The 57,671-nt window shown below is 72.5% G+C and carries 48 protein-coding genes, 2 tRNA genes and 2 pseudogenes (1 of these 52 running past the window's edge); 43 read left to right on the top strand and 9 right to left on the bottom strand.

Annotated elements, in window-relative coordinates; translation table 11 throughout:
* Window positions 1-100: 100 nt before the first annotated feature.
* The 4 genes from RZ84_RS31870 (at window position 101) to RZ84_RS31885 (ending at window position 3,360) form a co-directional block, all read left to right on the top strand.
* Window positions 101-1,753, top strand: a complete 1,653-nt coding sequence (locus RZ84_RS31870; protein WP_043267869.1) for an ABC-F family ATP-binding cassette domain-containing protein — start codon at window positions 101-103, stop codon at window positions 1,751-1,753.
* 68 nt (window positions 1,754-1,821) lie between these two features.
* Window positions 1,822-1,895, top strand: a tRNA-Met gene (locus RZ84_RS31875).
* A 181-nt stretch (window positions 1,896-2,076) separates the two neighbouring features.
* The gene (locus RZ84_RS31880) at window positions 2,077-2,745 is read left to right on the top strand and encodes an HdeD family acid-resistance protein (protein WP_078894420.1); all 669 of its coding nucleotides are present in this window, start codon (window positions 2,077-2,079) and stop codon (window positions 2,743-2,745) included.
* A 123-nt stretch (window positions 2,746-2,868) separates the two neighbouring features.
* Window positions 2,869-3,360: an ATP-binding protein gene (locus RZ84_RS31885; RefSeq protein ID WP_043267871.1), complete on the top strand. Its 492-nt coding sequence runs from the start codon at window positions 2,869-2,871 to the stop codon at window positions 3,358-3,360.
* Here the strand turns inward: RZ84_RS31885 and idi are convergent.
* Window positions 3,335-3,946: an isopentenyl-diphosphate Delta-isomerase gene (idi, locus tag RZ84_RS31890; RefSeq protein ID WP_043267874.1), complete on the bottom strand. Its 612-nt coding sequence runs from the start codon at window positions 3,944-3,946 to the stop codon at window positions 3,335-3,337. The genes RZ84_RS31885 and idi overlap by 26 nt on opposite strands.
* 499 nt (window positions 3,947-4,445) lie before the next feature.
* Between idi and RZ84_RS31895 the strand changes: the two genes are divergently transcribed.
* From RZ84_RS31895 to RZ84_RS31970, 16 genes are all read left to right on the top strand, one after another.
* A complete protein-coding gene (locus RZ84_RS31895) occupies window positions 4,446-6,272 on the top strand; it encodes a DUF5941 domain-containing protein (RefSeq protein WP_043267876.1) in 1,827 nt (608 codons plus the stop codon).
* Complete coding sequence (locus tag RZ84_RS31900) at window positions 6,269-7,012, top strand: phosphocholine cytidylyltransferase family protein (RefSeq protein WP_043267878.1); 744 nt, start codon at window positions 6,269-6,271, stop codon at window positions 7,010-7,012. Before RZ84_RS31895 ends, RZ84_RS31900 begins: the two co-directional genes overlap by 4 nt.
* Window positions 7,000-8,061, top strand: coding sequence for an iron-containing alcohol dehydrogenase family protein (locus RZ84_RS31905; protein WP_043267880.1), 1,062 nt, complete (start codon window positions 7,000-7,002; stop codon window positions 8,059-8,061). Before RZ84_RS31900 ends, RZ84_RS31905 begins: the two co-directional genes overlap by 13 nt.
* Window positions 8,039-8,818, top strand: a complete 780-nt coding sequence (locus RZ84_RS31910; RefSeq protein ID WP_078894821.1) for a CDP-alcohol phosphatidyltransferase family protein — start codon at window positions 8,039-8,041, stop codon at window positions 8,816-8,818. Before RZ84_RS31905 ends, RZ84_RS31910 begins: the two co-directional genes overlap by 23 nt.
* 14 nt (window positions 8,819-8,832) lie before the next feature.
* The gene (locus tag RZ84_RS31915) at window positions 8,833-9,705 is read left to right on the top strand and encodes a glycosyltransferase family 2 protein (RefSeq protein ID WP_043267884.1); all 873 of its coding nucleotides are present in this window, start codon (window positions 8,833-8,835) and stop codon (window positions 9,703-9,705) included.
* A 77-nt stretch (window positions 9,706-9,782) separates the two neighbouring features.
* Entirely contained in the window at window positions 9,783-10,712 is a 930-nt protein-coding gene (locus tag RZ84_RS31920; RefSeq protein WP_043267887.1) for an ABC transporter permease, read from the top strand.
* A gap of 4 nt (window positions 10,713-10,716) precedes the next feature.
* Window positions 10,717-11,508, top strand: coding sequence for an ABC transporter ATP-binding protein (locus tag RZ84_RS31925; protein ID WP_043271467.1), 792 nt, complete (start codon window positions 10,717-10,719; stop codon window positions 11,506-11,508).
* A 451-nt stretch (window positions 11,509-11,959) separates the two neighbouring features.
* Window positions 11,960-12,826 (top strand): squalene synthase HpnC, encoded by an 867-nt coding sequence (gene hpnC, locus RZ84_RS31930; protein WP_043267889.1) that lies wholly within the window; start codon window positions 11,960-11,962, stop codon window positions 12,824-12,826.
* On the top strand, window positions 12,823-13,776 hold the full coding sequence (gene hpnD / locus RZ84_RS31935; protein ID WP_043267891.1) for a presqualene diphosphate synthase HpnD: 954 nt from the start codon (window positions 12,823-12,825) through the stop codon (window positions 13,774-13,776). The genes hpnC and hpnD overlap by 4 nt, the downstream gene beginning before the upstream one ends.
* Window positions 13,777-13,891: 115 nt before the next feature.
* Complete coding sequence (gene hpnE / locus RZ84_RS31940; protein ID WP_052230307.1) at window positions 13,892-15,319, top strand: hydroxysqualene dehydroxylase HpnE; 1,428 nt, start codon at window positions 13,892-13,894, stop codon at window positions 15,317-15,319.
* A 53-nt stretch (window positions 15,320-15,372) separates the two neighbouring features.
* Window positions 15,373-16,437 (top strand): polyprenyl synthetase family protein, encoded by a 1,065-nt coding sequence (locus RZ84_RS31945; protein ID WP_043267894.1) that lies wholly within the window; start codon window positions 15,373-15,375, stop codon window positions 16,435-16,437.
* Between the two features lie 107 nt (window positions 16,438-16,544).
* Complete coding sequence (shc, locus tag RZ84_RS31950; protein ID WP_043267896.1) at window positions 16,545-18,614, top strand: squalene--hopene cyclase; 2,070 nt, start codon at window positions 16,545-16,547, stop codon at window positions 18,612-18,614.
* Window positions 18,614-19,270 (top strand): phosphorylase family protein, encoded by a 657-nt coding sequence (locus RZ84_RS31955; protein ID WP_043267899.1) that lies wholly within the window; start codon window positions 18,614-18,616, stop codon window positions 19,268-19,270. Before shc ends, RZ84_RS31955 begins: the two co-directional genes overlap by 1 nt.
* Before the next feature lie 5 nt (window positions 19,271-19,275).
* Entirely contained in the window at window positions 19,276-20,301 is a 1,026-nt protein-coding gene (gene hpnH / locus RZ84_RS31960) for an adenosyl-hopene transferase HpnH (protein ID WP_043267901.1), read from the top strand.
* Window positions 20,302-20,403: 102 nt separating this feature from the next.
* Window positions 20,404-22,287, top strand: a complete 1,884-nt coding sequence (dxs, locus tag RZ84_RS31965) for a 1-deoxy-D-xylulose-5-phosphate synthase (RefSeq protein ID WP_043267903.1) — start codon at window positions 20,404-20,406, stop codon at window positions 22,285-22,287.
* The gene (locus tag RZ84_RS31970; protein WP_043267905.1) at window positions 22,284-23,666 is read left to right on the top strand and encodes an aspartate aminotransferase family protein; all 1,383 of its coding nucleotides are present in this window, start codon (window positions 22,284-22,286) and stop codon (window positions 23,664-23,666) included. The genes dxs and RZ84_RS31970 overlap by 4 nt, the downstream gene beginning before the upstream one ends.
* Before the next feature lie 78 nt (window positions 23,667-23,744).
* Here RZ84_RS31970 and RZ84_RS31975 read toward each other — a convergent pair whose 3' ends face one another.
* Window positions 23,745-24,554 carry a tyrosine-protein phosphatase gene (locus RZ84_RS31975; protein WP_043267907.1) on the bottom strand — a complete coding sequence of 270 codons (810 nt, stop codon included), beginning with the start codon at window positions 24,552-24,554 and terminating at the stop codon, window positions 23,745-23,747.
* Between the two features lie 264 nt (window positions 24,555-24,818).
* Here RZ84_RS31975 and RZ84_RS31980 point away from each other — a divergent pair, with 264 nt between their 5' ends.
* Window positions 24,819-25,619 (top strand): SGNH/GDSL hydrolase family protein, encoded by an 801-nt coding sequence (locus RZ84_RS31980; RefSeq protein WP_043267909.1) that lies wholly within the window; start codon window positions 24,819-24,821, stop codon window positions 25,617-25,619.
* A gap of 61 nt (window positions 25,620-25,680) precedes the next feature.
* Here the strand turns inward: RZ84_RS31980 and RZ84_RS31985 are convergent, their stop codons facing one another.
* Complete coding sequence (locus tag RZ84_RS31985) at window positions 25,681-26,097, bottom strand: ATP-binding protein (RefSeq protein ID WP_347232812.1); 417 nt, start codon at window positions 26,095-26,097, stop codon at window positions 25,681-25,683.
* A 181-nt stretch (window positions 26,098-26,278) separates the two neighbouring features.
* On the opposite strand from RZ84_RS31985, the gene RZ84_RS31990 reads away from it, so the two are divergent.
* The 4 genes and pseudogenes from RZ84_RS31990 to RZ84_RS42545 form a co-directional block, all read left to right on the top strand.
* Complete coding sequence (locus RZ84_RS31990; RefSeq protein ID WP_043267911.1) at window positions 26,279-27,145, top strand: helix-turn-helix domain-containing protein; 867 nt, start codon at window positions 26,279-26,281, stop codon at window positions 27,143-27,145.
* Window positions 27,146-27,152: 7 nt separating this feature from the next.
* Window positions 27,153-27,416 carry a DUF397 domain-containing protein gene (locus RZ84_RS31995; RefSeq protein ID WP_043267913.1) on the top strand — a complete coding sequence of 88 codons (264 nt, stop codon included), beginning with the start codon at window positions 27,153-27,155 and terminating at the stop codon, window positions 27,414-27,416.
* An 11-nt stretch (window positions 27,417-27,427) separates the two neighbouring features.
* Complete coding sequence (locus RZ84_RS32000) at window positions 27,428-28,333, top strand: SAM-dependent methyltransferase (protein ID WP_078894423.1); 906 nt, start codon at window positions 27,428-27,430, stop codon at window positions 28,331-28,333.
* A 266-nt stretch (window positions 28,334-28,599) separates the two neighbouring features.
* A pseudogene (locus RZ84_RS42545) lies at window positions 28,600-28,755 on the top strand (DUF6745 domain-containing protein); the annotation flags it as partial.
* Here RZ84_RS42545 and RZ84_RS32005 read toward each other — a convergent pair.
* A complete protein-coding gene (locus RZ84_RS32005; RefSeq protein ID WP_078894425.1) occupies window positions 28,734-29,726 on the bottom strand; it encodes a carbohydrate kinase family protein in 993 nt (330 codons plus the stop codon). The pseudogene RZ84_RS42545 and the gene RZ84_RS32005 sit on opposite strands and share 22 nt — an antisense overlap.
* Before the next feature lie 410 nt (window positions 29,727-30,136).
* On the opposite strand from RZ84_RS32005, the gene RZ84_RS32010 reads away from it, so the two are divergent.
* The 8 genes and pseudogenes from RZ84_RS32010 to RZ84_RS32045 all read left to right on the top strand — a co-directional run bounded on the left by RZ84_RS32010 (window position 30,137) and on the right by RZ84_RS32045 (window position 38,274).
* Window positions 30,137-31,543, top strand: coding sequence for an NAD(P)/FAD-dependent oxidoreductase (locus tag RZ84_RS32010; protein ID WP_043267915.1), 1,407 nt, complete (start codon window positions 30,137-30,139; stop codon window positions 31,541-31,543).
* 167 nt (window positions 31,544-31,710) lie between these two features.
* Window positions 31,711-32,016: pseudogene (locus RZ84_RS42070) on the top strand (GNAT family N-acetyltransferase); the annotation flags it as partial.
* Between the two features lie 590 nt (window positions 32,017-32,606).
* Window positions 32,607-33,812, top strand: a complete 1,206-nt coding sequence (locus RZ84_RS32020; RefSeq protein WP_052230310.1) for an MBL fold metallo-hydrolase — start codon at window positions 32,607-32,609, stop codon at window positions 33,810-33,812.
* A gap of 289 nt (window positions 33,813-34,101) precedes the next feature.
* A complete protein-coding gene (locus RZ84_RS32025) occupies window positions 34,102-36,144 on the top strand; it encodes a sensor histidine kinase (RefSeq protein WP_043267918.1) in 2,043 nt (680 codons plus the stop codon).
* Window positions 36,134-36,583 (top strand): roadblock/LC7 domain-containing protein, encoded by a 450-nt coding sequence (locus RZ84_RS32030; RefSeq protein WP_043267920.1) that lies wholly within the window; start codon window positions 36,134-36,136, stop codon window positions 36,581-36,583. The genes RZ84_RS32025 and RZ84_RS32030 overlap by 11 nt, the downstream gene beginning before the upstream one ends.
* Before the next feature lie 65 nt (window positions 36,584-36,648).
* Entirely contained in the window at window positions 36,649-36,984 is a 336-nt protein-coding gene (locus RZ84_RS32035; protein ID WP_052230601.1) for a DUF742 domain-containing protein, read from the top strand.
* Entirely contained in the window at window positions 36,962-37,582 is a 621-nt protein-coding gene (locus RZ84_RS32040; RefSeq protein ID WP_043267922.1) for a GTP-binding protein, read from the top strand. The genes RZ84_RS32035 and RZ84_RS32040 overlap by 23 nt, the downstream gene beginning before the upstream one ends.
* 68 nt (window positions 37,583-37,650) lie before the next feature.
* Window positions 37,651-38,274 carry a GAF domain-containing protein gene (locus RZ84_RS32045; protein WP_052230602.1) on the top strand — a complete coding sequence of 208 codons (624 nt, stop codon included), beginning with the start codon at window positions 37,651-37,653 and terminating at the stop codon, window positions 38,272-38,274.
* Between the two features lie 199 nt (window positions 38,275-38,473).
* On the opposite strand, the gene RZ84_RS32050 is transcribed toward RZ84_RS32045, so the two are convergent.
* Complete coding sequence (locus RZ84_RS32050; RefSeq protein WP_043267924.1) at window positions 38,474-39,724, bottom strand: acyl-CoA dehydrogenase family protein; 1,251 nt, start codon at window positions 39,722-39,724, stop codon at window positions 38,474-38,476.
* A gap of 295 nt (window positions 39,725-40,019) precedes the next feature.
* Complete coding sequence (locus RZ84_RS32055; protein ID WP_043267925.1) at window positions 40,020-43,235, bottom strand: amidohydrolase family protein; 3,216 nt, start codon at window positions 43,233-43,235, stop codon at window positions 40,020-40,022.
* A 166-nt stretch (window positions 43,236-43,401) separates the two neighbouring features.
* On the opposite strand from RZ84_RS32055, the gene RZ84_RS32060 reads away from it, so the two are divergent.
* The 7 genes from RZ84_RS32060 (at window position 43,402) to RZ84_RS32090 (ending at window position 49,938) form a co-directional block, all read left to right on the top strand.
* Window positions 43,402-44,316 (top strand): alpha/beta fold hydrolase, encoded by a 915-nt coding sequence (locus RZ84_RS32060; RefSeq protein WP_043267927.1) that lies wholly within the window; start codon window positions 43,402-43,404, stop codon window positions 44,314-44,316.
* Between the two features lie 269 nt (window positions 44,317-44,585).
* Window positions 44,586-44,659, top strand: a tRNA-Pro gene (locus RZ84_RS32065).
* A 388-nt stretch (window positions 44,660-45,047) separates the two neighbouring features.
* A complete protein-coding gene (locus RZ84_RS32070; RefSeq protein WP_043267929.1) occupies window positions 45,048-45,554 on the top strand; it encodes a helix-turn-helix domain-containing protein in 507 nt (168 codons plus the stop codon).
* Window positions 45,555-45,615: 61 nt separating this feature from the next.
* Window positions 45,616-46,188, top strand: a complete 573-nt coding sequence (locus RZ84_RS32075; protein ID WP_078894823.1) for a hypothetical protein — start codon at window positions 45,616-45,618, stop codon at window positions 46,186-46,188.
* Window positions 46,181-47,410 (top strand): MAB_1171c family putative transporter, encoded by a 1,230-nt coding sequence (locus RZ84_RS32080; protein WP_043267931.1) that lies wholly within the window; start codon window positions 46,181-46,183, stop codon window positions 47,408-47,410. Before RZ84_RS32075 ends, RZ84_RS32080 begins: the two co-directional genes overlap by 8 nt.
* Before the next feature lie 126 nt (window positions 47,411-47,536).
* Window positions 47,537-48,769, top strand: coding sequence for a cytochrome P450 family protein (locus RZ84_RS32085; protein ID WP_043267933.1), 1,233 nt, complete (start codon window positions 47,537-47,539; stop codon window positions 48,767-48,769).
* A 206-nt stretch (window positions 48,770-48,975) separates the two neighbouring features.
* Window positions 48,976-49,938 (top strand): D-alanyl-D-alanine carboxypeptidase family protein, encoded by a 963-nt coding sequence (locus RZ84_RS32090; RefSeq protein ID WP_241777963.1) that lies wholly within the window; start codon window positions 48,976-48,978, stop codon window positions 49,936-49,938.
* A 298-nt stretch (window positions 49,939-50,236) separates the two neighbouring features.
* Here RZ84_RS32090 and RZ84_RS32095 read toward each other — a convergent pair whose 3' ends face one another.
* Both RZ84_RS32095 and RZ84_RS32100 read right to left on the bottom strand, forming a co-directional pair.
* Window positions 50,237-50,782, bottom strand: a complete 546-nt coding sequence (locus tag RZ84_RS32095) for a DUF309 domain-containing protein (RefSeq protein WP_052230603.1) — start codon at window positions 50,780-50,782, stop codon at window positions 50,237-50,239.
* A gap of 404 nt (window positions 50,783-51,186) precedes the next feature.
* Complete coding sequence (locus RZ84_RS32100) at window positions 51,187-51,516, bottom strand: DUF427 domain-containing protein (protein ID WP_043267939.1); 330 nt, start codon at window positions 51,514-51,516, stop codon at window positions 51,187-51,189.
* A gap of 111 nt (window positions 51,517-51,627) precedes the next feature.
* Here RZ84_RS32100 and RZ84_RS32105 point away from each other — a divergent pair, with 111 nt between their 5' ends.
* Window positions 51,628-52,905: a serine hydrolase domain-containing protein gene (locus tag RZ84_RS32105; RefSeq protein ID WP_241777964.1), complete on the top strand. Its 1,278-nt coding sequence runs from the start codon at window positions 51,628-51,630 to the stop codon at window positions 52,903-52,905.
* Between the two features lie 136 nt (window positions 52,906-53,041).
* Here the strand turns inward: RZ84_RS32105 and RZ84_RS32110 are convergent, their stop codons facing one another.
* Window positions 53,042-53,938 carry a TetR/AcrR family transcriptional regulator gene (locus RZ84_RS32110; RefSeq protein ID WP_052230312.1) on the bottom strand — a complete coding sequence of 299 codons (897 nt, stop codon included), beginning with the start codon at window positions 53,936-53,938 and terminating at the stop codon, window positions 53,042-53,044.
* Between the two features lie 300 nt (window positions 53,939-54,238).
* Here RZ84_RS32110 and RZ84_RS32115 point away from each other — a divergent pair, with 300 nt between their 5' ends.
* Both RZ84_RS32115 and RZ84_RS32120 read left to right on the top strand, forming a co-directional pair.
* Entirely contained in the window at window positions 54,239-56,302 is a 2,064-nt protein-coding gene (locus tag RZ84_RS32115; RefSeq protein WP_043267943.1) for a SpoIIE family protein phosphatase, read from the top strand.
* A gap of 78 nt (window positions 56,303-56,380) precedes the next feature.
* A protein-coding gene (locus RZ84_RS32120) for a glutamine synthetase family protein (RefSeq protein ID WP_043267945.1) crosses the window boundary here: on the top strand, window positions 56,381-57,671 show its 5' portion. The gene runs 86 nt beyond the window's last position; 1,291 of the gene's 1,377 nt are visible here — the first part of the coding sequence; the start codon lies at window positions 56,381-56,383; its stop codon lies off the right edge, out of view.

Consider the following 57,671-nt stretch of genomic DNA (forward strand, 5'->3'; position numbering starts at 1 on the left):
CGGTCGCGGTGCCGTCGCTGACATGCGTCTTCAGAGCCGGTTCCATGCCCGGATATTAGAGCGACCGCACACCGCCCGGCCGGATACGATCGGCGGCCTGATGTCCGCAACACTCGTCGCCAAAGACCTCGCCGCCGGCCACGGCGAGCGCGTGCTGTTCTCCGGTCTCGATCTGGTCGTCGCCCCCGGCGACGTGGTCGGCCTCGTCGGCGCCAACGGCGCGGGCAAGTCCACACTGCTGCGCCTGCTGGCCGGCCTGGCCTCCCCGGAGAACGGCTCACTCGCGCTCGGCCCGCCCACCGCCACCGTCGGCCACCTCCCTCAGGAGCCCGACCGCCACCCCGGGGAATCGGTACGCGCCTTCCTCGCCCGCCGCACCGGCGTGGCCGAGGCGCAGCGCGCCCTGGACGACGCCACCCGGGCGCTGGTCGACGAACGCCCCGGCGCGGACGACGCCTACGCCACCGCCTTGGAGCGCTGGCTCGCCCTCGGCGCCGCCGACCTGGACGAACGCGCCGAGGAGACCGCCGCCCAGCTGGGCCTCGCCATCAGCCTCGACCAGCCGATGACGGCCCTGTCCGGCGGCCAGGCCGCCCGCGCCTCGCTCGCCTCGCTGCTGCTCTCCCGCTACGACGTCTTCCTGCTCGACGAGCCCACCAACGACCTCGACCTGGACGGCCTGCAACGGCTGGAGTCCTTCGTCACCGGGCTGCGCGCCGGCACGGTCCTGGTCAGCCACGACCGCGAGTTCCTGACCCGTACGGTCAACCGCGTCGTCGAACTCGACCTCGCCCAGCAGCAGGTCAACACCTACGGGGGCGGCTACGCCTCCTATCTGGAGGAGCGCGCCCGGGCGCGGCGCCGGGCCCGCGAGGAGTACGAGGAGTACGCGGACACCAAGGCCGCCCTGGAGACCCGGGCGCACACCCAGCGCAACTGGATGGAGAAGGGCGTCCGCAACGCCCGCCGCAAGGCGAGCGACAACGACAAGATCGCCCGCAAGGGCCGGGTGGAGGCGACCGAGAAGCAGGCCGCCAAGGCCAAGCAGACCCAGCGCATGATCGAGCGGTTGGACGTCGTCGAGGAGCCGCGCAAGGAGTGGGAGCTGCGGATGGAGATCGCCGCCGCGCCCCGGGCCGGCGCCGTGGTGGCCACCCTCCGGAACGCCGAGGTGCGCCGCGGCGACTTCCGCTTCGGTCCCGTGGACCTCCAGATCGACTGGGCGGACCGGGTCGCCATCACCGGCCCCAACGGCTCGGGCAAGTCCACCCTGCTCGCGGCCCTCCTCGGCCGGCTGCCGCTGGACTCCGGCCAGGCCACGCTGGGTCCCGGTGTGGTGGTCGGCGAGATCGACCAGGCGCGCGGCCAGCTCTTCGACGGCCACGGCGAAGCGCCGCTGATGGACGCCTTCCGGGCCTCCGTACCGGACATGGCGCCCGCCGATGTCCGCACCCTGCTCGCCAAGTTCGGCCTCAAGGCGGCCCATGTGCTGCGCCCGGCGCACACCCTCTCCCCGGGGGAGCGCACCCGCGCCGCACTGGCCCTCCTCCAGGGCCGCGGGGTCAATCTCCTCGTCCTGGACGAGCCGACCAACCACCTCGACCTGCCCGCCATCGAGCAGCTGGAGTCCGCGCTCGCCTCGTACCCGGGCACGCTGCTGCTGGTCACCCACGACCGGCGGATGCTGGAGGCGGTGCACACCGCGCGCCGCATCGAGGTCGCCGGCGGGCGGATCACCGACCGGGTGGTGTGAGGCGCGGCGTTCGCTCGGACAATCGATTTGGTTCCGGGGCGGGAGACCCGTAAGGTGTTCCGAGCCGACGCGGGGTGGAGCAGCTCGGTAGCTCGCTGGGCTCATAACCCAGAGGTCGCAGGTTCAAATCCTGTCCCCGCTACTCAGAAGAACAGCAGGTCCGGTGCACAGGCACCGGACCTGCTGCTTTTGTGCCGCCACGCCGTCTGCTCCGGTGCCGTCACGCCGTCCGCCGCCGAGCGCCGGGCCCGGTCCGCCCGTCCTGCCCCACCCTCCGATACGGGGTATACCGGGACGTAAGGCACCGGAGTGAGGAGGCGGCGATGACCCGCAGGTCCACAACCTCTCGGCGCGACCCGGCGACGGCCCGGCTGGGGCGCGGCTTCGTCGTCCTCGCCGTGCTCGGCGCGGTCCTCGCGCTGGCCGGCATCGTGGGCCTGGTCTACGTCGGCGTGGCCACCCTCACGACCATGCTGCTCTTCGGCTGGCTGCTGCTGATCGGCGGCGTGGTGGGCCTGCTGCACGCCCTCCAGTCCCGCGGCTCGAACTTCTTCTGGCTCGCGGTGATCGTGGCGGCGCTGAACATCGCGGCCGGTGTGGTGGTGATCCGCCGGCCCGATGCCACCGCCGCCGCACTCACCATGTTCGCCGCCCTGCTGTTCCTGACCGGTGGACTGTTCCGCCTCGTGGGCGCGGTGGTGGTGCGCGGGCCGCAGTTCGGCTGGACGCTGGTGCAGGGCGCCTTCGGCATCCTGCTGGGCGTGCTGGTGCTCGGCAACTGGCCGCACAGCAGCCTCTACGTCATCGGCTGCTTCTTCTCGCTCGCGCTGCTCTTCGACGGGCTGGGACTGATCGCGATGGGCGTCGGCGGTCGCCGGGTCGTCGGTATGGTCGAGGAGAGCAGAGTGGCCGGATCCGGACCCCTCTCCGGCGGCTCCGGCGAGGATGCCGTGACGCCCGCCGAGCACCGGCCTCGGAACAAGGAAGAGTAGCGACAGAACGCGTCGCGAGATTGATCAATTCCGGCAGAATCGGCCAAAAGGCGTCGATAGGCGCTGACTTGTGTTCAGGGGGTCGGTCCGGACCAACACATTCTCAACACTCTTCGTGTGAGGATGCCTTCCGGACCCCCAGCAGAACCTCCTGAGGAGCTGACCTCCTCGCTCGCATACGAAGGTGTCTGGCGGTTCACCGCACCGGCACTGGAGTCCTCGGTGCCCCAGGCGCGCCACGCGGTCCGGGACCTGCTCGGCGAACAGCAGGTGCCCGTCGCCGAGGCCATCGTGGACGGACTGCTGCTGATCGTCTCCGAACTGGTCACCAACGCCGTCCGGCACGCCGCGCTGCTCTCCCCCGAGATCGCCGTCCAGCTCACCATCGGCGCGAACTGGCTGCGGGTCGCGGTCGAGGACGACCACCCCTACCGCCCCAAGGCGCTGGAGGCGGACGAGGGCGATGTCGGTGGCCGCGGCCTGTGGCTGGTCAAGATGCTCACCGCGGAGGCGGGCGGCAAGTGCGACGTCGAGCACACCGTGAACGGTGGCAAGGCCATCTGGGCCGAGCTGCCGCTCACCCCGCTCGCTACCAGCCCGCCGACTGCCCGGTGAGCTCGCGGACCGCGGGGCGCGCCGCGTCCAGCACGGTCATGAACCACGCGGAGAACGGCGCCCGCGCATGCCGCTCGGCCAGTTCCTCCGGCGTGACGAACGCGATCTCGCCGATCTCCTCGGGATCCGGCTCCGGCTGTGTCCGCACCAGCCCGACGAACAGGTGGTTGAACTCCTGCTCGACGAGCCCGGAGTCCGGGTCCGGGTGGTTGTAGCGCACCGTGCCGGCCTCCGCGAGGAGCGCGGGCGCCAGCCCCAGCTCCTCCGCGGTCCGCCGGGCCGCCGCCGCGAACGGCGTCTCGCCCGGATACGGGTGGCCGCAGCAGGTGTTGGACCACACGCCGGGGGAGTGGTACTTGGACATCGCCCGGCGCTGGAGCAGCAGCCGCCCCTTCTCGTCGAAGAGGAACACCGAGAACGCCCGGTGCAGCTGACCGGGGGGCTGGTGCGCCGCGAGCTTCTCCGCGGTGCCGATCGTCGTACCGTCCTCGTCGACCAGCTCCAGCATGATCGGCTCGGCGGCGCCGTCCGGCGCGCCCACCACCGGGGTCCCGGCGGTCTGTCCGTTGGCAGGTGTGATCGGCATGCCCATCCTTGTCGTCGGTCGTCGACGTCAAGTCTGCCCCACCAGGGTCCTGATCAGTGGCAGAGCGCTGCCAGGCGTTCCGCGGTGCTGACGCGACCGGGCGGGAAACGGGAGCCGCGGCGGGGCGCCGGACCCGCCCGCCGGCCCGTGAGAAGGTCCACACCGGCCCGGCCCGACCCCCGCCGCACCGGCCCCGGCACCAACCCGCCCCACCCGTGACCAGCCCACTCATAACCGGCGCCGGCGCGGGCGCCGGACCGGCGGTCAGTTGTTCATGCGCCGCCCGATCCACCATGATGATCGCGGCAGGCGCAGCCGTCGGTCACCCGATCGAGCGGTGAATGCGTGGTGAACGGCCGCATCCCGCGATCCGATAGCCTCTGCCGACGTGCCACCCGGCCCTCCGCGGGCGAGGTGTGCCATGCCCGCCGCCCGGGTAGTTCGTGCCGAATGCGGACCGACCGGCGCTGCCTGGTCCGCATCCAAGGAGTGAGTTCGTCTGTCGACCGCCATCCTCACCGGTCCGCCGGTCGCCGGGTCGCCGCTCGAAGCCGACCTGCGCACGCTGGGCTTCGACGTCCGTACGGCCAGTGAACCGGCGGACGTCGCCGGGCTGCTCGCCGACGTCCCCGCGCAGCAGCGGGTGGCCCTCGTCGACCCCCGCTTCGTCGGCCATCTGCACGCCCTGCGGCTCGCCCTGACCGACCCCCGCTTCCCGGCCGCCGCGGTGCCCGGCGCGCTCACCGCGCAGCCCGAGGCCCGCCCGGCGCTGGCCCGCGCGGCCGGCCGGATCCCGGTCGGCGCCGGCACCGCCCACCTCACCGACGTCCTCACCGACACCCTCACCGAGGCCCTGGACCGCGAGGACATCGGACTCCACCGCGTCGAGCTCGGCAGCCTGGTCGCCACCCTCGCGCTGACCCCGGCCCAGCGCGACGAGGCCCGGGAAGCGGTCGCCGCCGTCGACGACGAGGCGGTCCGGCTGCGCACCGCCGTCAAGTCCCGCGACGGCTTCTTCACGACCTTCTGCATCAGCCCGTACTCCCGCTATCTCGCCCGCTGGTGCGCCCGCCGCGGTTTGACCCCCAACCAGGTCACCACCGCGTCCCTGCTCACCGCGCTGGCCGCGGCGGGCTGTGCGGCCACCGGCACCCGCGTCGGCTTCGCCGCGGCCGGGGTGCTGCTGCTCCTCTCCTTCGTCCTGGACTGCACCGACGGGCAGCTCGCCCGCTACTCGCTCCAGTACTCGACGATGGGCGCCTGGCTGGACGCCACCTTCGACCGGGCCAAGGAGTACGCGTACTACGCCGGACTCGCCCTGGGCGCCGCCCGCTGCTCCGGCGACGACGTCTGGGCGCTGGCGCTCGGCGCGATGGTCCTGCAGACCTGCCGGCATGTCGTGGACTTCGCGTTCAACGAGGCGAGTCACGTTGAGGGGGGTGCGAGCGCCAACACCAGCCCCACCGCCGCGCTTTCCGACCGGCTCGACAGCGTCGGCTGGACGGTCTGGGTGCGCCGCATGATCGTGCTGCCGATCGGCGAACGCTGGGCCATGATCGCCGTTCTGACCGCGCTGACCACCCCGCGCATCGTCTTCCTGGCGCTGCTGATCGGCTGCGCGCTGGCCGCCTGCTACACCACCGCCGGCCGGGTGCTGCGCTCGCTGACCCGCCGGGCCCGGCGCACCGACCGGGCCGCCCGGGCGCTCGCCGACCTCGCGGACACCGGGCCGCTGGTCGAGCTGATCTCCGGCGGCGCCCGCGGCCGGGGCCGCACCGGTTCCCTCCTCGCGCCCGTTATGGCGTTTCTCTCGTCCGCGGTGCTGCTGGTCTGGGTGATCTTCCAGAAGAACCCCGCCTCCTGGCTCACCGTCGGCGTCGCCGTCTGCTCCGCGCTGCTCGCCGGCGCGGCCGTGTCCCGCCCGCTCAAGGGCGCTCTCGACTGGCTCGTACCGCCCTTCTTCCGGGCCGGCGAATACCTCACGGTGCTCGTGCTGGCCGCCCGGTCGGGCGCCCACGGAGCGCTGCCCGCGGCGTTCGGGCTGATCGCGGCCGTCGCCTACCATCACTACGACACGGTCTACCGCATCCGCGGTGGCACCGGGGCCCCACCGCGGTGGCTGGTCCGGGCGACCGGGGGGAGTGAAGGACGGATCCTCGTGGTCACGGTCCTGGCCGCCCTGCTGCCCGCCACAGGTTTCACAATCGCGCTCACGGCACTCGCTGTGCTCCTGGCGCTGCTGGTGCTCAGCGAGAGCATCCGCTTCTGGGTGTCTGCTCACTTGGGCGGCGCACCCGCCGTACACGATGAAGGAGAACCCGCATGATCGGCCTCGTGTTGGCAGCCGGCGCCGGACGGCGTCTGCGCCCCTACACCGACACCCTGCCGAAGGCACTGGTGCCGGTCGATGGGGAGAAGACGATCCTGGACCTGACCCTCGGCAACTTCGCCGAGATCGGCCTGACCGAGGTCGCGATCGTCGTCGGCTACCGCAAGGAGGCCGTGTACGAGCGCAAGGAGGCCCTGGAGCAGCAGTACGGCCTCAAGCTCACCCTCATCGACAACGACAAGGCCGAGGAGTGGAACAACGCCTACTCCCTGTGGTGTGCCCGTGACGTGATCGCGGCCCACGACTCGGTGATCCTCGCCAACGGCGACACCGTGCACCCGGTCTCCGTCGAGCAGACCCTGCTCGCCGCCCGCGGCGACGGCCGGCAGATCGTCCTCGCGCTGGACACCGTCAAGCAGCTCGCCGACGAGGAGATGAAGGTCGTCGCGGACCCCGCCAAGGGCGTCCGGAAGATCACCAAGCTGATGGACCCGGCCGAGGCCACCGGCGAGTACATCGGCGTCACCCTCATCGAGGGCTCGGCCGCCGCCGAGCTGGCCGATGCCCTCAAGACCACCTTCGAGCGGGACCCCGACCTCTACTACGAGGACGGCTACCAGGAGCTGGTCAACCGCGGCTTCAAGGTGGACGTGGCGCCGATCGGCGCCGTCAGGTGGGTCGAGATCGACAACCACGACGACCTCGCGAAGGGCCGTGACATCGCATGCCGGTACTGACCCGCCTCATTCCGTCCCCGGTCGTCGTCGACATCAGCGCCGGCGCCCTGGACGACCTGGCGGGCCTGCTGGCCGATCAGCGCATCTCCGCGTCTGGCAAGCTCGCCATCGCGATCAGCGGCGGCTCGGGGGCGCGGCTGCGCGAGCGGCTGTCCCCCGCGCTGCCCGGCGCCGAGTGGTACGAGGTCGGCGGCGGCACCCTGGACGAGGCGATCAAGCTCGCCGACGCCATGAAGAAGGGGCACTACGACGCGGTCGTGGGCCTCGGCGGCGGCAAGATCATCGACTGTGCCAAGTACGCCGCGGCGCGGATCGGCCTGCCGCTGGTGGCGGTCGCGACGAACCTGTCGCACGACGGCCTCTGCTCCCCGGTCGCCACCCTCGACAACGACGCGGGCCGCGGCTCGTACGGCGTGCCGAACCCGATCGCCGTGGTGATCGACCTCGACATCATCCGCGAGGCACCGGTCCGCTTCGTCCGCTCCGGCATCGGCGACGCGATCTCCAACATCTCCGCGGTCGCGGACTGGGAGCTCTCGCACCGCGAGACCGGCGAGGCCATCGACGGGCTGGCCGCGGCCATGGCCCGGCAGGCCGGCGAGGCCGTGCTGCGCCACCCCGGGGGCGTCGGCGACGACAGCTTCCTCCAGGTGCTGGCCGAGGGGCTGGTCCTCACCGGCATCTCGATGTCGGTGGCCGGCGACAGCCGTCCGGCCTCCGGCGCCTGCCACGAGATCAACCACGCCTTCGACATCCTCTTCCCCAAGAGGGCGGCGAGCCACGGCGAGCAGTGCGGCCTCGGTGCCGCGTTCGCCACCCATCTGCGCGGGGACCGGGAAACCTCCGCGCTGATGGTCGAGGTGCTGCAACGGCACGGGCTGCCGGTCACCCCGGGCGAAATCGGCTTCACCGACGAGGAGTTCGTCCAGGCCGTCGAGTTCGCCCCGAAGACCCGTCCGGGCCGCTACACGATCCTGGAGCACCTGGACCTGTCCACCGACCAGATCAGGGACGCATACGCCGACTATGCCGAAACCATCAGTAGCTGAACTCCGCCCGGTCGTTCACCCCGAGGGCGTGAAGGACCGGCGCAGCGGTGAGCACTGGGCCGGCCGCCTCTACATGCGGGAAATCTCGCTGCGCTGCGACCGGCACCTGGTGAACACCCGGGTCACGCCCAACCAGCTGACCTACCTGATGACCGTCTTCGGCGTCCTCGCGGCCCCGGCGCTGCTGGTGCCGGGCGTCTGGGGCGCCGTGCTCGGCGTGCTGATGGTCCAGCTCTACCTGCTGCTCGACTGCGTCGACGGCGAGGTGGCGCGCTGGAAGAAGCAGTTTTCGCTCGGCGGCGTCTACCTGGACCGGGTCGGCGCCTATCTGTGCGACGCCGCGGTGCTCGTCGGCTTCGGCCTGCGCGCCGCCGATCTGTGGGGCCCCGGGCGCATCGACTGGCTCTGGGCGTTCCTCGGCACGCTGGCCGCGCTCGGCGCGATCCTGATCAAGGCGGAGACCGACCTCGTCGGTGTGGCCCGGCACCAGGGCGGGTTGCCGCCGGTCAAGGAGGCGGCGTCCGAGCCGCGCTCGTCCGGTCTGGCGCTGGCCCGCAGGGCCGCCGCGGCGCTGAAGTTCCACCGGCTGGTCCTCGGGATCGAGGCGTCCCTGCTGATCCTGGTCCTGGCGATCGTGGACGCGGTGCGGGGCGACCTGTTCTTCTCCCGGCTCGGCGTCGCGGTGCTGGCCGGCATCGCGCTGCTCCAGACCGTGCTGCACCTCGTGTCCATCCTCGTCTCCAGCAGGCTCAAGTGACCGCGGCTCCCGGGATGCGGCTCGGCGCGGTTGTCCTGACCATGGGCAACCGCCCCGACGAGCTGCGCGCGCTGCTGGACTCGGTCGCCAAGCAGCACGGCGATCCGGTCGAGATCGTGGTGGTCGGCAACGGCTCCCCGCTGCCGGAACTGCCCGACGGCGTACGGACCGTGGAACTCCCCGAGAACGTCGGCATCCCGGCGGGCCGCAACGTCGGCATCGAGGCGTTCGGCCCGCACGGCGGCGACGTCGACGCCCTGCTCTTCCTCGACGACGACGGGCTGCTGGCCAACGAGGACACCGCGGAGCTGTGCCGCGCGGCGTTCGCCGCGGACCCCGCGCTCGGCATCATCGGCTTCCGGATCGCCGATCCGGACACCGGGCGGACCCAGCGCCGGCACGTCCCGCGGCTGCGCGCCTCGGACCCGATGCGCTCGTCGCGGGTGACCACCTTCCTCGGCGGCGCGAACGCGGTCCGTACGGAGGTGTTCGCGGAGGTCGGCGGGCTGCCCGACGACTTCTTCTACGCCCATGAGGAGACCGACCTGGCCTGGCGGGCGCTGGACGCCGGCTGGCTGGTCGACTACCGGTCGGACATGGTCCTGCACCACCCGACCACGGCCCCGGCCCGGCACGCGGTCTACCACCGCATGGTGGCCCGCAACCGCGTCTGGCTGGCCCGCCGCAACCTCCCCGCCGTGCTGGTTCCGGTCTACCTCGGCGTCTGGTTCCTGCTCACCCTCGCCCGCCGGCCGTCGTGGCCGGCGCTGCGGGCCTGGCTGGGCGGCTTCAAGGAGGGCTGGGCCACCGCATGCGGTCCCAGGCGCCCCATGAAGTGGGCTACCGTTTGGCGACTGACCCGACTGGGCCGCCCTCCCATCATCTGACAAGCTCTTACCTGAGAGCATCAGGCGCGAACCGGGGCGAGCCCCGGCAGCGCACCTTGAGGACGAAAGTGTCAACTGTGAGCGAGACCACGCACGACAGTGCGGTCGCCATGAGTGCCCCGCCATCCGCCGACGAAGGGCTCACGGCGGCCCAGCGGGCCCAGAAGTACGGGCTCGCGCAGAGCGGTGCCCGCCCCAGCCTCGCGGAGTACATCCGGCAGCTGTGGGACCGCCGGCATTTCATCTCCGCCTTCTCCAGCGCCCGGCTGACCGCGCAGTTCAGCCAGGCGAAGCTGGGCCAGGTCTGGCAGGTGGCGACGCCGCTGCTGAACGCGCTCGTGTACTACCTCATCTTCGGCCTGCTGATCGGCACCCGGAAGGGCGTTCCGGACTACGTCCCGTTCCTGGTGACCGGCGTCTTCATCTTCACCTTCACCCAGAGTTCGGTGATGGCGGGCACCCGCGCGATCTCCGGCAGCCTGGGCCTGGTGCGCGCGCTGCACTTCCCGCGGGCCTGCCTGCCGATCTCGTTCTCGCTGATGCAGCTCCAGCAACTGCTGATCTCCATGGGCGTGCTGGTGGCCATCCTGCTGGGCTTCGGCCAGGTGCCGACCTGGTCCTGGCTGCTGGTGATCCCGGCGCTGGCGCTGCAGTTCGTGTTCAACACCGGTCTGGCGATGGTCATGGCCCGCCTCGGCAGCAAGACGCCGGACCTGGCGCAGCTGATGCCCTTCATCATGCGGACGTGGATGTACGCGTCCGGCGTGATGTTCAGCATCGACCTGATCCTGAAGGGCAAGCACGTCCCGCACATCGTCGAGGTGCTGCTCTACGCCAACCCCGCCGCGGTCTACATCGACCTGGTGCGGTTCGCGCTGATCGACAGCTTCAAGGCGCACCAGCTCCCGCCGCACGTGTGGGCGTTCGCGGGCGGCTGGGCGCTGCTGGCGGGCGTCGCGGGCTTTGTGTACTTCTGGAAGGCTGAGGAGCGGTACGGACGTGGCTGAGCAGATGGACGGCGTCCAGCCGACGGCAGCGGCGCAGGAGCGGATCCCGACCGTGATCGCGGACGAGCTGCACATCGTCTACCGGGTGTACGGCACCGGTACGGGCAAGGGCAGCGCGACCGCCGCGCTCAGCCGCATCGTCCGGCGCCGGCCCTCGGTGGGCGTGCGCGAGGTGCATGCGGTCAAGGGGGTCTCCTTCACCGCCTACCGCGGCGAGTCGATCGGCCTGATCGGCTCGAACGGCTCCGGCAAGTCGACTCTCCTCAAGGCCGTCGCCGGCCTGCTGCCCGCCGAGCGCGGCAAGGTCTACACCCACGGCCAGCCCTCGCTGCTCGGCGTCAACGCGGCCCTGATGAACGACCTGACCGGCGAGAAGAACGTCATCCTCGGCGGGCTGGCCATGGGCATGTCCCGCGAGCAGGTCCGCGAGCGCTACGACGAGATCGTCGACTTCTCCGGCATCAACGAGAAGGGCGACTTCATCTCGCTGCCGATGCGCACCTATTCGTCCGGTATGGCGGCCCGGCTGCGGTTCTCCATCGCGGCGGCCAAGGACCACGACGTGCTGCTGATCGACGAGGCGCTGGCCACCGGCGACCGGGCCTTCCAGAAGCGCTCGGAGGCCCGCATTCGGGAGCTGCGCAAGGAAGCCGGTACGGTCTTCCTGGTCAGCCACAACAACAACTCCATCCGCGACACCTGCGACCGGGTGCTGTGGCTGGAGCGGGGCGAGCTGCTGATGGACGGCCCGACGGACGAGGTCATCAAGGCGTACGAGAAGCAGACGGGCAAATAGCCCATCTGCGGCGGAAGGCCCTCGCGAGTCCGGTTCGCGGGGGCCTGTGAGCGTTAAAAGATGGTCAACTCCGCGGATTCCGGGAACGGTTCGGATCTCCGTGAGGTTGATCGGAGCGTTGCCCGGGGCTGCGGTACCCGCCCGGACGTGGCACAGGTGTACGGCGTAAGCTGTACAGGTCGCCGAGCGGCACAAGTGGTGCAAGTCGGGCAAACCGCTCCCGGGTGGGCGATGAAGCCTCGATCGGAGCGCGTCGCAGGGCCGCGGCGTGTCCGAAATGGGATGTTTTGGCTTGGCGGTGTAGAACGGGAGACGTGACGGCAATGGCTACTGGTTCGCTCCGGCTCCACAACGCGCCGGGTAGCCCCCGGTGAGCCGAGGAGACGAGCAGGCGCGTCGCGCCTTCCCGCGGCGGGCGGTGCCGAGTGGCGGGAGGGACCAGACACGCACCGTGCTCGACCAGGCCGCACACGAGAATTTCCCGGTCGCGCCGTTCTTCCTGCCGCGCGCCTGGCGCGCCGATCTGATGGCCGTCTACGGCTTCGCCCGCCTCGTCGACGACATCGGCGACGGCGATCTGGCGCCGGGCGGCGGCGATGCCGTCCTCCTCGGCCTGGACCGGGACCGGTACGACGACCGGCCCGCCCTGCTGGACGCCCTCGAAGCCGACCTGTACCGCTGCTTCGGCGACCGCGCCCCCGGCCCCAGCCATCCGCTGATGCGCCGGCTCGGCCCGACCGTCCGCCGCTGCGGACTGACCCCCGAGCCCTTCCTCGGCCTGATCGAGGCCAACCGGCAGGACCAGCGGATCAGCCGCTACGGCACCTACGACGACCTGGTCGGCTACTGCGAGCTGTCCGCCAACCCCGTCGGCCGGCTCGTCCTCGGCATCACCGGCACCACCAGCCCCGAGCGGATCCGGTACTCGGACGCGATCTGCACGGCGCTGCAGATCGTCGAGCACATCCAGGACGTGGCCGAGGACCTCGCCCGCGACCGTATCTATCTGCCGGCCGAGGACATGAAGCGCTTCCGGGTCACCGAGGCCGATCTGGCCGCCTCGACCGGGGGCGCATCGGTGCGCGCGTTGATCGCGTTCGAAGCGGAACGCGCCCTTGAGCTGCTGAATGAAGGCACCCCGCTGGTGGGTAGCGTGCACGGCAGACTCAAGCTGCTGCTGGCCGGCTTCGTGGCCGGCGGGCGCGCCGCACTCCAGGCGGTGGCGACCGCCGATCACGATGTCCTCCCCGGACCCCCCAAACCGACCAAGCTCAGCCTGCTGCGCGAGATGCGGGCGACATTGCGAAGAGAGGGGTGAGTCGGACCGTGGAGACGACTGCACACGTGTCCGCGCCGGTGCTCGCCGCGTACCGCTACTGCGAGGCCGTCACCGGGCAGCAGGCACGGAACTTCGCGTACGGCATCCGGCTGCTGCCGGCCGAGAAGCGCCAGGCCATGTCGGCGCTCTACGCCTTCTCGCGCCGGGTCGACGACATCGGCGACGGAAGCCTGGAGGCCGCCGCCAAGCAGCAGCGGCTGGAGGACACCCGCGCCCTGCTGGCCCGGGTCAAGGGCGGCGACATCGGCGAGGACGACACCGACCCGGTGGCCGTCGCGCTGTCCGACGCCGCCCGGCGCTTCCCGATCCCGCTCGACGCGCTGGACGAGCTGATCGACGGCGTGCTGGCGGACGTGCGCGGTGACACGTACGAGACCTGGGAGGAGCTCAAGGTCTACTGCCGCTGCGTCGCGGGGGGAATCGGCCGGCTCTCCCTGGGCGTGTTCGGCACCGTACCGGGCGCGCCGGGCGCCGAGCGCGCCGCCGAGTACGCCGACACGCTCGGGCTGGCGCTCCAACTCACCAATATCCTCAGGGATGTTCGCGAGGACGCCGGGAACGGCCGGACCTATCTCCCGGCCGAGGACCTCGCCAAGTTCGGCTGCTCGGCGGGGTTCGGCCGCCCGGTCCCGCCGCCCGGTGCCGATTTCGCCGGGCTGGTGCACTTCGAGGTCAGGCGCGCCCGTGCGCTGTTCGCCGACGGCTTCCGGCTGCTGCCGATGCTCGACCGGCGCAGTGGTGCCTGCGTGGCGGCGATGGCCGGGATCTACCACCGGCTGCTGTCGCGGATCGCCGCGGACCCGGAGGCGGTGCTGCGCGGCCGGGTGTCGCTGCCGGGCCGGGAGAAGGCGTTCGTCGCGGTGCGCGGACTGTCCGGGCTCGACGCGCGGGCGATCGGCCGCCGGGAGTCGGTCAGGAGGCGCGGATGATGTGCCCGGCCGCGCACCCCTGCGGTGATCCGGCACCGGCGCGGCGGGCAACCCCTCGCCGGGTGGCTGCGTCCATGACGGGCGTAAGAGGGGAGAGCACATGACATCGGGAGCCATGCTGCCCGGGCGCGCCACCACCCGTCCCTCCGGCCGTCCCGAAGGGGCGGCTGCGGTGGTCGTCGGGGGCGGTCTCGCGGGTACCACCGCGGCGCTGGCGCTGGCCGACGCCGGACTGCGGGTCACCCTCGTCGAGGGCCGCCCGCGCCTGGGCGGGCTGGTCTTCTCCTTCCGCCGCGACTCCGCCGCCGGCGAGCTGACCGTCGACAACGGCCAGCACGTCTACCTGCGCTGCTGCACCGCCTACGGCACGCACCTGGAGCGGATCGGCGCGGACGGCCTGGCCCCCCTCCAGGACCGGATGGACGTCCCGGTCCTGGACGCGGAGCGCCGGCGGCTCGGCCGGCTGCGGCGGACCGCGCTGCCGGTGCCGCTCCATCTGGCCGGGAGCCTGGCGCTGTACCCGCACCTCTCACCCGCCGAGCGGGCCGGTGTGGTCCGCGCGACGCTGGCGCTGAAGAACCTCGACCCGGCCGACCCCGCACTGGACGGGATGGACTTCGGCAGCTGGCTGCGCCGCTACGGCCAGTCGCCGCGCGCCGTCGAGGCGCTCTGGGACCTGGTCGGCATCGCGACGCTCAACGCCACCGCCGGCGAGGCCTCGCTGGGGCTGGCCGCCAAGGTCTTCAGGACCGGGCTGCTCTCCGCGCCCGGCGCCGCCGACATCGGCTGGTCCCGGGTCCCGCTGGGCGCCGTCCACGACACGCTCGCCGGCACCGCGCTGCGGAAGGCCGGCGTCCGGGTCTCGCTGCGCACCCGCGCCGGTGCCGTCGCCCGCGCCGACGGCAGCTGGCAGGTCGCGGTGGAGAACGGCCCGCACGGCAAGGAGACGCTCACCGCGGACACCGTCGTGCTCGCCGTACCCCAGCGCGAGGCGCACGCCCTGCTGCCCGACGGCGCGCTGCCCGGCAAGGACCGGCTGCTGGACATCGGCACCGCGCCGATCCTGAACCTCCACGTCGTCTACGACCGCAAGGTGCTGCGCCGCCCCTTCTTCGCCGCGGTCGGCTCCCCGGTCCAGTGGGTCTTCGACCGGACCGACGCCTCGGGGCTGACCGGCGGCGGGCAGTACCTGGCCGTCTCGCAGTCCGCCGCGCGGCAGGAGATCGACCATCCGGTCGCCGCGCTGCGCGCCCGCTACCTCCCCGAGCTGGAGCGGCTGCTGCCCGCCGCCCGGGGCGCCCGGATCCGCGACTTCTTCGTCACCCGCGAGCGCACCGCGACGTTCGCGCCCGCCCCGGGCGTCGGCAGGCTCCGCCCCGCCGCCCGCACCCAATCCTCCGGCCTTTTCCTGGCCGGCGCGTGGACCGCCACCGGGTGGCCCGCGACCATGGAAAGCGCTGTTCGCAGCGGCACTGCCGCCGCTCGCGAGGCACTCACCGAACTCGGCTTCCCCCAGGGCCAGTTGCCTCAGGAGGCGGCATGACAACGAGTACGAGCGCTCGCACGAGCACGAGCATCGGAAACAGAGGAGAAACCGTGACCCCGGCTTCCCCAGCTATCGACACCGCGAGCGTCACCGCGCTGCTGGAGCGCGGGCGGACGCTCGCCACTCCCGTGCTGCGTGCCGCCGTCAACCGGCTCGCCCCTCCCATGGACGCGGTCGCCGCCTACCACTTCGGCTGGATCGACGTGGACGGCCGCCCCACCGAGGGCGACGGCGGCAAGGCGGTGCGGCCCGCGCTCGCGCTGCTGTCGGCCGAGGCCGCGGGCGCCGCCCCCGAGGTCGGGATCCCCGGCGCGGTCGCCGTGGAGCTGGTGCACAACTTCTCGCTGCTGCACGACGACCTCATGGACGGCGACGAGCAGCGCCGGCACCGCGACACGGTCTGGAAGGTGCACGGGCCGGCCCAGGCGATCCTCGTCGGCGATGCGCTGTTCGCGCTGGCCAACGAAATACTGCTGGAGCTCGGCACCGTCGACGCCGGCCGCGCCACCCGCCGACTGACCCTGGCCACCCGCAAGTTGATCGACGGTCAGGCCCAGGACATCTCGTACGAGCACCGCGAGCGGGTCACCGTCGAGGAGTGCCTGGAGATGGAGGGCAACAAGACCGGCGCGCTGCTGGCCTGCGCCGTCTCCATCGGCGCCGTCCTCGGCGGCGCCGACGACCGTACCGCGGACATCCTGGAGCGGTACGGCCACCACCTCGGCCTCGCCTTCCAGGCCGTCGACGACCTGCTGGGCATCTGGGGCGACCCGGAGTCCACCGGCAAGCAGACCTGGAGCGATCTGCGCCAGCGCAAGAAGTCGCTGCCGGTCGTGGCCGCGCTGGCGGCCGGCGGGCCCGCCTCCGAGCGGCTCGCCGACATCCTGGCGGCCGACGCCAAGAAGAGCGAGACCGAGATCGCGGACTTCACCGAGGAGGAGTTCGCCTCCCGCGCGGCGCTGATCGAGGAGGCCGGCGGCCGGGAGTGGACCTCCCAGGAGGCCCGCCGCCAGCACGCCACCGCGGTCGCCGCGCTGGACGAGGTCGACATGCCGGAGCAGGTTCGTGCGCAGCTCGTCGCGCTGGCGGACTTCGTCGTCGTACGAGAGAGATGATGACCGTCACCACGCGATAGCTCGCAGTCGCCGGCCGGTGCCAGCCGGGCGCCGGCCGACGGAATCCCTGAACACGCATTGACAGTTCACTGCAAGAAGGGGAAGCCATGACAGCGACGACCGACGGAAGCACCGGGGCGCAACCGCCCCGGGCCCCCTCGGCCGGCGACACCGCCGAGAAGACCGCACCGCCCGCGAAGACCCGCGGGAGCGCGAAGGCCCGCGCGAAGGGGAAGGCCGGCAAGACCGGCCGGGCACGTACCGCCGTGGTGCGGGACACGGCGGACGCCGCACGGGAGGCGACCGCCCGTGCCACCGACTTCCTGCTCTCCGCCCAGGACCCCGCCGGCTGGTGGAAGGGCGACCTCGAGACCAACGTCACGATGGACGCGGAAGACCTGTTACTCCGTCAGTTCCTGGGCATCCAGGATCCGGAGCTCACCGAGGCCGCCGCCCGCCACATCCGCGGCGAACAGCGCGCGGACGGCACCTGGGCCACCTTCTACGGCGGGCCCGGCGAACTCTCCACCACCATCGAGGCGTACGTGGCGCTGCGGCTCGCCGGGGACGACCCCGAGGCGCCGCACATGGCGCAGGCGTCCGCCTGGGTCCGGGCACACGGCGGAATCGCCGCCGCCCGCGTCTTCACCCGCATCTGGCTGGCCCTCTTCGGCTGGTGGAGGTGGGACGACCTGCCCGAACTCCCCCCGGAACTCATCTACTTCCCCAAGTGGTTCCCGCTCGGCATCCATGCCTTCGGCTGCTGGGCGCGGCAGACGATAGTGCCGCTGACCATCGTCTCGGCCAAACGCCCGGTGCGCCCGGCGCCGTTCGCCCTCGACGAGCTGCACACCGATCCCCGCCGCCCCAACCCGCCGCGCCCGCCGGCGCCCGCCACGACCTGGGACGGCGTCTTCCAGCGGCTGGACAAGGCGCTGCACCTGTACCACAAGGTCGCACTGCGCAAGCCACGCGCCGCGGCGATGCGTTCGGCCGCCCGCTGGATCATCGAGCGGCAGGAGAACGACGGCTGCTGGGGCGGCATCCAGCCCCCCGCCGTCTACTCCGTCATCGCCCTGCACCTGCTCGGCTACGACCTCGACCACCCGGTGCTGCGCAGTGGCCTGGAGTCCCTGGACCGGTTCGCGGTGTGGCGCGAGGACGGTGCCCGGATGATCGAGGCGTGCCAGTCACCGGTCTGGGACACCTGCCTGGCCACCATCGCGCTGGCCGACGCCGGACTGCCCGCCGACCACCCGCAGTTGGTCAAGGCCGCCGACTGGATGCTCGCCGAGCAGATCGACCGGCCCGGCGACTGGGCCGTCCGCAGGCCCCAACTCCCCCCCGGCGGCTGGGCGTTCGAATTCCACAACGACAACTACCCGGACATCGACGACACCGCCGAGGTGGTGCTGGCGCTGCGCCGGGTCCGGCACCCGGACCCGCAGCGGGTGGCGGCGGCGGTCGGCCGGGCGGTGCGTTGGAGCGCGGGCATGCAGTCGAGGAACGGTGCCTGGGGCGCGTTCGACGCCGACAACACCAGCCCGTTCCCCGACCGGCTGCCGTTCTGCGACTTCGGCGAGGTGATCGACCCGCCGTCGGCCGATGTCACCGCCCATGTCGTCGAGATGCTCGCCGACGTCGGCCGCACCCACGACCCGCGCACCCGCCGCGGCATCGCCTGGCTGCTCGCCGAACAGGAGCCCAGCGGCGCCTGGTTCGGGCGCTGGGGCACCAACTACGTCTACGGCACCGGGTCGGTACTGCCGGCGCTCGCCGCGGCCGGCATCCCCGGCTCCCACCCCGCCGTCCGACGGGCCGTCGGCTGGCTGGAACGGGTGCAGAACGAGGACGGCGGCTGGGGCGAGGACCAGCGCTCCTACCAGGACAAGGAGAAGTGGGCCGGGCGCGGCGCCTCCACCGCGTCGCAGACCGCCTGGGCGCTGATGGCGCTGCTCGCGGCCGGCGAACGGGACGGCGAGGCGGTCCGGCGCGGGGTGCGCTGGCTGGTGGACACCCAGCTGCCGGACGGCTCCTGGGACGAGCCGTACTTCACCGGTACCGGCTTCCCCTGGGACTTCTCCATCAACTACCACCTCTACCGCCAGGTCTTCCCGCTGACGGCCCTGGGGCGTTACGTCAACGGCGGCCCGGCCGGTGTGCCGGTGGGGGCCTGATGCCGAGACGGCCCCCGCCGGACGCGGATCCGCCGCTGCTGGTCGCCTGCGCGCTCGGCATCGAACGGTTCGCGCTGCGGGGCGGTGACGGCGGGGGAGCGGATCCTCCGGTGGTCACCCTCCGCACCGGCATGGGCCCCCATGCGGCGGAACGCGCCATCGCCGCCGCACTGGCTGCGGGCTCGGCCACCGCGGGCTCGCCCGTCGTGGCCAGCGGCTTCTGCGCCGGGCTCGCCCCCGGGATGCGGCCCGGGGACGTGGTCGTCGCCGACGCCACCCGCGACCACCGGTCCGGCGTACCGGACGTGCCGTGCCGGGACAACGGTCCGCTGCTGCGGGCCCTGCGGCGGCGCGGGCTGCGGGTGCACACCGGACTGCTGCGCGGTTCGGACCATGTCGTGCGCGGCGCGGAGCGGGCCGAGCTGCACGCCCAGGGCGCCGTCGCGGTGGACATGGAGTCGGCCGCCACGCTCCGGGCCGCGGTGTGCGCCGGCCGCCGTCCGGTTGCGGCCGTCCGGGTGGTCGTGGACGCTCCAGAACATGAACTCGTACGCATCGGGACCCTGCGCGGTGGAATATCGGCCTTCCGGGTGCTGCGCTCCGTGGTTCCGGTTCTCTTCGAATGGCACCGTTCTTTGCCGCTCCCCAGGAGGTGAGCCAGATGGCTATGCCGCTCCGCCAGTCCATCCGGGTCGGGACCTATCTCTTTGAACAGAAAGTGCTGCGGAAGCGGGAGAAGTTTCCGCTGATTGTCGAGCTGGAGCCGCTCTTCGCGTGCAATCTGAAGTGCGAGGGCTGCGGGAAGATCCAGCACCCGGCCGGCGTGCTCAAGCAGCGGATGCCGGTGGCCCAGGCGGTGGGAGCGGTGCTGGAGTCCGGCGCCCCGATGGTCTCCATCGCCGGCGGCGAGCCCCTGATGCACCCTCAGATCGACGAGATCGTACGGCAGTTGGTGGCACGACGGAAGTATGTCTTCCTGTGCACCAATGCCATGCTGCTGCGCAAGAAGTTGGACATGTTCCGGCCCTCGCGGTACTTCGCCTTCGCGGTGCACATCGACGGGATGCGCGAACGGCACGATGAATCCGTCGCGAAGGAAGGCGTCTTCGACGAGGCGGTCGAGGCCATCAAGGAGGCCAAGCGGCGCGGCTTCCGGGTCACCACGAACTCCACCTTCTTCAATACCGACACCCCGCAGACGATCATCGAGGTACTGAACTTCCTCAATGACGACCTGCGGGTCGACGAGATGATGCTGTCGCCCGCCTATGCCTACGAGAAGGCCCCCGACCAGGAGCACTTCCTGGGCGTCGAGCAGACCCGGGAGCTGTTCCGGAAAGCCTTCGCCGGCGGCAACCGCCGGCGCTGGCGGCTCAACCACAGCCCGCTCTTCCTGGACTTCCTGGAGGGCAAGGCGGACTTCCCGTGCACCGCCTGGGCGATCCCCAACTACTCCCTCTTCGGCTGGCAGCGCCCCTGCTACCTGATGAGCGACGGCTATGTCCCCACGTACCGCGAGCTGATCGAGGAGACCGACTGGGACAAGTACGGCCGCGGCAAGGATCCGCGGTGCGCCAACTGCATGGCGCACTGCGGCTATGAGCCCACCGCCGTCCTGGCGACCATGAGCTCCCTGAAGGAGTCCCTCCGGGCCGCCCGGGACACCATCGCGGGAAACCGCGGATGAGGTGTCGCGGGGTGAACCGGTGATGCCGGGGTCCGCCGGCGTCCCGGCCCGCCCGGCATCCCCGACGCCACCGTCCGCCGCAGCACCGGAGGGGGACCGCCCATGACGCTGCTGGAGCAGATCCGCTCGCCCCGCGACCTGAAGGCACTGTCGGCCGCAAGGCTGAGGGAACTCGCGGTGGAGGCCCGGCAGTTCCTGGTACAGGCGGTCGCCCGCACCGGTGGGCACCTGGGACCCAACCTGGGGGTGGTCGAGCTGACCATCGCCCTGCACCGGGTGTTCGACTCACCCACTGACCGCATCCTCTGGGACACCGGCCATCAGTCGTACGTGCACAAGCTCTTGACGGGACGTCAGGACTTCTCCGGGCTGCGGTCCAAGGGCGGGCTGTCCGGCTACCCCGCACGGGCCGAGTCCGCCCACGACGTCATCGAGAACAGCCACGCCTCGACGGTGCTGGGCTGGGCCGACGGCCTGGCCAAGGCGCGCCGGCTGCGCGGCACCGACGAGCACGTCGTGGCCGTCATCGGGGACGGCGCGCTGACCGGCGGCATGGCCTGGGAGGCGCTCAACAACATCGCCGCCGCCAAGGACCGCCCGCTGATCATCGTCGTCAACGACAACGAGCGCTCCTACGCGCCCACCATCGGCGGCCTCGCCAACCACCTCGCCACCCTGCGTACCACCGACGGCTACGAGCGCTTCCTGGCCTGGGGCAAGGACGTCCTCCAGCGCACCCCGGTCGTCGGACAGCCGCTCTACGGATCGCTGCACGGCGCCAAGAAGGGCTTCAAGGACTTCATCGCGCCCCAGGGCATGTTCGAGGACCTGGGGCTGAAGTACCTGGGCCCGATCGACGGCCACGACATCGCGGCCGTCGAATCCGCGCTGCGCCGGGCCGCGGGGTTCCACGGCCCGGTGCTGGTCCACTGCCTGACCGAGAAGGGCCGCGGCTGCCGGCCGGCCCTGGAGGACGAGACGGACCGCTTCCACACCGTCGGCGTGCTGGACCCGCTGACCTGCGCGCCCGCCGCACCGGCCGGCGCGCCGTCCTGGACGTCCGTCTTCGGCGACGAGATGGTCCGCATCGGCGCCGAGCGGGCGGACGTCGTCGTCCTCACGGCGGCCATGCTCCAGCCGCTCGGGCTGGAGCGGTTCGCCGCGGCGTACCCGGACCGGATCTGGGATGTGGGGATCGCCGAGCAGCACGCCGCGGTGTCGGCCGCGGGACTGGCCACCGGCGGGCTGCACCCGGTCTTCGCGGTCTACGCCACCTTCCTCAACCGGGCCTTCGACCAGGTCCTGATGGACGCCGCGCTGCACAGGTGCGGCGTCACCTTCGTGCTGGACCGGGCCGGTATCACCGGCACCGACGGCGCCTCGCACAACGGCATGTGGGACATGTCGCTGCTGGGCGTCGTACCGGGACTGCGGATCGCCGCCCCGCGCGACGCCGGCCAGCTCCGCGCCCAGCTGCGGGAAGCCCTCGACGTGGACGACGCGCCGACCGTGCTGCGCTACCCCAAGGAGACGGTGGGCGAGCCGATTCCGGCGGTGGCGCGGACCGGTGGTACGGACGTGCTGCGGCGGGCCGAGCGGCCGGATGTGCTGCTGGTCGCGGTCGGGGTGACGGCGCCGGTGTGCCTGCGGGCCGCCGCGCTGCTGGCCGACCGACGGGTGGGCGTCACGGTCGTCGATCCCCGCTGGGTCAAGCCCGTCGACCCGGTGATCGTCCAACTGGCCGCGGAACACCGCCTGGTGGCCGTCGTCGAGGACAACTGCCGTACCGGCGGGGTCGGCTGGATGGTGGCGCAGGCGCTGCGGGACGCCGAGGTGGATGTGCCGCTGCGTACCTTCGGCATCCCCGAGCGGTTCCTGCCGCACGCCACACGCGGTGAGTTGCTGACCGACCTGGGGCTCACCCCGGCCGGCATCGCCGCCCGGATCGGCGGCGCGCTGCCCGCCCGTGAGGAGAAGACGACATGACCGGATTCGATCTGCGGCAGCTGCTCGCCGAACGCGGCGCCGAACGCTACGACCTGCACGCCCGCCATCTCAACCACCAGCTGCCGCGGATGCTGCACACCATCGGCTTCGACAAGGACTACGAGCGGGCCGAGGGCGCCTACTTCTGGGACGCCGACGGGCAGGAGTACCTCGACATGCTCGCCGGATTCGGGGTGATGGGCCTCGGCCGGCACCACCCGGTCGTCCGGCGGGCCCTGCACGACGTGCTCGACGCCGAGCTGGCCGACCTGACCCGCTTCGACTGCCCGCCGCTGCCCGGTCTCCTCGCTGAGAAGCTGCTCCGCCACGCACCCCACCTCGACCGGGTCTTCTTCGGAAACAGCGGCACCGAAGCCGTCGAGACCGCCCTGAAATTCGCCCGCTGCGCCACCGGAAAGCCCCGCGTTCTCTACTGCACCCACGCCTTCCACGGCCTGACCACCGGCTCGCTCTCGGTCAACGGCGAGGACGTCTTCCGGGACGGCTTCGCGCCGCTGCTGCCGGACACCGCCGTGGAGATGGGCGATCTGGACGCGCTGGAACGGGAGTTGCGGCGCGACGACGTGGCGGGCTTCATCGTCGAGCCGATCCAGGGCAAGGGCGTCCAGCCCACGCCGCCCGGATTCCTACGGGCCGCACAGGAGTTGCTGCACCGGCACAAGGCCCTGCTGATCGCCGACGAGGTGCAGACCGGACTCGGCCGCACCGGCGACTTCTTCGCCTACCAGCACGAGGCGGGGGTGGAGCCGGACCTGGTGTGTGTGGCCAAGGCGCTGTCCGGCGGCTATGTCCCGGTCGGTGCGACCCTCGGCAAGGACTGGATCTTCAAGAAGGTCTACTCGTCCATCGACCGGGTACTGGTGCACTCCGCCAGCTTCGGTGCCAATGCCCAGGCGATGGCGGCGGGCCTCGCGGTGCTCTCGGTGATGGAGGACGAGGACATCGTCGACCGGGCCCGGCACACCGGCGACCTGCTGCGCGGAAAGCTCGCGGCGCTGATCGGCCGCTACGAGCTGCTGCACGACGTGCGGGGGCGCGGGCTGATGGTCGGCATCGAGTTCGGCCGCCCCAAGTCCCTCGGCCTGCGCAGCCGTTGGACGATGCTCCAGGCGGCGCGCAAGGGGCTGTTCGCGCAGATGGTCGTGGTGCCACTGCTCCAGCGCCACCACATCCTGACCCAGGTCTCCGGCGATCACCTGGAGGTCATCAAGCTGCTCCCGCCGCTGATCATCGGCGAACGGGAGGCGGACCGGTTCGTCACGGCCTTCACGGCCGTCATGGACGACGCCCACAGCGGCAGCGGCCTGATGTGGGACTTCGGGCGGACGCTGGTCAAGCAGGCGGTCGCCCACCGCTGACCGCAGGCGCGGGGGAGAGGCGGGGGGGGGGGGGGGGGGGGGAGCCGTGCCCCCCCCCGGTCCGGGGCAGTGCCGGGGTCAGTCCTCCAGCAGCCGGTCGCGCAGCCGCTCGCGGGTGGCGGGCGCCAGCTTGAGGCCGTCGGAGAGGTAGGACTCGGTCGTGCCCCAGGTCTCCTCGATCGCGTCGAAGGCGGCCGAGAGATAGTCCGCGTCCGCCCCGAACAGCGGCGAGAGGAGCTCCATGACCTCGGGGGACATCCCCGCCGAGGAGTTGTCCGAGCGGCGGATCTTGTAGCGGCGGCCGGGCTCGTTGGACTTGAGGTAGTCCGCCTCGATGGCGTCCCGCTCCACGCCGACGGCGAGCAGGGTGACCGCGATGGACAGCCCCGCGCGGTCCTTGCCGGCCGCGCAGTGCATCAGCGCCGGCACGCTGTCCTCGGCGAGGGCGTGCAGCACCCGGCTGTGGTCCGCGGTGCGGGTGGTGATGATCTCGCGGTAGGTCTGGGCCATACGGGCCGCGGCCTTTCCGTCGCCGAGCGCGCCCCGCAGCTGGTCGAGCTCGCCGTCGCGCACCATCGTCCAGAACTCGGCGCCGTCGGCCGGGTCGGTGAGCGGGATGTTGACGTTTCGTACACCCGGGAGCGTGACGTCCGGGCCTTCCAGCTTGATGTCCGAGGCGTTGCGGAAGTCGAAGACGGTGTGCAGCCCGAGGCCGGTGAGGTAGGCGGCGTCCTCCGCGGTGGCGTGTGCCAGGTGACCGCTGCGATAGAGCCTGCCGTACCGGATGCGACGCCCGTCCACGGTCGGCAGCCCGCCCACGTCACGGAAGTTGCGGACCTCCGCGAGCTCGGGCTGGGCCTGGGGGACCTGCGGCGTCTGCTGCGTCACGGGCGCTCCTTGTGGTCGGCCGCCGACGCTGCTCGTCGACGAAGCGTAACTGGTTCGACGATACGACATTGATGCAATAGGCAATCGGAGGCCAACGCTCCGGTGGCGGCGGGCATCATCGCTGATTTGGTGCGCTGGGTGAGCACTGCATGCCCGATTCTTATTCCGACTTGAATGGAATTTGACCTGGTGGCATTAATCACCTCACGTCAACCCCTGGTTACGGTGGCGTAAGTCACTTCGGAAGGTGAAGTATGTCCTGACGTGGCAGACGATTCGAAGAACAACAGCAACGGCGCGCAGAGCGCCATCGGGTCGTACGCAGCCGTCGGGGACAGCTTCACCGAGGGGGTCGGGGATCCCGGCCGTGACGGGGCGTACATCGGTTGGGCGGACCGGCTCGCGGTCCTGCTTTCTGACCAGCGGAACGAGGGGGACTTCCGCTACGCGAACCTCGCCGTCCGGGGGCGGCTGCTCGACCAGATCGTCGAGGAGCAGGTGCCCCGGGCCAAACAGCTCGCCCCCGAGCTGGTGACGTTCTGTGCCGGCGGGAACGACATCCTGCGGCCGGGCTCGGACCCCGACGCGGTGGCCGAGCGCTATGAGGCGGCGGTGGCGGATCTGCGCGAGTCGGTCGGGACGGTGCTGCTGTGCACCGGCTTCGACACCCGCGGGGTCCCGGTCCTCAAGCATCTGCGCGGCAAGATCGCCACATACACCGCCCATGTGCGGGCCATCGCCGACCGGCACGACTGCCCGGTACTCGACCTGTGGTCGCTGAAGTCCGTGCAGGACCGGCGGGCGTGGAGCGACGACCGGCTGCACCTGTCCGCCGACGGGCACACCCGGGTGGCGCTGCGCGCCGCGCAGGTGCTGGGGCTGACGGTGCCGGCCGACCCGGACCAGCCGTGGCCTCCGGAGGCGGAGCGGTCGGCCGCCGAGGCGCGGCGGGACAACATCCACTGGGCGCGCGAGCACCTCGTGCCGTGGATCGGCCGCCGGCTGCGCGGCGAGTCGTCCGGCGACCACGTCGAGCCCAAGCGGCCGGACCTGCTGCCGCTGTAGCACTGCTGCCGTACGCGTGACGAGAAGGCCCCGATGTCCGCCCTGAGGGCGGCACGGGGCCTCAGTGCGTACTGCCGCGGTAGGGCAGATCGGCCCAGACGACCTGGCCCCGGCCGCCGACGTCGGACCGGGTGCCCCAGCTGTCGGACAGCGCGCCGACCAGGAACAGGCCGCGTCCGCCCTCCTGGTCGAGGCTGCCCGGCTGGGCGTGCGGCGCGGCGGCCCCGGGGCCGCCCTCGTCGGTGATCTCTATCCGTATGTGCGCGCCGATGACGGTGACCTCACAGCCGACCTTCTCGCTGTCGGTGTGCCGGACCGCGTTGGTGAACAGCTCGGTGACCACCAACTCCACGTCGTCGCGGACCTGTTCAGCCGCACCCCACTCGCGCAGCAGTGTGCTGACGCGCCTGCGCGCCTCGGGCACGGACGTACATCGCGCCGGCAAGTGGAACGCGTCCTGCGGGCTCTGGGCGAGCAATCCGCCGCATCGCCCTAACGAGGGAGCGTTTTTGTAGGAAGCCACGACATAACTATGTGCGATGTTGGTCACCGTTGGCAAGGATCACTCTGTAATTTGCAGAATTGAAACTGCAGTCTGTTCGAGCTGATGACGGCATGACACACTGCTGAACACTGAAGCTGGTTGGAGGGGATCGGACGTGGCGGACCCACGGTCTGCAGGTGCACCGACCGTCCTGCGGGTGGTGCTCGGCAAGCGACTGCAGGACCTGCGGGAGAAGGCGGGGCTCTCCTTCGAGCGGGCCGCCGCGGCACTCGATGTGACGCACGCCACGATACGGCGGATGGAGAAGGCCGAGGTCGGACTCAAACTCCCCTACGTCGAAAAGCTGCTGGCGACCTACGGCGTCACCGACGAGGCGGAGATCGAGGGCTTCCTCTCCCTCGCCCGCGAGGCCAACCGGCCCGGCTGGTGGCACCGCTTCCGCGACGTACTCCCCGAGTGGTTCAGCGCGTTCGTCAGCCTGGAGAGCGAAGCCAACCTCATCCGCTCCTACCAACCGCACTACGTCCCCGGCCTGTTGCAGACCGAGGACTACGCCGCCGCCGTGCTGCGCGCCGGCATGCCGCACGCCGCCCCCGCCGACGTCGACCGGATCGTCGCGCTGCGCATGGAGCGGCAGGCGCTGCTGACCCGCGACAACGCGCCGATGCTGTGGTCGGTCATGGACGAGACCGTGCTGCGAAGGCCCATCGGCGGCCCCAAGGTGATGCACGATCAGATCTCCCGGCTGATGGAGGCCACCGAGCTGCCCAACGTGCGGCTCCAGGTGATGCCCTTCGCCGCGGGCCCGCACCCCGCCATGTACGGGCCGTTCCACATCTTCCGCTTCCCGATCCCGGAGCTCCCGGACATCGCGTATGCGGAAAGCCTCGTCGGAGCCGTGTACTTCGACCAGCGCAACGACGTCTCGCAGTACCTGGAGGCCCTGGACCGGATGTGTGCGCAGGCCGCGCCGGCACACGCCACCGAGGCCATTCTGGGTGGCTTTCGCAAGGAGATCTGAACCCCCCATGGATCGCATACGTATCTACAACGGCATGCCCGCCAACGAACTCGGCACCGAGGGCTGGCACAAGCCGTGGAGCGGCGGAAACGGCGGCGAGTGCCTGGAGGCCATGCGCCTTCGGGACGGCAGGGTCGCCCTGCGCCAGTCCACCGACCCGGACGGTCCCGCACTGATCTACACGCACCGCGAGATGGTCAGTTTCATCGAGGGCGCGAAGGCCGGCCACGCCGACTTCCTGCTCTCCGCCGCGCCGTGCCCGGCGCACTGAGGGGGGACGCCATGAGCGACCAGCACTGCACTCCGGAGGCGGCGGGGTCCGGCGTACCGGAGATCGGACCGTACCCTCCCGGACCCGAGCACCAGGGCTTCTCGGCCGAGGAGATCGACACCAGCCGCCCGCACCCGGCCCGGATGTACGACTACTTCCTGGGCGGCTGGGACAACTACGAGGTCGACCGGGTGGCCGCCGACCGGGTCATCGAGGTGTATCCCCAGGTGCGGGACAGCGTCCGTGCCAACCACGCGTTCGTCCAGCGTGCGGTCCGCACGGTGGTCGCCTCCGGCATCCGGCAGTTCGTCGAGATCGGCACCGGCATCCCCACCTCGCCCAACGCCCATGAGGTGGCCCGGGAGACCGCCCCCGGCACCCGGGTGGTGTACGTGGAGAGCGACCCGATCGTCGCCACCCACGCCCGGGCCCGGCTCGCCAACACCCCCGAGACCGGATTCGTCCTGGGCGACATCCGCGATGCCAAGGCGCTGCTCGACCACCCGGTGGTCCGCGAACTGATCGACTTCGACCGGCCGGTGGGACTGCTGATCGGCGGCGTGATGGACTTCATCGCGGACGAGGACAACCCGGCCGGCCTGATCGCCCGGCTGGCCGAGACGGTGCCGGCCGGCAGCCATCTGGTGCTCTCGCACGGGACCCACGAGCCCTACGAGGGATACCCGCAGGGCCGCACCGACGAGGTGGCGCGGTCGAACGTGGAAGACGTCTACAAAAGCGCCAGCACTCCGCTCGTGCTGCGGACCAAGGCCCAGATCGCCGCGATCCTCGGGCCGTTCGCGCCCCTGGAGCCGGGCATCGTCCGGGTGCCGCTCTGGCGGCCGGACGGCCCGGTGCCCTCGCCGGAAGAGCTCAACAACACCATTTTCTACGGCGTGGTGGGGCGCAAGGACTGAACCGTCCCGCCCGGCGCCGACGCCCCTGCCGGGTCCGCACCGCCGCGGGCGGCGACGGCCCGGGTGCCGGCGGCCTCGCCGGCGGAGTCGGGTGCGAGCGTGCGCGACGCGGTTCCGCCCCGGCCGGTGGGCGGCCGAACGGGCAGCTGCCCACGGTGAGTTGGGGCGGGGGCCGGCTGGGCCGCGCACCGGCGGCGGGCCGGTGATCCGCTGTGGGACACCACTCGGATGCTGACCGAGCGGACACGGACCGGCGACGACGAGCGATGGTGAGGGGCGAGGCGGTCAACTCCACGCCCGAACCGGACGGCACCCACCGCACGTACCGGCTGCGGGTGCCGCCGTGGACGCGTACCGCCCGGGAGGGCGTCGCCTGGACCTTCGAGCTGGGGGAGGAGAGCTATGCGCCGGTAGGGGAGACCTCGACGTCGGCCGTCGCCTGGGCATCGGCCGCGGCCGGCACGGGTGGCGGGGGAGAGGGGGTGAGCACGGCGCGCAGTGCGGCCCGTCCGACGAGGGCGGTGTGGGTGCCCTCCGCGGTGCAGGCGTAGGCGCCCGCCACTGCGCCCAGGCGGGCGCACTCCTCCAGGTCCCGGCCCCTGCGCCGCCCGTAGAGGAATCCGCAGGTGAAGGCGTCGCCGGCGCCGTTGCTGTCCACGACGGGGCCGGGCGGGACCGCGGCGGGCACCAGGCGCGGGGTGCGGTCCTCGGGCGTGAGGAGGTAGGCACCGCCGGCGCCGGCCGTGGCGATCACCGCTTCGGCGCGTCCGTCGCGGAGGATCTCGCGCATGACGGAGCTGATCCGCTCCCCGGCGCCGACCGTGCTGAGGAAGACCAGGTCCGAGCGGAGCGCGAAATCGCGGTGGTGCTCGGTGAGGCCGTCCCAGTCGTGCAGGTCCGTGGAGACGGGCAGTCCCAGGGCCTCGATGTCGTCGTAGAGGAAGCGGGCGAAGTGGGTGATGGACAGATGGACATGCCGGGTGCGGCGCAGGAGGGGGAGGTAGTGCTCCTGCGGCATCCGCAGATCGAGCGGGTCGCGGGCGTCGTAGAAGGACATCCGACGCCCGTCGGGGGAAACGAGATTGACCGCCCGCCGGGTCCCGTGCGGGGAGATCAGCGGATGGAAGTCGACACCGCTGCCGGCGAGGCGCTCGCGGATCAGGGTGCCTGGATGGTCGTCGCCGAGGAAATCGACGAATCCGGTGGTGAGCCCCAGCGCCGCGCAGCCGAGCGCGACACCGGTGCCCGTGTGCCCCGCGTCTTCGCGGATGGGCGGCACTCCGTGGCTGTCGGCGGCCGGTACGGGCAGCGCGTCGACCCGCACGGTGGTGTCCACCCCCGATCCGCCGACGACGAGGACGTCATATGGCTCAGATTCCTGCTCGAAGGTCACAAGCGTCCCTGAATCCCTTGCTGAAGAGACGAATCCCGTTGCTGGTGGGAGCGGCTGCGGGCGCGGCGCGCCCGCTGTCGGGAGTGTAGACGCACAGTCGCCGCATATCGGGATGTCAGGGACCGGCGTGACCCGCCGGAGGGACGGCGGTGCGCGCAACCGGTGCGGAGGTGTGGCGGCCGGAGGCGGGCGGGTGAAGCGGCGTGGCTGACGGTGTGTGAGGCGCGGCGCGGGTTCCTTGCCGGAGCCGCAGAAGGGCTCGACTCGGCTGCGGAAAGGGGGTGTTGGGGCGGCCGTTGACAGGATGTGGAGGGCGCTGAAGTCTGAGGTCCGTCAGGGATCGAGGCTCCGGAAAGGGTGACCGGGGGCCGGCCGGGGGCCGTACGGGCCGTGGGGAAGATGAGGTACGAATGGCAGAGCACACCGACGGCGGGCGTACCGCGGTCGTGATCGGCGGCGGGCTGGCCGGCATGCTCGCCGTCACGGCCCTGTGCGGCCATGTCGACGCGATCACCGTCGTCGAACGTGACCGGTATCCCGCCGGGCAGGTCTTCCGCAAGGGCGTGCCGCAGGCCCGCCATCTGCATGTTCTCCTCAGCGGTGGGCAGCGCGCGCTGGACCGGCTGCTGCCCGGCACGGTCGACGCGCTCACCGCGGCCGGCGCGCGGAGCCTCTACCTGCCGCGCGATCTCGTCACCCGTACGCCCACCGGCTGGCAGCGCCGCTTCGACGACCGCCGGCATCCGACGCTCAGCGTCACCCGACCGGTCCTGGACGCCGTGGTACGCGAGCGCGCACTGCGGGCGGCGGCCGGCTCACCCACCCGGGTCGAGGTCCTGGAGGCGACCGAGGCCGTCGGGCTGACCGGCGACGCCCGGCGGGTGACCGGCGTCAAGGTCCGCAGCCGCAACGGCGGGGGGGGCGGCCGTCCGGAGCGGGCGCTGCCGGCCGACCTGGTCGTGGACGCCTCCGGCCGCGGGTCCCGCGCGCCCCGGTGGTACGCCGCACTGGGCCGGGAAGCGCCGCAGGAGGAGAGCGTCGACTCGGGCCTGGCCTACGCCACCCGGATGTACCGTCCCGGCGGGCCGGCAGCCGCACCGGAGATCGGCGTCAACATCCCCGGCTGGCCCGAGTGCCCGCGTGGCGCCGTGTACGTCCCCGTCGAGGACGGCAACTGGCTGCTGACCCTCTCCGGGGTGCGTGGCCACCATCCGCCCACGGACCACGCGGAGTTCACCGCTTTCAGCGCGACCGTCGGCGACCCGTACGTCCACGAACTGCTCGCCGGCGCCGAACCGGTCTCGCCGGTGCACGGCTTCCGCGACACCCGCAACCGGCGCCGTCACTTCGAGCGCCCCGGGGCGGCACCGGAAGGCTTCCTGGTCCTCGGGGACGCCAACTGCACCTTCAACCCCGTCTACGGCCAGGGCATGTCGGTGGCCGCGCTCGGTGCGCTGGCGCTGCGCGACACCCTCGCGGACAGCGGCGGGCTGCGCCCCGGGACCACCGCCCGGGCGCAGCGGGCGGTCGCCCGCGCCGCGGAGCCCGCCTGGCTCGCCGCGGTCGGCGCGGACCGTCCGTACACCGACGGCGGCGACGGCAGGGCGGGCCTCGGCGAGCGGCTGACGACGTGGTACATAGGTCGGCTGTCCGCCCGCGCCGCCATCGACCGCGTCGTCGGCGGCGCCTTCCGCGACGTCTTCTGCCTCACCGCCCCGCCCTCCCGCCTGATGGCCCCGCGCATCCTCCTGCGCACCGTCCTGCTGCCGCGCCGCCCCGGCCTGCCCAGGCCGCCCGCCGCCGTCGAACGCGCCTGACCGCGGGAGCCGCCGGGCTCCGGGCCGCAGCGGGCCCCGGGCCGGAAGACCGGATGCGGCGGCCACGGGTGCCGGGAAAGGGCGGGGCGGCATGACAGGGCCGACGGCACAGGACCTCGCTGTCTTCGAGGCGGCCACCGGGGAGTTCGTGCGGCGTCGGCCGGTGCACCCTCTGGGAGACCGGCGGGCGCCCGTCGCGATGGCCGGGGCCACCCGCGCCCTCGTCGGCACGGTCCGGGGCGCCCCCGTCCACTCCCCGCCCGAGCTGCGCGGACGCGGCTGCGCGAAGGCGGCTATGCGGGGGCGGTGACCGCCGCCGTTTCCCGGGCCGTCCGGCGCGCGGGGGCGACCGGGGCGCTGCTCTTCACGGACCTCGGCAACCCCACCAGCAACCCCTCTACCAGCGGCTCGGCTACCGCCCGGTCGAGGACCGCGTGCGGACGGAGTTCGGACGGGCCGGTCGGCCTCGGTAGGCGGAAGGCGGAGGCGGAAGGCGGCCGGGGGGGGTAGGGGTGGCGCGGATACGGGGTCGGGCGGGTCGGAGCGGTCGCTTGCGTCGCGGCGTCCGGGCCCGCCCGCCTGCTCGCCGGCCCGGTACCTGCTCGACCCGCTCCGGTGGCGGCGGTGCGCCATTGCCACGTGGCGCGGCGGCCCGGGGGCGATTCGGCCCCCGGCCCCCGGTTCCGCCCCCGTCCTCGTTCTCACCCGAATGGCCGCGTCCGGGTTGCGGTATGCATCCGGGTGTCGCAAGGGTCGAGGTGTCGCAGCGGTCGGCCGGTGTGGGGCCGTGGTGCGCCCGACGAGCGCCGGACGCCTGCGGTGGGCCGGGACGGCACGTCCGGAGGGGGACGTCTGACAAGGAGGGGGCATACCTGACGCATCGCAGCTCACACCCCTGACCGGAATGCCGCGGCAGGTCGCGCGGTTGGTATCGGAAGGCGACGGTGTTGAGTCCGGGGACCGCGTGTGGCGCCGTACGGCGGTGCGGGGCGGCTCGGGCGCGCCGGAACCCTCCGCCCACCCGGCCCGTTCACTTCGCGACCGCCCCGACCATGGAGGTGCCGTGACCGCATCCCGATCCCGCCGTACTCCGCTCACCGCGCTGCGCCCCGCGAGCTTCGGCGCCGAGCCCACCGGGGAGCGGCTGGCCAGGATGCGCAGCTCGCCGCAGTTCGTGGATGGGCAGTTCCGCAATCCGGCGCCCACCCGGCAGTTGCTCCGGGGCGGCGCGCTGCCGATGGCCCGTACGCAGCTGAGTCGCGGGGGCCGGTTGCGGCGGGCACCGGTGGGCCGGATTCCGGTGCACCGCCCGACCGCCGCGGCCTGGAGCCGGCCGCCCGCCTCCGGGCTGCGGATCACCTGGATGGGGCACTCGAGCGTGTTCGCGGAGATCGACGGCCACCGGGTGCTCTTCGACCCGGTCTGGGGTGAGCGCTGCTCCCCGTTCAGCTGGGCCGGGCCCAAGCGGCTGCATCCGGTGCCGGTGGAGCTGGCGGAGCTGGACCCGGTCGATGCCGTGGTGATCTCGCACGACCACTACGACCACCTCGACATGCCCACGATCCGGGGCCTGGTCCACTCGGGCGCGGCCTTCGTCGTGCCGCTCGGCGTCGGCGCCGACCTGGAGTTCTGGGGTGTCCCCGCGGAGCGCGTCACCGAGCTCGACTGGCATGAAGCGACCCGGGTCGGCGGGCTGACGCTGACCGCCACGCCCGCCCAGCACTTCTGCGGGCGCGGCCTGCGCGGCCCGCAGCACACGCTCTGGGCCTCCTGGGCCGTCGCCGGTTCCGAGCACCGGATCTTCCACAGCGGCGACACCGGCTACTTCCCCGGGTTCGTGGAAATAGGGGCGGCGCACGGCCCGTTCGACCTGACCATGATCCAGGTCGGCGCGTATTCCGACTTCTGGCCCGACATACACATGACCCCCGCGCAAGGGGTGCAGTCCCACCTCGACCTCCAGGGTGGCGAGCCCTCCGGGGCGCTGCTGCCGATCCACTGGGGCACCTTCAATCTGGCCCCGCATCCGTGGGCGGAGCCGGCGGAGTGGATGATGTCCGCGGCCCACAAGGCCGGCGTGGCGTCCGTCGCGCCCCGGCCGGGGGAGCCGTTCGAGCCGGCCGACGAGCCGGCGGTGGACCCGTGGTGGCGGGCGGTTGCCGTGCCGCCGGTCCATGGCTGGCCCGCCTGGCCGCCGGTGGCGGCGACCGCGGAGGCCGCGGAGGCGGCGGACGTGTTGGTGGGCGACGACCTCGTCGGCGAGCGGTGACCGCGCGGCGACGAATACGGCGGCGGTGCTGGCGTACGGAGGGAGGACTTCGCTTCCGGGGCGGCGTGCGGGTTCCGGGGAGGACGGCCGCCGCCGGGGCGCGGTCGTTGTGGACTCAACTCCCGTTCTCTGAACGGGAGTTCGTATCTTTTCGCACTGCCGTGCGCGCCATGCCTACCCAGGGAGCTGGCGCGGGGTAGCGAAACCCCGAAGTGGGTCCGAACACCACCCCCGTACCAACTAGCGTGCGAACTCCGCGAACTGCCAACGGCCGATCCGGAGGGCGCCCATGCCTACCGCACCCCCCCAGAGGACCCAGACGTCCCAGGAGGCTCAGAGGTCCCACGGGGGACGGCACGGCCGGGCCTCGCTTCCCGAATCCGCCGCCGACTCGGCGATACGCGCCCGGCTGGTCCGGCTCGCCGCCGTCCCCTGTCTGCTCGTCGCCGTCATCTGCACCGGCGTCGCCGCCTTCGTGGTCCAGAGCGGCGGCGCCCGGCTCACCGGCCGGGAATGGCCGGTGCTCACCAGCGGACTCGTCGTGGTCTGCGTCATCGTGCTGATCGCCGGCGTCGCCGCGAACTCCGAGGCGCGCGCCGTGGTGAGCCGCTACGCGCGGCTGCGTCACGTGTGCGCCCGGAGCCAGTCCGAGCTGTACGACCTCCTCGACCGGGTCCGCCGTGACGAGTGGCTCGAGCACCGCGAACCCGAGCCGGCGCCGGAGCCCGGGGGCGACGCCCTCGACCTGCTCGCCCATGAAGTCGCCGCCGCGGGCCGGGCCGCCGAGGCGGCCGTCATCGACGCGGTGAGCATCGCCCGCTCCAACGCCACCGGGAACGAGCAGAAGTTGGAGGTCTTCGTCAACCTCGCCCGGCGGCTGCAATCCCTGGTGCACCGTCAGATCCAGGTGCTGGACGAGCTGGAGCACCAGGTCGAGGACCCGGACCTGCTCAAGGGCCTGTTCGTCGTCGACCATCTGGCCACCCGGGTCCGCCGGCACGCCGAGAATCTCGCCGTGCTCGGCGGCGCCGTCTCCCGTCGCCAGTGGACCCGCCCGATCACCATGACCGAGGTACTGCGCTCCTCGACCGCCGAGGTCGAGCAGTACCCGCGGATCAAGCTGGTGCCGCCGGTGGAGGGCACCCTGCGCGGTACCGCCGTCGCCGATGTCGTCCACCTCCTCGCCGAACTCGTCGAGAACGCCACCATCTACTCCGCCCCGGAGACACCGGTCACGGTGCGCGCGCAGCACGTCAAGGCGGGGCTCGCGATCGAGGTCGAGGACCGCGGCCTGGGGATGTCGGGGGAAGAGCAGGAGCAGATGAACCGGCTGCTCGCCGACCCCGAGCGGATGGATCTCACCGAGCTGCTGGACGACGGCCGGATCGGTCTCTACGTGGTCTCCTCGCTCGCCCAGCGGCACGGCATCGTCGTCCAGTTGCAGAGCAACATCTACGGCGGCGTGCAGGCCGTGCTGATCCTGCCGCCGTCGCTGCTCGGCGCCAACTCCGCGCAGGTACGGGACGAGTTCGACGGCTCGGTGGTGCCCCAGGCGTCCCTGGACTACCGCGACGAACCCGCCGCCGGTCACGGGCGCGCCCCGGGCGACGGCCGGGACGAGGGCGGTGCCGGCTCCTCGCACGACGGCGGGTACGGGCGGCACGACGACCTCATCTACCCCGGCGGGGGGTTCGACGCGACGACCGACGCCGGCAGCGAGGCCGCCCGTATGGTCGCCTACCACCGGGCGATGGCCCGCCTCGCGGCGGATGCCGACATCGACGCCGGCGCGATCGAGATCCGTCCGCCGGCCGGCGCCAAGGCCCGCCCGGCCGCGCCCGCGGAGGGCCGGCCCGCCGCGCCCGCCGTCCCCCGTCCGGCCGCGCCCGCCGACGGCCGGCCCACGCCGCCCGCCGACCCGCGCCCGGCCGCCCCCGCCGACAGCCGGCCCGCGGACCCGGGCCCCGTCGTCCTGCCGCCCCCGCCGCCCGCCGCCGACAACGGGTCCCGGCCGCGGTTGCCGCGCCGGATCAAGCAGACCCACATCGCGCCCGAACTCCGCGAAGACCCGCGGCAGCTGCCCCGCCGTCAGGGGACCGAGCGCATCCACGACCCCAACCTGATGGCCGCCTTCCAGCGCGGTTTCAGCCTCGGCGACCCCAGCTACGCGGCCGGCCGTACCACGGCCGGCCAGACCGCCGACGGCGCCGGCCACCCCCCGGGGCAGAACGGCGTTCCCGGCAGCCCCGGTGAACCCGACCTGCCCTTCGACCCTGACCACGACGCCCCGAAGGCCCGCCCCCGAGGAGACGACCACAATCATGGTGAGTGATGTGCATGCGCAGACGCACGCCGAGTTCCGCGGCGGTCAGCACACCGACCTTTCCTGGCTGCTGACCGGACTCGTACAGCGCGTACCGCACACCCGAAGCGCCGTTCTGCTGTCCTCCGACGGCCTGGTCAAGGCCTCCCACGGCTTCGAACCCGATGTCGCCGACCACATGGCGGCGCTGGCCTCCGGTCTGTACTCGCTCGCCCGCAGCGCCGGCGCGCGATTCGGGGAGGGCAGCGACGTCCTCCAGGTCGTCGTCGAGCTGGAGGAGACCTTTCTGTTCGTCTCGGCCGCCGGCACCGGCGCCTGCCTGGCGGTGCTCGCCGGGCGCGATGCCGACGCCGCGGTGCTCGGCTACGAGATGGGGATGCTCGTCAAGAGCGTCCGGCCGTACCTGTCCACCCCCGCGCGCCATCAGGCCCCGGCGGAGGGTCGTTGACCGTGGCCCTGCCTCGCCGACGGTGGCCGGGCGGGCAACCCCTGTACGACGGGGCCGCGGGCGAGATGATCCGCCCGTTCACCGTCAGTACCGGCCGGACCCGCCCCACGGCGCAGTTCGACCTGCTGACCTTGGTGCTGGCGACCGGACGGCGACCCGCGGGCTCCCAGGGGCCGGACCACGTCCGCGTCCTGGGGCTGTGCGAACGGCCGGTCTCGGTCGCCGAGATCGCCGCGCACATACGGCTTCCGGCCGTGGTCACCAAGGTGCTCCTGGCCGATCTCGTCGCCTGCGGCGCGCTCACCGCGCGGGCCCCCGCCGCCGTTTCGGCCGGGTCCGCGTCCCGTACCGACCGTGCGCTGCTGGAGGCGGTGCTGCATGGACTTCGTCAACGACTGTGACCCCCGGGACACGGGGGACCCCGGCCCCGATCCGTTCCCGACCGCGCTCAAGATCCTGGTCGCGGGCGGGTTCGGGGTCGGCAAGACCACCTTCGTCGGTGCGGTGAGCGAGATCGAGCCGCTCAGCACCGAGGAACTCATCACCCAGATCAGCGTCGGCACCGACGACCTGGCCGGGGTCGAGGAGAAGAACACCACGACCGTCGCGATGGACTTCGGCCGGATCACCCTCGACTCGGACCATGTCCTCTACCTTTTCGGCACGCCCGGTCAGACCCGTTTCTGGTTCCTGTGGAACGAACTGTCCGACGGCGCCCTCGGCGCGGTCATCCTCGCCGACACCCGGCGCCTCGACCAGTGCTTCGCCGCGGTCGACTTCTTCGAGCGTCGCGGCATCCAATTCATCGTCGCCGTCAACGAGTTCGACGGCTCCTACCACTACGAGCCCGACGAGGTGCGCGCCGCCATAGACCTCGCGCCGGAGGTCCCGGTCGTCCTCTGTGACGCCCGGCAGTGTTCCTCCGGCAGCCATGTCCTGGTGTCCCTCGTCGAGTACTTGCTCACCCCCGCCCTCGCCGCCACCCCGGAGCTCCCGTGAACTACCCGTCCCGATACCCCTTCTCCCACTACCCCGCCTCGCGCTACCCCTCTTCCCGTATCCCTTACGTGTCTTACGACCCGACCCGCCATCTGCTGCTCACCCCGCAGGACGACGAGGCCCCGGCCCGGGTCCGAAGGCTGCGCGAGCTGGGCATCGGCAAGAATCCGCTGCCCGCGTTCGACGACTTCGCGCGCAAGCTCGCGCGGACCACCGATACCCCGTACGCCATGGTCAACTTCATCGACGAGCACGAGCAGTACTTCGCCGGTCTCTACGTACCAGGACAGGACAAGGCCATCGAGCTGGGCCCGGCGCCCGCCAGCGGCCGGCCGGGCCGGGGGATGGCCCGCGATCACGGCTACTGCCCGCACGTCGTGGTACGGCGCAAGGCACTGGTCCTGGAGGACGTCTGCGACTATCCGCGGTTCGCCGGCAACCCCGTCGTCGACGAGCTCGGTATCCGCACCTATATGGGCGCGCCGCTGATCGACCATACGGGGATGACGCTGGGCACCGTCTGCGTCGTCGACCTCGAACCGCGCCCCTGGGGGCGGGAGGGGCTGCACACGATCAAGTCGCTGGCCGCCGAACTCGTTGAGCAGATCCACGAGATGGAGCGCCGGCAGAAGGAGTCCGAGTCCGAGAAGCAGCCCGGGTCCGAGGAGCGGTCGGGGTCCGAGGAGTCCTGAACCGGAGCGTCCGGCCCCGGGACACGTCACTCGCTCCGGGACCCGGTACGGCGGTGGCCGCGCCCGACCCTGACCCGCCGGACGGCCCCTGGGCCCTGTCGTCGAACTCCCGCCTGCCGGCGCCCGGCACGCCGAGAGCACGCACCGGACGCCGCCCGGCCCGCCCTTCGGGCGGACGACGGGAGTGTGACGACAGGGCCTAGATCAGCCGGGCGAGCGCCGCCGGCCCGTCCGGCAGCTCCCCTTCCTCCGGCAGGTCGGCCGGATCCCGTCGTACCCGTTCCGCGAGCCGGCTGGACCACTCGCCCTTGGTCTGGCCCAGCGCCAGTTCGCCCAGCCGCAGCAGCTGGATGTCCGAGGTGCCGGCCGGCGCGAAGATGTGGTGTGCGTCGCGCAGGAAGCGCTCCACGGGGCGGTCGGTGAACAGCCCGCAGGCGGCGTGGACGTCCATCGCGTCGCGGGCCGATTCCAGGGCCGACTCCACGTTGACCAGCTTGGCGTTCATCAGCTCCGCGTCGCACGGCAGCCCCTGGTCCAGGAGATGGACCGCGTGGTACGCGGACAGCCGGGCGAGCAGCAGCCGGGACTGGATCCGGCCGAGTTTGAGTTTGACGGCTCCCAGGGCGGCGAGCGGTTTGCCGTAGCGCTGCCGCTCGGTGCAGAACCGGGTGGTCTCGTCCAGCACCGCCTGGTGGATGCCCAGTGACACCGCGGTCAGATTGGGCCGCCCGTAGAGCACGCTGGAGGAGTACGCCACGGACAGCCCGTCGCCCTCCTTGCCCAGCAGATTGGCCGCGGGCACCCGGCAGTTGTCGAAGAACAGCTCGCCGAAACTGAAGCCGTGCAGTCCCATGGTGGGCTGCTCGGCGCCGACCCGGAAGCCGGGGGTGCCGGTCTCGACGAGGAAGGCCGACAGCCCCTTGGAGCCCTCGCCGGTGCGGACCACCACGCCGTGCAGATCGCCGACATGGCTGTTGCCGACGTAGATCTTCTGGCCGTTGAGGACGTAGTCGTCGCCGTCCCGGACCGCCGTGGAGGCCATGCCCAGCACATGGCCGCCGGACTGCGGTTCGGTGACCGCGATGGTCGGCAGGCAGTCGCCGGACGCGATGGCCGGCAGCCAGGTCTTCTTCTGCTCCTCGCTGCCGAAGTGGACGATCTTCGCGACGCCCAGCTGGGATGCCTGCACCATGGCTCCCATCGCGGCGCTGACCCGTGAGAGTTCCTCGATGATGAGGGTCTTGGCGACGTGGCCCGCGCCCATCCCGCCGTAGGCGCGGTGCACCGTCGCACCGATCCAGCCCTGACGGGCGATCAGTCGCGACAGGTCGTGGCAGACCGTGCGGTGCGCCTCCATCTCCGCAATCCGGGGCCGGACCTCGCGCTCGGCGAAGTCCCGCACCCGCTGCCGGAGTGCCTCGTGCCGCTGGTCGGTGAAGTAGCGCTGCAAAACGAGCCCTCCTCCGCGATCTGCCCCGCGCCGGCCGCTCCCTCCTCGGGGCGGCACCGGCGGCGCCGCCTGTGGTCGTACCGGAATGTGATGTGTCGCTTACCGCGTGCAACACCCGTTGGCATACCTACTGCGCACGGAGCGAAACCTCAGGCGGGTGCGTTTGCGTGAGTGCCGGCGCACGCGGAACGGCCGCACAACCCCCGGTGCGCGCAACGCCGGTGGCGCGGCCCCGGGTCGTCCCGGAGCCGCGCCACCCCGCGCCACCCGCCGCCGCGGCGATCGGTACCGCAGGTCAGTGGCCGGTGCCGCAGCAGGACTCGCGCCGCTGCTGGCGGCCCACCTCCAGCCAGTCGGTGTCGTCCGCAGCCGCCGAGCGCAGCGCATGCCCGCCGGGCGCGGGGAAGGCGTCCACCAACGCCCGCTGCTCGTACGGCCGGCCGCCCTTGACCACCGCCGAGGTCCGCACCAGGGTGCTGAAATCGCTGAACGGATCGCCGTCCACCAGCGTCATGTCGCCCAGCTTGCCGACCTCCAGCGTCCCCAGGTCCCGCTCCGCGCCGAACACCCGGGCCGGCAGCGCGGTCGCCGTCCGCAGCGCCTGGCTCACCGTCAGCCCGCCGCGGTGCAGCGCCCGCAGGGCCAGGTGCAGCGAGAGCCCGACCGCCACCAGCGGCTGGTCGGTGCCCAGTGCGATCAGCCCGCCGCCGCTCAGAATCCGCCGGTAGACACCCACTTCGGTCTGGATGTCGGCCAGTTGCGCGGGCGTCGCGCGGTGCCCGGCGCCCTCCCGTACGACCGCGGTGTCCCACGGCGGCATCAGCCTGGTCACCCGCGCGTCCTCGGCCAGCGCCGGATCCTCGCCGATCAGCGCGGTCGCCGAGAACGGGGTGGCGAGCATGCGGAAGTCGCTGCCGGTGTAGATCTCCTCGACGTCCTGGTAGGCATGCCCGGTGCCGGACACCGCGTGTCCGAACTCCAGCCGCTGGGTGGCCTGGAGATGGGTCGTCAGATCGTGCCCCAGCTGAATTCCCGGGGTGAGCAGATGGCTCCCGGCGCGCACCCCGAGCCGCTCGTGGGCGAACCGCGCGGCCTCGGCCATCACCCAACCCGGTGCCCGGACATAGGTCTTGACGAAGTCCCAGTCCAGCGCCGCGCCGCGCTCCAGCGACCGGCGCAGCCCCTCCCGGGTGCGGTGCGCCCGCCCCATGCTGTACGCGACCCGGCCGCCGTCCAGCAGCTCACCACAGCTCAGCAGCCGCGGCCCGGTGAGCGCCCCGGCGGCCAACGCCTCCCGTAGCCGGGCCTGTTCGTAGGAGAAGCCGCCGCAGGAGACGGTGGTGGTGATGCCGTACGCGAGCTGGAGCGCGGTCTGCCGGCCGCCGTAGGTCGTCTGCCAGGGGTGCGTGTGCGCGTCCCACAGGCCGGGCAGCACGGTCTTCGCCGAGGCGTCCACCCGACGGGCGGTTCCGGCCCGGGACGCCCGGTGGGGCTCCACGGCCGTGATCCGCCCCTCCCGGACGACGATGTCGACGTCCTCGCGCACCGCCTCGCCGGTCCCGTCCCAGAAGCGGCCCGCGTGTACGACGGTGTCTTGGGCGCGCGCCCCGCGGCGTTGCAGCGCGACCGGTACGGTCCGCGCCGGACCGCCGGCCGCCGGGACCAGCCGCAGCTTCCCCGCCGAGAGGTACAGCAGCGTCGCGGAGTCCCCGGACCACGACGGATGATCGGCACTCTCCTCGGTCAGCTGCCGCGGGGCACCGTCCGGCGTACCGTCGGGCCGCACCGGCAGCACCCACAGCGCCGACTCGGCGATCAGCGCCAGCAACCGGCCGTCCGGCGACCAGACCGGGCCGGAGTCGTAGCGGTCGGCTATCGAGACATGCTCGGCGACCGGGTACAGCCGGTCCTTGCCGGTCTCGGCGTCGACGATCCGGATGACGTTGTAGCCCTCGCGGAACCGGCGGTTGAGCCGGTTTCGGTCGCACAGCGCCAGATAGCGCCCGTCCGGCGACCAGCTGGGCCGGCCCGGCAGCCCGCCCGCGCCCATCGGCGTGGCCAGCACCTTCTCCGTGCCGTCCGCCAGCGTCCGGACGACGAGGTTGCCCGACATGTCGAGCGCGGCCAGCCGCCCGCCGTCCGGGGACAGCGCCGGCTGCACCCGCCCGCCGGTCGCCAGCACCGTCTCCGTCCCGGACTCCAGGTCCCGGCGGCGCACCGCGAACAGCCCGTCCCGGTCGTCCGCGTACACCAGCGACCGGCCGTCCCGCGACCAGCTCGGCGCGAGCACATAGCGGGTGGCGTCGGCGGCGGTGATCCGGCGCGGCGCGCCGCCGCCCGAAGTGGGTGCCAGCCACAGGGAGTTGAGCGCGGCGAAGGCGACCTTGCGGCCGTCGGGGGAGAGCGCGGGCAGATGCACCCCGCGCACCGGACCGGCCGCGGTGCGCTCGAAGCCGTAGTCCTTGACGCGGTATTCGGGGCGGTGCAGCGGCAGTCGGGCGGCGAAGGGTATCCGCTCGGCGTGCTCCGGGGCGTCCGGCCGCACGATCCGGAACTGGCCGCCGACCGTCAGCAGCAGCTCGTCGCGCGACACCCAGCGCGGCGGCACCGGCTCCACGTCACCGCCGACCGCGACCGCCGCACCGTCCACCACCAGCGTGCAGGTCGGCCCCGGATGGTCGGTGGTCCGCAGGTACGCCAGCCGGCCGGCCGGGGAGAGCGCCGGGACCATCACCTGGGCGGCGGCGGTCTCGGTGTGCTCGACGCGTATCGCGCCCTGCCCGTCGGCGGGCACCGACGCGACCGTACGGGACGCCAGCGTGGTGCCGGACACCCGCCCGCGGACGAAGAAGAGCCGCGAGCCGTCCGGCGACCAGCACGGGTCGAAGTCCTCCCAGGCGCCGTCCTGATGGGGACCCTCCTGGCCGGGCAGCCCGGTCACCCGGGTCAGCCGCCCGGTCGTGACCTCCAGCACCCATAACCGGTACGGGCTGCCGCTCACCGCGTCGCCGCCGCGCTCCGAGGCGAACGCGATCCGGGTCCCGTCCGGCGACCAGGCGGGCCCGCGGTCGTCCCAGGGGCCGTCGGTCAGCTGCTTGAGGCCGGAGCCGTCGGGGTGCAGCGTCCAGAGATGGAAGTTGCCGCCCCGGTAGGCGCAGACGGCGATCCGGCGGCCGTCGGGGGAGTACACCGGGCGGGTCGGCTCCAGGTCGGGCGGGGTGAGCGCCACCGCGTCACCGCCGGAGCGGGGCAGCGACCACAGGACGTTCTGGACCTCGGCGACCAGTCGGTCGCCGGCCGGGGCCAGGGAGGCCGCGCCATCGGTCGCGGCGGTGAAGGAGAGGGTGGCGCCGGACGCACCGGCGGCGGGCTGTGCCGACGCGGGCGCGGGGGCGGCGACCCCGGCGAGGCCGGCCGCCGCGGCGACCGAGGCGGTGCCCTGGAGAAATCTGCGGCGGGACAGCGGCGAACGCCGGATCGGAGCGTCGCCGGAATGGTCTGTGGTGTCCAACGGTCCTCCTGCGAAAGGGGGTTGCGGCACAGGGCCGACACAGAACCGAACGATCGTGCCACGCGGCACGGGCCGTGGGCCAACTCCGCCGCGCGCCCCGTGGCGCACCGCCGCCCGGCAGGCCAGAGTGGGCGCGACCGACGCCCGCCAGCCCCAGGAGGCAACGATGCAGCAGGACTTCCACCAGGCACCCGACGGCGCCCGTATCGCCACCTACACCTGGCTCCCGGAGTCCGGGGCACCGCGCGCCCTCGTCCAGATCGCCCACGGCGCCGCCGAACACGGCCGCCGCTACGACCGCTTCGCCCGCTTCCTGACCGGCCACGGTTATGCCGTCGTCGCCTCCGACCACCGCGGCCACGGCGCCACCGCCGCCACCACCGGCGGCCTCGGCGTGGTCGGCGAGGACGCCTGGCGGGCGATCGTCGGCGACCTCAAGGGCATCGGCGACCACGCCGCCGCGGCCCACCCCGGCGTCCCGCTCGTCCTCCTCGGCCACAGCATGGGCGCGATGCTGGCCCGCGACTACGCCCAGGAATACGGCGCCGACCTCGCCGGGCTGATCCTCACCGGCACCTTCCGCACACTGCCGGGCCTGGACATCGAGGCCGCCTGTGCCGAACTGGAGGCGGAGATCGCCGCCCACGGCCGCGCCCACCTCTCGCCCTTCATCCCGCGCACCTTCGGCTTCTTCAACGACGCCTTCCCGCACCGCACCGGCTTCGAATGGCTCTCCCGCGACACCGCCGAAGTGGACCGCTACGTGGCCGACGAACAGTGCGGCTTCCCGTTCTGCGCCGGTCTCGCCCTCGACTGGGTACGGGCCATCCGCAAGGTCAACGACCCGGCCCACCTCGCCCGCATCCCGCGCGGCCTGCCCGTCCACGTCGCGGTCGGCGACCAGGACCCCTGCCACCAGCGGATGACCCTGATCCATGAACTCCTGGAGGACTTCCGCTATCTCGGCATCCGCGAGCTGACCTGGCGCGGCTACCCCGGCGCCCGCCACGAGATCCTCAACGAGACCCACCGCGACGAGGTCCAGCAGGACCTGCTCGGCTGGCTCGACAAGCACATCTGAGCCCGCGGGGGACGTGGCGACCTGGGGTTCGGTCGAGGTCAAAAGTTTGCTTGAGGTCAAGTGGGGGGCGGATCCCGTGGGCCGAGGTGGCTCGGTGACCCCGACCGCCGGTGCCACCGGCGACGGTGCCGCTGTTCACCCGGTCCGTCGCCTCTCCCGTCCGTCGCCCCTCGTGCCCGGTCCGGCCGGAATGTGGCGACGCGGACCCTCTGACATGGGGTATTGTTCTCGTGCACGACCGCTCGGGGTGACCCCGGCGGAACGGGCACCGGGACGTGGCGCAGCTTGGTAGCGCACTTGACTGGGGGTCAAGGGGTCGCAGGTTCAAATCCTGTCGTCCCGACTTGTGGCAGCACAGGTCGGAAGCCGTCTCCTCATGAGAGGGGGCGGCTTTTTCGTCTTTTGCCGTTCTTACTGTTCGTGCCGTACTTGCTGTTCTTGCTGTCCTTGCCGCGTGTGTCGTGCCCCGCCGTCTCCCGGACGCGCCTGCCACTGCCGGCCGTTCGCCGTCCCGTTCGCCCCGCGGTTCCCTCCCCTCTCGTCCCTCCCGTCCCTCTCGTCAGGGGTGTCCCGTTGCGTCGGCGTTGTCCGGGCGCTCAACTCGTGGTTAAGTCCGGCCGCCCTCACTGTCCGTATGTGGACTGGTGCGGGGTGTTCCCCGCGTGACAGGATGGGGAGAGCGGTTTCGGCGGCCTTAACTGTTCGTTGGGCTCGATGGATGGGACGGTGGCATGGCAGTGGGGGGCGACGGCCGGTCCAAGGGGGCGGGGGGCCTGCTCGCGGAACGGCTCAATCACCTCTTCGCGCACATGCACCCGCCCGGCGCGCCGTACACCAACGCCTTCGTGGCCGACGAGATCAGCTGCGGGACGGCGGAGTACGGCGGGGTCAAGGTCACCGAGCAGTATTTGTCGATGCTGCGCAACGGGCGGCGTACGAACCCGAGTCACGAACTCCTGCGCGCGCTGGCCAAGTTCTTCGCGGTGCCGGTCGGGTATCTGCTGGGTGACCTCTCGCAGCCGCAGGCCGCGCGGGTGGAGGAGGAGGTCCGGTTCCTGGCCGCCATGCGGGACCAGCGGGTGCGGGCCATCGCGCTGCGCTCGGTCGGGTTGCCGCCGGAGGTGCAGGACAGCCTGACGACGATCATCTCCCAGTTCCGCCGGCAGATGAACCTGCCGGCCGACCCGCCGGAGCAGGGTGGTGATCGGCGTGGCACACGGCCCGATACGGACCGCTGAGCACGACCGGATCTTCACTACCTGGCGGCGGGCCGCACACGAGGACGGGACGAGCATGCGAGTGGGGCGGATACGCAGGCGGTGCAAGCAGCTCATCAAGGAGCTGGAGCTGCCCGCGTCGACCGATCTGCGGGGAGTCCGCGACGTCGTCGCGGCACGGGTGGAGCGGCCGGTCCACCTGGTGCCGATGAGCCTGGGCGGGGTGGTCTCGGGGATGACCGCCACCACGGACGACGGCTACTGGGTCTTCTACGAACGCAAGACCTCCCCCTGGCACCAGACCCATATCGTGCTGCACGAACTCAGCCACCTGCTCCTCGGGCACGCCCAGGACCCGGCCGTCACCGAAGAGGCGCTGCGGATCTGGACACCGTCCGTCGACGTCGCCACCGCCATGCGGCGGATGGGCCTGACCATGGGATTCGCCCGGCACCACGGCTATGACAGCCTCGCCGAGCGGGAGACCGAGGTGCTCGGCACGCTCCTGATGGAGCGGGTGGTGCCGTCGGAGGCGGAGCGGGAGGTCCCCCTGGAGGGGCCGGCCGCCGAGGTGGCGGCGGCCCTCGGGCCCGCACTCCAGCACATCCGGCGCCAGCAGGAGGACGCAGCACGGGCGGGAGGCACGGATGTTTGACATCGTCTACCTCGGCTTCGGGGCCGCCGCCTGGGCCCTGGTGGCGTACAAGTCCGTCGCCTGGTTCCGGGACCGCAGCAACACGGACCTGGGGCTGGCCTGTGTGATGACCGGTGGCGTGGCGACGGTCTTCCTCTTCTCCGCGCCCAGCCTCTACCGCGGATTCGACCGGCTGGTCGGGGTGGCCAACCTCGCCATGGTCTTCCTCTACTCCTCCGTCGTGGTCTTCGCGGCGGGTGCGCTGGTGCTGCTGCTGCGCTGGACGGCGGGGGACGGCGAGGCGGCGCGGGCCCGGGCGCGGGTCAGGGCCCGAGTGGCGGTCGGGGCGGTGGCCGGGCTCTGGGCGGTGGCCGTCACCGGCTTCGCGGTCGGCCGGCCGGACGCCGTCGAGCACCCCCGCGACTTCAGCACCGCCTACACCGACGCACCCGGCGTGATGCTCTTCCTGGTGCTGTATCTGGCCATCTTCGGATCGAGCCTGGCGGGCCTGGGGACGCTCTGCCCGCGCTACGCCGCCCGGCTCGGCGGATCGTGGCTGGCGCGCGGGCTGCGGGTGCTGGCCGCCGGCTGCTGGCTCGGCCTGGTCTACTGCGCCTGCAAAGTCATCGGCTTCGTCCTGTCGTGGTTCGGGCATCCCGCGCTCTGGCTCTCCAACGGCGTCGCCCCGCTGAGCGCCTCGGTCGGCGCGATCCTGGTCCTGGCCGGGTTCTCGCTGCCGGCGGCCGGCCCGCGCGTCGCCGCCTGGCGCCGGCTGCGCCGCCTCTCCCCGCTCTGGCGGACCGTCACCGCGCAGAGCCCCGAGGTCACCATGGACGGCTCGCGGTGGTCGGGCCGCTGGCCGTTCGCCGACCTGGAGTGGCGCGCCAACCGGCAGATGGCCGAGATCCGCGACGTGCAGCGCGGGATCCGCCGCCATGTGGAGTCCGACGCGGTCGACATCGTCCTCGAACGGGCCCGCGCGGTCGCACTCGACGACCGGCAGCTGGCCGCGGTCGCCGAGGCGGCGGCGCTGCGGCGCGGCCTGGAGAACCGCGCGGTGGGCCATGTCCCCGCCCACGGTGCCGACAGCGTCGTGGTAGCCGCCGCCCCCGACGGCCGGGAGGGCGCCCAACTCGCCACGGAGTACGAGCACTTGGCGCTGGTCGCGGATGTCTACCACTCGCCGCTGATCGAGACCGTACTGACCGAGTTGCGGGAGCGCAGCGCCCGGCCGCGCACCTGACGCGCGGTCGCACGGACCGGGTGGCCCGGCACGGGGGTCCGGGCCACCCCTGGCAGCGGCGGCACCGGCCCGTATGCCGGTGCCGCCGGGCGAGCGCCCCAACGCCCCGATCTAGAGTCGGGAACCATGCAGAACACCGCCGAGACCGGCCCCGACGCCCCCATCGACGTGACGCCACTCCTCGACGATCCGTACGCCGGCTACGCCGCGCTGCGCGAAGCCGGCCCGGTGCACCGGATCACCGCCGCCGACGGGCGGCCCGCCTGGCTGGTCACCCGCTACGACGACGTCCGCCGCGCGCTGGCCGACCCCCGGCTCTCCCTCGACAAGCGCCATGCCGCGCCCGGCAGTTACTCCGGTTTCGCCCTGCCGCCCGCCCTGGACGCCAATCTGCTGAACATGGACCCGCCGGACCACACCCGGGTCCGCCGCCTGGTGGTCCAGGCGTTCACCCCGGGGCGCGTCCAGGCGCTGCGCGCCCCCGTGCAGCGGATCGCCGACACACTGCTGGACGCCATGGCGGAGAACGGCCGCGCGGAGCTCATCGCGGACTACGCGGGCCCGCTGCCGATCACCGTCATCTGCGATCTGCTCGGCATCCCGCAGGACGACCGGCGCGACTTCCTGGCCTGGTCGGACGCCCTCATCACCCCTGACCCCGGCCGGCCGCAGGCGATGAAGGAGGCGGTCGGCGCGATGCTGGAGTTCTACACCGGGCTGATCGCGGCCAAGCGCGCCGAGCCCGGCGACGATCTGCTCTCGGACCTGATCGCGGTGCGCGACGCCCCCGAGGACGCCGCCGCCGGCCCGGCCGGCGACCGGCTCACCGAGGACGAACTGACCTCGCTCGCCTTCCTCATTCTCTTCGCCGGCTACGAGTACAGCGTCGACATCATCGGCAACGCCGTCCTCACATTGCTCGATCACCCCGAGCAGCTCGTCCAGTTGCGCCTGAATCCAGCCGAACTGCCGGCAGCTGTGGAGGAGTTCCTCCGCTTCGACGGACCGGATCCGCTGGCGATCCGCCGCTTCCCCGTCGAGGACCTGGACATCGGCGGCGTACGGATTCCGGCGGGCGAGACCGTGCTGCTGTCGATCGCGTCCGCGAACCGCGACCCGGCCCGATTCCCCGATCCGGACAGGCTGGACTGGGGCCGGGAGCTCTCCGGGCACCTCGCGCTGGGCCATGGCATCCACCACTGCCTGGGTGCGCCGCTGGCCCGTATGGAGGCGGAGATCGCGATCGGGGCGCTCATCAGCCGTTTCCCGGGGCTGCGGCTGGACGTTCCCCGGGGGGAGTTGCGGCACCGCAGGGCGCTTCGGGCGCGTGGCCTGATTTCGCTGCCCGTGGCCTGGTAATCCGCAAACGAACACGTTTTTGATGCGTAACCCTTCAGTCGTGCGGTAGAAAAGTGCTGTGACCCGCCCGGTGTGCATCCCCCGTCGCACCGGGCGGGTCCTTTGCAGCTGCGCACGGATCCGGTGCGCCGTGCCGATCACGGCCCGCATGGCCCGTCTGGCGCATCTGTGCTGCGACTCCCGCGCGCTCTCCATAGCGTGACGACATGGCAACTGACGCGTGTGTGTCCAAGAAGGCCGGTGCGATGGCGCTCACCGCCGTCGCCGCGATGTCCCTGACATCCATACCGGCCCATGCCCGGCCCCACCGACCGCCCGGCCGCCACCCCGCCGTGGCCGCCCTGCTGCGGCCCGACCGGCCCGTCCGGCGGCGGCTGCCCCGCGGCCTGAGCGCCCTGGCCTGGACGGTCGCCGACGCGGATACCGGGCGCGTGCTGGCCGCCCGGAATCCGCATCGCCAACTCGCCCCGGCCAGCACCCTCAAGACCCTCTTCGCGGTCACCGTCCTGCCGAAGTTCTCCGCCGGCCACGTCCGCCAGGTCAGCTCCGCCGACCTCGACGGCCTCGGCACCGGCAGCAGCGTCGTAGGCGTCCGCCAGGGCGGGCGCTACCGGGTCTCCGACCTGTGGTACGGAGTCTTTCTGCGCTCCGGCAACGACGCGGTGCACGTTCTCGCCTCGATGAACGGCGGCTGGTCGGCCACCGCCCGCGAGATGCAGCAGACCGCAAGGAGACTCGGCGCCCACGACACCATGGTCAAGTCGCCGGACGGCTATGACGCGCCCGGCCAGGTGTCCTCGGCGTACGACCTGACGGTCTTCGCCCGCGCGGGGCTCGCCAACGCCGACTTCGCCCGCTACTGCTCCACCGCCCGCGCCAGGTTCCCGGCCGCGGGCGGCGCCACCACCGAGATCGAGAACACCAACCGGATGCTGGTCGGCTCGCACGGTCTGTCCCGCTACCCGGGCATCGTCGGCGTCAAGAACGGCTACACCAGCAAGGCCGGCAACACCCTGATCGCCGCGGCCCGGCGCAACGGCCACACCCTGATCGCCACCGTCCTCAACCCGCAGTCCGGGGAAGTCAACGGCGTCTACAAGGAGGCCGGGGCGCTGCTGGACTGGGGCTTCCGCAACGCGGACGAGGCCGAACCGGTCAACCGCTCCTAGGCCCCGTCGTCACACTCCCGTCGTCCGCCCGAAGGGCGGGCCGGGCGGCGTCCGGTGCGTGTTCTCGGCGTGCCGGGCGACGGCCCCTGGACTGGACCCCTGTACTGGAGTACTGGGGTCGTTGCCCGGTGCGGCGAAGGGGGTCCCGCCCGAGCCGTGTGAAGCCGGTTCGAGGGTGGGGGCGCGTGCAGGGCGTCGGCAGGCAGGCGGGAGTTTGACGACAGAGCCTGGCCCCCGGCCCGTCGACAGGCCCTGGATCGTGGCCCATCGGACAGGCCCAAGGGGACACGGCCGCTCCTCAGGACCTGCGCAGCCGGGGTGCCGTCCCGGCCGCCGACACCGCAGCGCCCCCGCGGCCGGACGGAGCGCCGCCGAGGCGGTCCGTCAGCTCCCGGGCCCAGGCCGTCAGCCCGCCGATGTCGATCCCGTACGGAGCCGTGGCCGCGTACGGGGCGATGGCCGCCGCGCCCCGGTCCAGCAGCGCGGTACCGCCGGTGGCGTTGCCGCGGGCCGCGTGCGTGAGTCCGACGGCGAGCTGGGCCAGCCCGCGCCACAGCTCCCGCTCGGTCTCCGGGGCGGCCTTCCAGGCGTCCTCCAGGACCTCGTGGGCGTGGAACGGCATCCCGGCGTCCAGCAGCCGCTGGGCCTCGGACAGTGACTCCTCCGGTGTGCGCGCCACCCCCTCGGGCTGCCGCGCGACGCCCTCGGACCCGTACGGGAGAGGGCGGCCGAGCCCGTCGCGCGGGCGCGCGCTGCGGGCCCGGCCCTGTTCGTCGCGGTCCCGGCGGCGACCGGGGGCGGCGGGCCGGGGAGCGGCGGCGGGCGCGGTGTCCGCGCCGGTCACCGCGCCCTGCTCCGCGTTCCGTTCCGCGCCGCAGTGGTCGCAGACGGTGCTGCCGGGCCGTTCGCTGATCCGGCCGCAGGCGTCGCAGACCTGGTCCAGCCAGCAGGCGGGGTCGCCGCCCTCGTCGTAACGGGGCGTGCGTCGGGTTTCCTCCGGGTCGCTCACCCTTCGATTGTGCGCCGCGGGGCGGTGGAGGTCATCACCGTGGGTGCCGGTGGCCGTTCGGGAAGATCCCGGAAGGTCCGGGAAGTGGGCCAGGTATGCGTCAAGGAGCCGCGCGAGTGCTGTCGGCAGGCTTGCCGGCCGACGGGCCGCTGATGCGGGGGAGGCGCCGTGCCTGGGGGCACCTCCCCCGCGGTAGCTGGGGAGCATCGCGGGCCCGGCCCTGGCCCACTGGGCGGACGCTAGCCCAACTGCACCTCGTAGAAGCAGAGATGGTCCTTGATCTGCGCGACGGCGTCGTGCGGCTCGGGGTAGGCCCAGGCGATGTCCTCAGGGCCGCCTTCGAGCGACCAGTAGGAGGCGGTGCCCTTGAACGGGCAGACGGTGTGGGTACCGGACGGTGTCAGCAGATCGGTGCGGACGTCCTCCGGCGGCAGGTAGTACCGCACCGGGTAGCCGGTTTCGGAGAGCAGCAGCGGACGGCGGCTGTCGGCGAGCAGCTGCCCGCCGACCACGACCCGGACGCGTTCGGTGCCTTGCTCGATCTCGATGCGATGGCCTTGAGTGGACAAAACCCTGATCTCCGTTCGCTTGTCGGCTGGGTGTCGTCTCAGGGTCGCATCCGGGACGGGTCAGGGAGATCCCTGACGGCAGCGTGGCGCGGATCCGGCACAGTGTGTGACATGACCAACGACATGACGCCTTCCGGCCCTTCGTCTCCCTTCACTCCCTCGTCCGCCGCCGCTGCGGCTTCCGATCGTTCGTCCTCGCCCTTGTCCCGCAGGGCAGTTGTCGGGGCGGCGCTCGCCGGCGCGGCGGCGGTGGCGGACATCGGCCCCGCGCGCGCCGCGACCGCCGGACCGCCGCGACCCCGCTTACGCCCCTCACCTCCACTGCCTTCCTCGCCCCTCCCGCCCCTCGACGTCGCGGCGCTGCGCGCGGCCCTGTCCGACCTGGAGCACCCCGAGGTCACCGGCGCCCAGTTGCGCGTCACCGGGTCGGCGGGGCGGTGGTACGGCACCGCCGGGGTCGCCGACCGGGCGAGCGGCCGGGCCATAAGGGAGCGGGACAGGTTCCGCATCGGCAGTATCACCAAGGTGTTCGTGGCCACGGTGGTCCTCCAACTGGCGGCCGAGGGCCGGGTCGCGCTCGATTCCGTCATCCAGTGCCATCTCCCCGGCCTGCTGCCGTCCGACTTCCCGCCGATCACCCTCACGCAGCTGCTCAACCACACCAGCGGCTTCCCCGACGAGAAGGGGGACGGCCTGCCGGACCTGTCCACCCCCGAGGCGATCGCCCGCCACCGCTACGACCGTTGGACCCCGCAGCAGTTCATCGCCCTGGTCTCGCACGGTCCGATGAAATTCGCACCCGGCAGCAAGCAGGAGTACCGCGGTATCAATTACGTCCTGCTGGCCCTGCTCATCGAGCGGCTCACCGGCCGCCCCTACGGCGAGGTGATCAGCAGCCGCATCCTGCGCCCGCTCGGTCTGCGGCAGACCTCGTTCCCCGGGAAGGACATCCGTATCCAAGGGGCCCATGTCCACGGCTATATGAGAATGACCGACGGCAGCCTGCTCGACATCACCGACTACGACCAGACATCCGCCTGGGGCGAAGGCGAGATGATATCGACCACCGGAGACCTGGACCGGTTCCTCGCCGCCCTGTTCTCCGGCCGGCTGCTGCCGCCGCACGTCCTGGAGAGGATGTTCACGCTGCCCGACGGCGTGCGCATGGTCGACGGCAGCCCCGCCCGCTACGCGGCCGGCCTCCAGACCGTCACCATGAACGGCATCACCCTCTGGGGCAAGACCGGCGAGCGCTACGGCTATGCCTCGGTCATGATGGCCACCCGCGACCAACAGCGCCGGGCAGTACTGTCGTTCAACCCGACGCACCGGGACGCGACCCAGCTCCGGATGACCCAGCGGGTGGTGCAGGCGCTGACGAAAGGGTGAGTGAGGGACAGCGGGTGCGGCGGGCCCCGGCCCCCGCCCCGGCCCCGCGCCTCGCCGCCGGCCAGCGCGGAGGTGAGGCAGGGCCCCGCGTCCCCTCCTTACCGAGGGGCGGTGCCGGGGACTCGTGGCAGGGGCGTCAGCCGGCGCTCGTCCGGTCGCCGGCCGCGCCGTCGTCGTCGCCGGTGAGCTCGGTCGCGACGAAGGCGAGCAGGGCGGCGTGCATGGTGTCCGGGCCGGTGCTGTCCAGGGCGGTGGCCAGCACCTGCGTGGCCAGGCCGTCGATCAGCGCGGTGAGCCGCAGGGCGGTGAAGTCCGGGTCCACGGGGCGGAAGACGCCCTGGTCGACGCCGCGCCGCAGCACGTCGGCGACGGTGCCGCGCCACTGCCGGTAGTAGTGCTGGTGCAGCCGCCCCACGGCGGTGTCGCGGGCGGCCTGCGCCCACAGGTCGAGCCGGACCAGCCACTGCCGGCGCTGCTGCCCGGTGCGCGGGGTCTGCAGCGCGATCAGGTGCAGCAGCTCGGCGCGGGCGTCCGGGGCCGCGGCGAGCCCGGTCGCGCGGCGCTCGGTGTCCGTGTCCATGCACCAGCGCACGGCCGCCTCCAGCAGTTCGTCGCGGCCGGTGAAGTGGTAGTGCACGGCGGCCGGGCTGATGCCGCAGGCGGCGGCGATATCGGCGACCCGTACGCCGTGGAAGCCGTGCTCGGCGATCAGCCGGACGGTCTCGCGGACGATCTGGAGCGGCCGGCCGCCTTCGGGGACCGCGGCGGGTTCCCGTGCGGGCGGCGGTGCCGGGCGTTCCGGGGCGCCGAGCAGCCAGCCGGTGTCCACTTCGCCGATCTCGGCGATCCGGACGATCTCGGCGAGCGTGAAGCGCCGGGTGCCGCTGAGCGACCGGGACAGTTTGGACGGGTCCAGCGCCATCCGGCGGGCGAACTCGCGGCGGCTGCAGCCGAGCCGGTCGATCACCTGCCGGACGCGGTCCGTGACGTGCCCGGCGTCGTCGGCGATCCGGTCCCCGGGGTCTTCGGTCATGGCCGGGGACCGTAACAGCGTGTTGAGAACATCGCAACGGATGGAGGTGCGGGTTCGGTCGGCGGTCGTGGAATTCTGGGGGAATTGGGGATGGCTCGCGGCGTGACTGATGTGCGAGTCAGGGTGTGGTGCGAGTGCGGGGCATGCCGCGCCGGGCCGCCGGTGCCGGGGCGGATCGCGCGGCGTGGGCCCTGGGGCGTCCTGCCAGGGCTTCCCCGCCGTCCGCGCGCCCGGCTCCGTGCGCCTAATGCCGGCCACCTGGACAAGCCGCAATACGGGTGAATGTGGCAAAGTGACGGCATGGCTGACCGGGGAGCGAAGCAGCCCACCGTGTCGGTGCCGGACGACTGGCCCGCCCACCCGGACCTGACCCTGGCCCTCAACGGGATGGGCGGCTTCGACTGGGACCTCGACAGCGGGCTGATGCACCTGGATCCGCCCGCCCTGGAGGTTTTCGACCTGCTTCCGGAGGAGTACGACGACCGTCCGGAAGCCCTCAGCTGCCGTGTGCCGAGCCATGAGGCGGCCAGGCTGGACGCCCTGGTGACCCGCGCGCTCAAGGACGGCAGCCACTCCTACGGCGCCTACTTCCGGGTCCGGATGCGGGACGGCACCCTGCGCTGGACCCACGCCCAGGGCAGCATCCGCCGCGACGAGACCGGCCGGCCGCGCCGGATCATCGGGGTGGTCCGGGACGCCAGCGACGAGTACACCCAGGCGGCCGAGCGGATAGCGATCACCGAGGAGCGCCGTCGGCACACCAGCCTCGTCGAGCGCACCACCGCCGCCCTGGCCCACGCCAGAACGGTGGGCGAGGTGATCGCGGTACTCGCCGACGAGCAGGGGCTGAGCCGGCTGGGAGCGGAGAACGTCATCCTCGGACTGGTCGAGGCGGGGCGCATCCGGCTGGTCTCCGAGGGCCGGGCCGGGAGCTTCGTGCCGGACCTGGAGTTCACGCGGATCGGCGACGACTTCCCGATGAGCGAGGTGGTGCGGACGCTCACCCCGCGCTTCGTGAAGACCCGGAACCAGTTCCGGTACGCCTATCCACGGCTGTGGCCGGCCATCGAGCCGCTGAACATCGGCTCCGCCGCGTATCTGCCGCTGATCGCCCAGGGCCGCCCGATCGGCGTCATCGGGCTGTTCTTCGAGCGGGAGAGCGAGTTCCGCGACCAGGAGCGCAATGTGCTGGTCGCGCTGGGCAGCAGCATCGCGCAGAGCCTGGCCCGCGCGATGCTCTACGACCAGGAGCACGAGATCGCCGCGGGCCTCCAGCAGGCGATGCTGCCGCGCCGGATCCCCGGTGTCCCGGAGGCGCAGATCGCCGTCCGCTACCGCTCCGCCCGGATGGGCCGGGACATCGGCGGCGACTGGTACGACGTGATCCCGCTGCCGGACGGCCGGGTCGCCGCGGTCATCGGCGACGTCCAGGGGCACGACACCCAGGCCGCGGCGCTGATGGGGCAGCTGCGGATCGTGCTGCGCGCGTACGCGGCCGAAGGGCACGCGCCCGCCACCGTGGTGGCCCGCGCCTCCGCCTTCCTCAACGAGCTCGACACCGACCGCTTCGCCACGTGCACGTACGTCGACGCGGACCTGAGCACCGGCGCGGCCCGCTTCGTACGGGCCGGCCACATCGACCCGCTGGTGCGGCACGCGGAGGGCATCTGCCGCCGGCTGCCGGTGGCCGGCGGGCTGCCGCTCGGGATCTCGTCGGAGTTCCGGCTGCTCGACTATCCGGTGACCACCGTCCATCTCGCGCCGGGGGACACCCTGGTGCTGTGCACGGACGGCCTGGTCGAGGAGCCGGGCACGGACCTCGACATCGGGCTGCGGCACCTGGCCAAGGACATCCGCGAGGGCCCCCAGGATGTCCAGCAACTCGCCGACCGGCTCTGCGAGTCGGCGGACGGCCGGACCGGTGAGGACGACATGGCGCTGCTGCTGCTGCGCCGGCTGGGCGCGCCGGAGCACGACACCGTGGGCCGCTTTCGGCAGCACATCGTCCCCGCCGACCCCGAAGGGCTGTCCGCCGCCCGGCACATGATCCGCGCGGCGGTACGCGCCTGGGGCGCCCGGGAGCGCTCCGAGGAGATCGAGCTGGTCGCCGACGAGCTGATCACCAACGCACTGCTGCACACCGACGGCGAGGCCGTGGTGAGCATCCGGATGCCGCACGGTGTCGAACGGCGGCTGCGGGTGGAGGTCGAGGACCGGTCCAGCAGTCTGCCGCGGCGCCGGGAACCGGGCGAGGCCGGGGTCTCCGGCCGCGGGCTGCTGCTCGTCGACCGGCTGGCGGATGTGTGGGGAGTGGAACCGCGCGGCGGCGGAAAGTGCGTATGGTGCGAGTTCAACTGCCCCTGACCGGGAAGGCCCTGGCCTGACCGGCGCACAGCGGGAACGGGCGCCGAGGGATCGGCACGGCCAAGTGAGGACTGCTCTATGGGATCGCGGGCTGCGGAACAGCGCGAGACCGCCCGTCAGTCGGCGGCGCGGCTGGAGGCGGAAGGCGTCCGGAACGTCGCGCTGACCTGGGTGGACAACGCGGGCATCACGCGCGTCAAGGCCGTTCCGGCGCAACGGCTCGCGGGCGCCGTGGAGTGGGGCGTGGGGATGTCGCCGGTCTTCGACGTCTTCACCTCCGACGACGCCATCACCGAATCCGCCCATCTCGGCGGGCCGGACGGCGATCTGCGGCTCTTCCCCGACCTGGACCGCCTCACCTCCCTTGCCGCACAGCCCGGTTGGGCCTGGGCGCCGGTCGACCGCTACGACCAACTCGGGCAGCCGCACCCCGCCTGCCAGCGGCTGTTCGCCCGCAGGATGGCCGAACGGGCCACCGCCGCCCGCCTCGACGTGCGGATGGGCTTCGAGACCGAGTGGGTGGTCACCCGGGCCACGGACGACCCCGACGTCCTCGACTACCCGTGCCCGGGCCCGGCGTACGGCATGACCCGGGTCGTCGAACTCTCCGACTACCTCCGTGATGTCACCGAGGCGCTGACCGTCCAGGGCGTCGACGTCCTCCAGCTCCATCCCGAGTACGCGCCCGGCCAGTTCGAGGTCACCACCGCGCCCGGCGACCCGGTGCGGGCCGCCGACGACGCCGTACTGGTCCGCGAGACCGTGCGCGCCGTCTCCGCCCGGCACGGCCTGCGCGCCAGCTTCGCCCCCACCGTCGTCGCCGGCGAGGTCGGCAACGGCTGCCATCTGCACCTGAGCCTCTACCGCGACGGCACGAGCCTGCACCGCACCCCGGACGCGGCATGGGGCCTGGCGCCCGACGCGGTGGCCTTCCTCGGCGGCGTGCTGGACGCGCTGCCCGCCCTGCTCGCCATCGGCTGCCCCTCGCCCGCCAGCTATCTGCGGCTGCTGCCCTCCCACTGGGCCGGCGTCTACCAGTGCTGGGGCGTGGAGAACCGCGAGGCCGCGCTGCGCCTGATCACCGGCGCGCCCGACGACCCGGACGGCGGCCACGCCGAGGTCAAGACCTTCGACGCCGCCGCCAACCCCTACCTCGCCGTCGGTGCGGTGATCGCCGCCGGGCTGCACGGCATCGAGACCGCCGCTCGACTCCCCGAACCGCAGACCGGCGATCCGGGCGTCCTCGGGGTTCGCGAGCGCGCCCGGCGCGGCATCGTCCGGCTGCCCGCCACCCTCACCGAGGCCGCCGACCGGCTGGAGAAGTCGGCACCGCTCCGCGAGGCGCTCGGCGAGGTACTGCACGGCGCGG

Origin of the sequence: Streptomyces sp. CT34 (assembly GCF_000805335.1) — a bacterium.
Lineage (GTDB): Bacteria > Actinomycetota > Actinomycetes > Streptomycetales > Streptomycetaceae > Streptomyces.

Coding starts and splice junctions, on each gene's coding strand:
- RZ84_RS31870 (WP_043267869.1), top strand. CDS start 101: ATGTCCGCAACACTCGTCGCCAAAGACCTCGCCGCCGGCCACGGCGAG.
- RZ84_RS31880 (WP_078894420.1), top strand. CDS start 2,077: ATGACCCGCAGGTCCACAACCTCTCGGCGCGACCCGGCGACGGCCCGG.
- RZ84_RS31885 (WP_043267871.1), top strand. CDS start 2,869: ATGCCTTCCGGACCCCCAGCAGAACCTCCTGAGGAGCTGACCTCCTCG.
- idi (WP_043267874.1), bottom strand. CDS start 3,946: ATGCCGATCACACCTGCCAACGGACAGACCGCCGGGACCCCGGTGGTG.
- RZ84_RS31900 (WP_043267878.1), top strand. CDS start 6,269: ATGATCGGCCTCGTGTTGGCAGCCGGCGCCGGACGGCGTCTGCGCCCC.
- RZ84_RS31905 (WP_043267880.1), top strand. CDS start 7,000: ATGCCGGTACTGACCCGCCTCATTCCGTCCCCGGTCGTCGTCGACATC.
- RZ84_RS31910 (WP_078894821.1), top strand. CDS start 8,039: ATGCCGAAACCATCAGTAGCTGAACTCCGCCCGGTCGTTCACCCCGAG.
- RZ84_RS31915 (WP_043267884.1), top strand. CDS start 8,833: ATGCGGCTCGGCGCGGTTGTCCTGACCATGGGCAACCGCCCCGACGAG.
- RZ84_RS31925 (WP_043271467.1), top strand. CDS start 10,717: ATGGACGGCGTCCAGCCGACGGCAGCGGCGCAGGAGCGGATCCCGACC.
- hpnE (WP_052230307.1), top strand. CDS start 13,892: ATGCTGCCCGGGCGCGCCACCACCCGTCCCTCCGGCCGTCCCGAAGGG.
- shc (WP_043267896.1), top strand. CDS start 16,545: ATGACAGCGACGACCGACGGAAGCACCGGGGCGCAACCGCCCCGGGCC.
- RZ84_RS31955 (WP_043267899.1), top strand. CDS start 18,614: ATGCCGAGACGGCCCCCGCCGGACGCGGATCCGCCGCTGCTGGTCGCC.
- hpnH (WP_043267901.1), top strand. CDS start 19,276: ATGGCTATGCCGCTCCGCCAGTCCATCCGGGTCGGGACCTATCTCTTT.
- dxs (WP_043267903.1), top strand. CDS start 20,404: ATGACGCTGCTGGAGCAGATCCGCTCGCCCCGCGACCTGAAGGCACTG.
- RZ84_RS31970 (WP_043267905.1), top strand. CDS start 22,284: ATGACCGGATTCGATCTGCGGCAGCTGCTCGCCGAACGCGGCGCCGAA.
- RZ84_RS31995 (WP_043267913.1), top strand. CDS start 27,153: ATGGATCGCATACGTATCTACAACGGCATGCCCGCCAACGAACTCGGC.
- RZ84_RS32000 (WP_078894423.1), top strand. CDS start 27,428: ATGAGCGACCAGCACTGCACTCCGGAGGCGGCGGGGTCCGGCGTACCG.
- RZ84_RS32010 (WP_043267915.1), top strand. CDS start 30,137: ATGGCAGAGCACACCGACGGCGGGCGTACCGCGGTCGTGATCGGCGGC.
- RZ84_RS32025 (WP_043267918.1), top strand. CDS start 34,102: ATGCCTACCGCACCCCCCCAGAGGACCCAGACGTCCCAGGAGGCTCAG.
- RZ84_RS32030 (WP_043267920.1), top strand. CDS start 36,134: ATGGTGAGTGATGTGCATGCGCAGACGCACGCCGAGTTCCGCGGCGGT.
- RZ84_RS32035 (WP_052230601.1), top strand. CDS start 36,649: ATGATCCGCCCGTTCACCGTCAGTACCGGCCGGACCCGCCCCACGGCG.
- RZ84_RS32040 (WP_043267922.1), top strand. CDS start 36,962: ATGGACTTCGTCAACGACTGTGACCCCCGGGACACGGGGGACCCCGGC.
- RZ84_RS32060 (WP_043267927.1), top strand. CDS start 43,402: ATGCAGCAGGACTTCCACCAGGCACCCGACGGCGCCCGTATCGCCACC.
- RZ84_RS32070 (WP_043267929.1), top strand. CDS start 45,048: ATGGCAGTGGGGGGCGACGGCCGGTCCAAGGGGGCGGGGGGCCTGCTC.
- RZ84_RS32080 (WP_043267931.1), top strand. CDS start 46,181: ATGTTTGACATCGTCTACCTCGGCTTCGGGGCCGCCGCCTGGGCCCTG.
- RZ84_RS32085 (WP_043267933.1), top strand. CDS start 47,537: ATGCAGAACACCGCCGAGACCGGCCCCGACGCCCCCATCGACGTGACG.
- RZ84_RS32090 (WP_241777963.1), top strand. CDS start 48,976: ATGGCAACTGACGCGTGTGTGTCCAAGAAGGCCGGTGCGATGGCGCTC.
- RZ84_RS32105 (WP_241777964.1), top strand. CDS start 51,628: ATGACCAACGACATGACGCCTTCCGGCCCTTCGTCTCCCTTCACTCCC.
- RZ84_RS32110 (WP_052230312.1), bottom strand. CDS start 53,938: ATGACCGAAGACCCCGGGGACCGGATCGCCGACGACGCCGGGCACGTC.
- RZ84_RS32115 (WP_043267943.1), top strand. CDS start 54,239: ATGGCTGACCGGGGAGCGAAGCAGCCCACCGTGTCGGTGCCGGACGAC.